The 57,671-nt window shown below is 71.1% G+C and carries 45 protein-coding genes (1 of these 45 only partly in view); 23 read left to right on the forward strand and 22 right to left on the reverse strand.

The genetic code is table 11. The features are described from left to right. Positions 1-589, forward strand: partial view of a zinc transporter ZupT gene (gene zupT / locus Z164_RS0116345; RefSeq protein ID WP_024891754.1) — the 3' portion only. Its footprint begins 221 nt before the window's first position; 589 of the gene's 810 nt are visible here — the last part of the coding sequence; its start codon lies beyond the left edge, outside the window; the stop codon is at positions 587-589. 6 nt (positions 590-595) lie between these two features. Here the strand turns inward: zupT and Z164_RS0116350 are convergent, their stop codons facing one another. The 7 genes from Z164_RS0116350 to rhlB all read right to left on the reverse strand — a co-directional run bounded on the left by Z164_RS0116350 (position 596) and on the right by rhlB (position 7,643). Beyond that, positions 596-1,249 carry a hypothetical protein gene (locus tag Z164_RS0116350; protein ID WP_024891755.1) on the reverse strand — a complete coding sequence of 218 codons (654 nt, stop codon included), beginning with the start codon at positions 1,247-1,249 and terminating at the stop codon, positions 596-598. Positions 1,250-1,347: 98 nt separating this feature from the next. Next, the gene (gene rpoH / locus Z164_RS0116355) at positions 1,348-2,220 is read right to left on the reverse strand and encodes an RNA polymerase sigma factor RpoH (RefSeq protein ID WP_024891756.1); all 873 of its coding nucleotides are present in this window, start codon (positions 2,218-2,220) and stop codon (positions 1,348-1,350) included. A gap of 183 nt (positions 2,221-2,403) precedes the next feature. Then, positions 2,404-3,165, reverse strand: coding sequence for a uracil-DNA glycosylase (ung, locus tag Z164_RS0116360; RefSeq protein WP_024891757.1), 762 nt, complete (start codon positions 3,163-3,165; stop codon positions 2,404-2,406). A 70-nt stretch (positions 3,166-3,235) separates the two neighbouring features. Next, entirely contained in the window at positions 3,236-4,063 is an 828-nt protein-coding gene (locus Z164_RS0116365) for a response regulator (RefSeq protein WP_052338495.1), read from the reverse strand. Between the two features lie 58 nt (positions 4,064-4,121). Then, positions 4,122-5,069 (reverse strand): permease-like cell division protein FtsX, encoded by a 948-nt coding sequence (gene ftsX / locus Z164_RS0116370; protein ID WP_024891759.1) that lies wholly within the window; start codon positions 5,067-5,069, stop codon positions 4,122-4,124. Further along, positions 5,062-5,751 carry a cell division ATP-binding protein FtsE gene (ftsE, locus tag Z164_RS0116375; RefSeq protein WP_024891760.1) on the reverse strand — a complete coding sequence of 230 codons (690 nt, stop codon included), beginning with the start codon at positions 5,749-5,751 and terminating at the stop codon, positions 5,062-5,064. The genes ftsX and ftsE overlap by 8 nt, the downstream gene beginning before the upstream one ends. Positions 5,752-5,852: 101 nt before the next feature. After that, positions 5,853-7,643: an ATP-dependent RNA helicase RhlB gene (gene rhlB, locus Z164_RS0116380; RefSeq protein ID WP_024891761.1), complete on the reverse strand. Its 1,791-nt coding sequence runs from the start codon at positions 7,641-7,643 to the stop codon at positions 5,853-5,855. Between the two features lie 221 nt (positions 7,644-7,864). On the opposite strand from rhlB, the gene trxA reads away from it, so the two are divergent. After that, positions 7,865-8,191 carry a thioredoxin gene (gene trxA, locus Z164_RS0116385; protein WP_024891762.1) on the forward strand — a complete coding sequence of 109 codons (327 nt, stop codon included), beginning with the start codon at positions 7,865-7,867 and terminating at the stop codon, positions 8,189-8,191. Positions 8,192-8,402: 211 nt separating this feature from the next. Then, complete coding sequence (gene rho, locus Z164_RS0116390) at positions 8,403-10,151, forward strand: transcription termination factor Rho (protein WP_024891763.1); 1,749 nt, start codon at positions 8,403-8,405, stop codon at positions 10,149-10,151. Positions 10,152-10,597: 446 nt separating this feature from the next. Here rho and Z164_RS0116395 read toward each other — a convergent pair whose 3' ends face one another. The 6 genes from Z164_RS0116395 to Z164_RS0116420 all read right to left on the reverse strand — a co-directional run bounded on the left by Z164_RS0116395 (position 10,598) and on the right by Z164_RS0116420 (position 18,692). After that, complete coding sequence (locus Z164_RS0116395) at positions 10,598-11,512, reverse strand: energy transducer TonB (RefSeq protein WP_152540980.1); 915 nt, start codon at positions 11,510-11,512, stop codon at positions 10,598-10,600. Between the two features lie 128 nt (positions 11,513-11,640). Continuing rightward, positions 11,641-12,483: an energy transducer TonB gene (locus Z164_RS0116400; RefSeq protein ID WP_024891765.1), complete on the reverse strand. Its 843-nt coding sequence runs from the start codon at positions 12,481-12,483 to the stop codon at positions 11,641-11,643. A gap of 86 nt (positions 12,484-12,569) precedes the next feature. After that, positions 12,570-15,860, reverse strand: a complete 3,291-nt coding sequence (locus Z164_RS0116405; protein ID WP_024891766.1) for an ankyrin repeat domain-containing protein — start codon at positions 15,858-15,860, stop codon at positions 12,570-12,572. Further along, positions 15,853-16,125, reverse strand: coding sequence for a YcgL domain-containing protein (locus tag Z164_RS0116410; protein WP_024891767.1), 273 nt, complete (start codon positions 16,123-16,125; stop codon positions 15,853-15,855). Before Z164_RS0116410 ends, Z164_RS0116405 begins: the two co-directional genes overlap by 8 nt. 123 nt (positions 16,126-16,248) lie before the next feature. Continuing rightward, a complete protein-coding gene (gene cydB / locus Z164_RS0116415) occupies positions 16,249-17,262 on the reverse strand; it encodes a cytochrome d ubiquinol oxidase subunit II (RefSeq protein WP_024891768.1) in 1,014 nt (337 codons plus the stop codon). Next, positions 17,262-18,692 carry a cytochrome ubiquinol oxidase subunit I gene (locus Z164_RS0116420; protein ID WP_024891769.1) on the reverse strand — a complete coding sequence of 477 codons (1,431 nt, stop codon included), beginning with the start codon at positions 18,690-18,692 and terminating at the stop codon, positions 17,262-17,264. The genes cydB and Z164_RS0116420 overlap by 1 nt, the downstream gene beginning before the upstream one ends. 584 nt (positions 18,693-19,276) lie before the next feature. Here Z164_RS0116420 and Z164_RS0116425 point away from each other — a divergent pair. The 4 genes from Z164_RS0116425 to Z164_RS0116435 all read left to right on the forward strand — a co-directional run bounded on the left by Z164_RS0116425 (position 19,277) and on the right by Z164_RS0116435 (position 24,095). After that, positions 19,277-20,191 carry a transglutaminase family protein gene (locus Z164_RS0116425; protein ID WP_052338492.1) on the forward strand — a complete coding sequence of 305 codons (915 nt, stop codon included), beginning with the start codon at positions 19,277-19,279 and terminating at the stop codon, positions 20,189-20,191. Continuing rightward, positions 20,191-20,943, forward strand: a complete 753-nt coding sequence (locus Z164_RS22620; protein WP_152540981.1) for an RHS repeat-associated core domain-containing protein — start codon at positions 20,191-20,193, stop codon at positions 20,941-20,943. The genes Z164_RS0116425 and Z164_RS22620 overlap by 1 nt, the downstream gene beginning before the upstream one ends. After that, positions 20,940-21,377, forward strand: a complete 438-nt coding sequence (locus Z164_RS22625) for a hypothetical protein (RefSeq protein ID WP_152540982.1) — start codon at positions 20,940-20,942, stop codon at positions 21,375-21,377. The genes Z164_RS22620 and Z164_RS22625 overlap by 4 nt, the downstream gene beginning before the upstream one ends. 330 nt (positions 21,378-21,707) lie before the next feature. Next, on the forward strand, positions 21,708-24,095 hold the full coding sequence (locus tag Z164_RS0116435) for a S9 family peptidase (protein WP_024891772.1): 2,388 nt from the start codon (positions 21,708-21,710) through the stop codon (positions 24,093-24,095). Between the two features lie 174 nt (positions 24,096-24,269). Here Z164_RS0116435 and Z164_RS21490 read toward each other — a convergent pair whose 3' ends face one another. Then, positions 24,270-24,875 carry a cysteine dioxygenase family protein gene (locus Z164_RS21490; protein WP_024891773.1) on the reverse strand — a complete coding sequence of 202 codons (606 nt, stop codon included), beginning with the start codon at positions 24,873-24,875 and terminating at the stop codon, positions 24,270-24,272. A 193-nt stretch (positions 24,876-25,068) separates the two neighbouring features. Between Z164_RS21490 and hemF the strand changes: the two genes are divergently transcribed. Then, a complete protein-coding gene (gene hemF, locus Z164_RS0116445) occupies positions 25,069-25,989 on the forward strand; it encodes an oxygen-dependent coproporphyrinogen oxidase (RefSeq protein ID WP_024891774.1) in 921 nt (306 codons plus the stop codon). Between the two features lie 102 nt (positions 25,990-26,091). Here hemF and Z164_RS20845 read toward each other — a convergent pair whose 3' ends face one another. Then, positions 26,092-28,128, reverse strand: coding sequence for a S46 family peptidase (locus Z164_RS20845; RefSeq protein WP_052338493.1), 2,037 nt, complete (start codon positions 28,126-28,128; stop codon positions 26,092-26,094). Positions 28,129-28,286: 158 nt separating this feature from the next. Here Z164_RS20845 and Z164_RS0116455 point away from each other — a divergent pair, with 158 nt between their 5' ends. Next, positions 28,287-28,532: a hypothetical protein gene (locus Z164_RS0116455; protein WP_024891775.1), complete on the forward strand. Its 246-nt coding sequence runs from the start codon at positions 28,287-28,289 to the stop codon at positions 28,530-28,532. A gap of 129 nt (positions 28,533-28,661) precedes the next feature. Here the strand turns inward: Z164_RS0116455 and Z164_RS0116460 are convergent, their stop codons facing one another. Next, complete coding sequence (locus Z164_RS0116460; protein ID WP_024891776.1) at positions 28,662-29,258, reverse strand: hypothetical protein; 597 nt, start codon at positions 29,256-29,258, stop codon at positions 28,662-28,664. 248 nt (positions 29,259-29,506) lie between these two features. On the opposite strand from Z164_RS0116460, the gene Z164_RS0116465 reads away from it, so the two are divergent. Continuing rightward, positions 29,507-29,971 (forward strand): hypothetical protein, encoded by a 465-nt coding sequence (locus Z164_RS0116465; RefSeq protein ID WP_024891777.1) that lies wholly within the window; start codon positions 29,507-29,509, stop codon positions 29,969-29,971. 362 nt (positions 29,972-30,333) lie between these two features. Here the strand turns inward: Z164_RS0116465 and Z164_RS0116470 are convergent, their stop codons facing one another. Next, a complete protein-coding gene (locus Z164_RS0116470) occupies positions 30,334-30,780 on the reverse strand; it encodes a universal stress protein (protein ID WP_024891778.1) in 447 nt (148 codons plus the stop codon). Between the two features lie 314 nt (positions 30,781-31,094). Further along, positions 31,095-33,281: a DNA helicase II gene (gene uvrD, locus Z164_RS0116475; protein WP_024891779.1), complete on the reverse strand. Its 2,187-nt coding sequence runs from the start codon at positions 33,279-33,281 to the stop codon at positions 31,095-31,097. Positions 33,282-33,457: 176 nt separating this feature from the next. Here uvrD and Z164_RS0116480 point away from each other — a divergent pair, with 176 nt between their 5' ends. The 4 genes from Z164_RS0116480 (at position 33,458) to Z164_RS0116495 (ending at position 41,981) form a co-directional block, all read left to right on the forward strand. Then, the gene (locus Z164_RS0116480) at positions 33,458-36,097 is read left to right on the forward strand and encodes a TonB-dependent receptor (RefSeq protein ID WP_024891780.1); all 2,640 of its coding nucleotides are present in this window, start codon (positions 33,458-33,460) and stop codon (positions 36,095-36,097) included. A 273-nt stretch (positions 36,098-36,370) separates the two neighbouring features. Next, a complete protein-coding gene (locus Z164_RS0116485) occupies positions 36,371-39,337 on the forward strand; it encodes a TonB-dependent receptor (protein ID WP_024891781.1) in 2,967 nt (988 codons plus the stop codon). Positions 39,338-39,407: 70 nt separating this feature from the next. Beyond that, positions 39,408-40,451: a cupin-like domain-containing protein gene (locus Z164_RS0116490; protein WP_024891782.1), complete on the forward strand. Its 1,044-nt coding sequence runs from the start codon at positions 39,408-39,410 to the stop codon at positions 40,449-40,451. A 99-nt stretch (positions 40,452-40,550) separates the two neighbouring features. After that, on the forward strand, positions 40,551-41,981 hold the full coding sequence (locus Z164_RS0116495; RefSeq protein ID WP_024891783.1) for a sugar porter family MFS transporter: 1,431 nt from the start codon (positions 40,551-40,553) through the stop codon (positions 41,979-41,981). Between the two features lie 39 nt (positions 41,982-42,020). Here the strand turns inward: Z164_RS0116495 and Z164_RS0116500 are convergent, their stop codons facing one another. Continuing rightward, positions 42,021-43,034 (reverse strand): LacI family DNA-binding transcriptional regulator, encoded by a 1,014-nt coding sequence (locus Z164_RS0116500; RefSeq protein WP_024891784.1) that lies wholly within the window; start codon positions 43,032-43,034, stop codon positions 42,021-42,023. A gap of 200 nt (positions 43,035-43,234) precedes the next feature. Here Z164_RS0116500 and Z164_RS0116505 point away from each other — a divergent pair, with 200 nt between their 5' ends. Next, a complete protein-coding gene (locus Z164_RS0116505) occupies positions 43,235-45,847 on the forward strand; it encodes a glycoside hydrolase family 3 protein (protein WP_024891785.1) in 2,613 nt (870 codons plus the stop codon). Between the two features lie 319 nt (positions 45,848-46,166). Continuing rightward, positions 46,167-46,856: a glutathione binding-like protein gene (locus Z164_RS0116510; RefSeq protein ID WP_024891786.1), complete on the forward strand. Its 690-nt coding sequence runs from the start codon at positions 46,167-46,169 to the stop codon at positions 46,854-46,856. A 57-nt stretch (positions 46,857-46,913) separates the two neighbouring features. On the opposite strand, the gene Z164_RS0116515 is transcribed toward Z164_RS0116510, so the two are convergent. Then, positions 46,914-47,513, reverse strand: a complete 600-nt coding sequence (locus Z164_RS0116515) for a hypothetical protein (protein WP_152540984.1) — start codon at positions 47,511-47,513, stop codon at positions 46,914-46,916. Positions 47,514-47,632: 119 nt separating this feature from the next. Here Z164_RS0116515 and Z164_RS0116520 point away from each other — a divergent pair, with 119 nt between their 5' ends. Beyond that, the gene (locus Z164_RS0116520; protein ID WP_024891788.1) at positions 47,633-49,909 is read left to right on the forward strand and encodes a S9 family peptidase; all 2,277 of its coding nucleotides are present in this window, start codon (positions 47,633-47,635) and stop codon (positions 49,907-49,909) included. 57 nt (positions 49,910-49,966) lie between these two features. On the opposite strand, the gene Z164_RS0116525 is transcribed toward Z164_RS0116520, so the two are convergent. Further along, complete coding sequence (locus tag Z164_RS0116525; RefSeq protein ID WP_024891789.1) at positions 49,967-50,551, reverse strand: hypothetical protein; 585 nt, start codon at positions 50,549-50,551, stop codon at positions 49,967-49,969. Between the two features lie 345 nt (positions 50,552-50,896). On the opposite strand from Z164_RS0116525, the gene Z164_RS0116530 reads away from it, so the two are divergent. The 5 genes from Z164_RS0116530 to Z164_RS0116550 are packed head-to-tail and all read left to right on the forward strand — an operon-like array spanning position 50,897 to position 56,697. Further along, positions 50,897-52,087: a beta-ketoacyl-[acyl-carrier-protein] synthase family protein gene (locus tag Z164_RS0116530; RefSeq protein ID WP_024891790.1), complete on the forward strand. Its 1,191-nt coding sequence runs from the start codon at positions 50,897-50,899 to the stop codon at positions 52,085-52,087. A gap of 55 nt (positions 52,088-52,142) precedes the next feature. Next, positions 52,143-52,931 (forward strand): beta-ketoacyl synthase chain length factor, encoded by a 789-nt coding sequence (locus Z164_RS0116535; RefSeq protein WP_043690523.1) that lies wholly within the window; start codon positions 52,143-52,145, stop codon positions 52,929-52,931. Then, positions 52,924-53,754, forward strand: coding sequence for a glycosyltransferase family 2 protein (locus tag Z164_RS0116540; RefSeq protein WP_024891792.1), 831 nt, complete (start codon positions 52,924-52,926; stop codon positions 53,752-53,754). The genes Z164_RS0116535 and Z164_RS0116540 overlap by 8 nt, the downstream gene beginning before the upstream one ends. Next, positions 53,751-55,403: an NAD(P)/FAD-dependent oxidoreductase gene (locus Z164_RS0116545; RefSeq protein ID WP_024891793.1), complete on the forward strand. Its 1,653-nt coding sequence runs from the start codon at positions 53,751-53,753 to the stop codon at positions 55,401-55,403. The genes Z164_RS0116540 and Z164_RS0116545 overlap by 4 nt, the downstream gene beginning before the upstream one ends. Positions 55,404-55,437: 34 nt before the next feature. Further along, a complete protein-coding gene (locus Z164_RS0116550) occupies positions 55,438-56,697 on the forward strand; it encodes a cation:proton antiporter (RefSeq protein ID WP_024891794.1) in 1,260 nt (419 codons plus the stop codon). Between the two features lie 3 nt (positions 56,698-56,700). Here Z164_RS0116550 and Z164_RS0116555 read toward each other — a convergent pair whose 3' ends face one another. Beyond that, complete coding sequence (locus tag Z164_RS0116555) at positions 56,701-57,174, reverse strand: hypothetical protein (RefSeq protein ID WP_052338494.1); 474 nt, start codon at positions 57,172-57,174, stop codon at positions 56,701-56,703. Between the two features lie 168 nt (positions 57,175-57,342). Between Z164_RS0116555 and Z164_RS0116560 the strand changes: the two genes are divergently transcribed. Beyond that, entirely contained in the window at positions 57,343-57,660 is a 318-nt protein-coding gene (locus Z164_RS0116560) for a hypothetical protein (protein ID WP_024891796.1), read from the forward strand. The last annotated feature ends 11 nt before the right edge of the window (positions 57,661-57,671 follow it).

Raw genomic sequence — 57,671 nt, forward strand, 5'->3', positions numbered from 1 at the left:
TTCGCGCGGCTTCACCTACGCCACCCTCGCCTTCCTCGGCGGCCTGCTGCTGATCGTCGGCATCGACCGGCTGGTCCCCAACCCGCACGAAGGCCTGGAGACCGACGACCCGATGTTCCGCGAACACAACCGCGAGTACATCAAGCGCGTGGGCCTGCTGACCGCGTTCGCCATCACCGCGCACAACTTTCCCGAAGGCCTCGCCACCTTCTTCGCCACCCTGGGCGATCCCGGCGTCGGCCTGCCGCTGGCCTTCGCCATCGCCATCCACAACATCCCCGAGGGCATCGCCATCGCGGTGCCCGTCTACTACGCGACCGGCAACAAGCGCCTGGCCTTCGTCGCCTCGCTGCTGTCGGGCCTGGCCGAACCGGTCGGCGCGATCGTCGGCTACACGGTGCTGCGGCCGGTGATGTCGGAAGCCGTGTTCGGCGGCGTGTTCGGCCTGATCGCCGGCGTCATGGTGTTCCTGGCCCTGGACGAACTGCTGCCCGCCGCCAAGCGCTACGCCAAGGGCCACGAGACCGTCTACGGCCTGGTCGCCGGCATGTCGGTGCTGGCGTTGAGCCTGGTGCTGTTCAAGTGGTGAGGTGACCTATCGAATCGGTGCGACGCTCACGCTCCGCACCCGATCTCGTGGCAGGATCAACACGCCTTCGCGCATGAGGTAAGCGCAGGCCGCCTCATCGCAGACGATCACCGGCCCAGCCCGCACGTTCCTTCCGTTTTCCAGATGGAGCACGGCCCGGGACCTCCCATCGAACCGTTCGACAGCCCTGCGGGCCTGCGATTTTCCAGTCTTCTCGGCGCCGATCAGTGCCAGAAGAAGCGCCGCGAACGCGGCGAGCATGATGGGCGCGATGAAGGCGATCCGCTCGATCGTCCTGAAGGCGGGCATTGCCTCGAGATGGCGCTGCCTCTTTCTGGTTTTGGCGGACATCTTGTTCCGCGAGATTCGCCACGCCCGCCACCGCACTCGGAGCACGTGAACCCTACCCGCGATCATCCAGAGAAACAGCACGACCAGAATCGCGTAGAGAACCGCCACACCCAGGAGGAGGTACTCCACGCCGCCCATCATGCCCGCATGGAATCCGGACAGGACGAGCGCGTCGCCACTCTTCTGGAACTGCTCTGCACTCAGGCCGAATCCAGACAGAAAGCTCTGCCTGTAGTAATGGCCGCATGCGTAAAGCAGGCCGGTCCCGATGGCCAGACCGACAGCCGCATCGAACCATCTCCATTTCATTCGCACCATCCTTGCGAGTGAAGCCTAGTCTTGCATTCAAACAGAAAACGGCCCGCTTGCGCGGGCCGTCCGTATCTCGTCGAAGAAGCGGCTCGCGATCAGGCCGCGAACAGCGCCCGCATCTTCTTCAGCGCGTTGGCCTCGACCTGGCGGATGCGCTCGGCGGACACGCCGTACTCGTCGGCCAGCTCCTGCAGGGTCACCTTGGCGTCGGGGTCCAGCCAGCGGCGCTGGACGATGTCGCGCGAGCGCGGATCCAGCTCGGCCAGGCCCTCGCGCAGCAGCGCGAGCTGGTTGTCCTCGCTGTCGGCGCGCTCGTAGGCCATCGCCGGATCGTCCTCCTGCGCCATCAGGTAGCCGGCCGGCGCGGGCGGCGCGTGGTCGTCGTCCTCGTCGGCCGGCGCATCGAAGCCGATGTCGCGGCCCGACAGCCGGGACTCCATCTCCAGCACCTCGCGCTCGGAGACGTTGAGGTCCTTGGCCACCGCGCTGACCTCGGCGGCGTTGAGCCAGCCCAGGCGGGTCTTGCTCTTGCGCAGGTTGAAGAACAGCTTGCGCTGCGCCTTGGTCGTGGCGACCTTGACGATGCGCCAGTTCTTCAGGATGTACTCGTGCATCTCGGCACGGATCCAGTGCACGGCGAACGACACCAGGCGCACGCCGATCGCGGGATCGAAGCGCTTCACCGCCTTCATCAGGCCGATGTTGCCCTCCTGGATCAGGTCGCCGAGCGGCAGGCCGTAGCCGTTGTAGCCGCGCGCCACGTGGACGACGAAGCGCAGGTGCGAATGCACCAGCTCGCGCGCGGCGTCGAGGTCCTCGTGCTCGCGGTAGCGACGTGCCAGCGCCTGCTCGTCCTCGGCCGACAGCACCGGGATCTGGTGCACGGCGTTGATGTACGCGTCCAGCGAACCGAGCGCGCTCGGGATCGGGAGGTTATGGGACACCAGGGCAGTCGTGGTCTGGTTCATAGGGCCTCATCATAGCAGTCGGACTATTGGACTGCTGAGTACAGTAAAAGTTCCCTGCGTTCTGCCATCGGAACGCCGGGCGGGAAGAACCTGGGACATGACGCACCGGCAACAGCCGTCATTTTCGCGCAGCCGATGCGCACGGGGCGTCGAAACGACCTGAACAGGCAATCGGCCTGCCACTCAGACCTCGACCGGGCCGGGGGGTTCCCCCGGTGCTCGCGTCCGGTCGCTGGCGGCCAGCATCGCCTCGACCTCGGCGCGGGGCGGCAGCGACCAGTCGATCGGCGCCTGGCCGCGACGCTGCAGGAAGTCGTTGGCGGCGGAGAAGTGCCCGCATCCCATGAAACCGCGGTGGGCCGACAGCGGCGAGGGGTGGGTGGTGCGCAGCACCTTGTGCCGGCGCGGGTCGATCACCTTGCCCTTGGCCTGGGCGTAGCTGCCCCACAGCAGGAACACCAGGCCCTCGCGCTCCTCGCCCAGGGTCTGGACCACGTGGTCGGTGAACCCCTCCCAGCCCTTGCCCTGGTGCGAGCCGGCCTGGCCCTGCTCCACGGTCAGCACCGCATTGAGCAGCAGCACGCCACGGCGCGCCCAGGGCAGCAGGCAGCCGTGGTCGGGCCGACTGATACCGAGATCGCGCTGGATCTCCTTGAACATGTTGTCCAGCGAGGGCGGCACCGGCACCCCGGGCAGCACCGAGAAGCACAGCCCGTGGGCCTGGCCCGGACCGTGGTACGGGTCCTGGCCCAGGATCACCACCTTCACCGCGTCGAACGGGGTGGCGTCGAAGGCGGCGAAGATGCGCGCCGCCGGCGGGTAGATCCGCGCCCCGGCGTCGCGCCGCTCGCGCAGGAACGCCGACAGCGCCCGCATCTCGGGCCGCAGCAGATAGTCGCCGACGCGGGCCTTCCAGGAAGGTTCGAGCTTGATGCGGGAGGTCATGGCAGGAGCCGGAAGTCGGGGGACGGGGGCCAGGGGACGGGCAGAAGCAAGGCGCGGCCGATGCGCGGCGTCATGGAGCCACGCTCCCTGGCCTCCGGCCCCCGGCCCCTGGCCCCTGCTGCAGGCCCAGCCGCGCCAACCGCAGCTGGAACAGCGCCTTGGTCACCAGCAAGCGTTCGTCGATCGGCTTGAGCACGAGGTCGTTGGCGCCGTCGCGCAGCAGAGCCATCTGGTTGACGCGGTTGTCGTCGCCGGTCATCACCAGCACCGGCAGCCGGCGCTTGCCGTAGCCCAGCTCGCGCCGCACGGTCTGCAACAGATCGCGGCCGCTGAGCTCACCCTTGAGGTAGACGTCGGTCAAGAGCAGGTCGGCGCCAGGGCCATCCTCGGCTTCGCGGCGCGCGCGCAGCCAGTCGATGGCCTCCTCGGCGCTGGTGGTGTGGGTGACCTCCATGCCGTGCGAGCGCAGCATGCGCTGCGTGGCCAGGGCCACGGTGCGGCTGTCCTCGACGTAGAGCACGTGCGCGCCCGGGATCGGCTGCGGCACCACGTAGCCGCGCACGAACGCGGCGAGCGCGCGGTGGCCCTCGGCCTTGTCGAAGTAATCGGTGACGTCCTCGGTGAAGCGCCGGCTCTCCAGGTGCGCCTGGGCGTCGCCGGAGACCACGATCACCGGCACGTACTGCTGGCCGGCGGACTCGCGCACCGCGCGGGCGAGCTGCTGGCCATCGCCGTCGGGCAGCACCAGCGCGGTCGTCGCCAGGTCCACCGGCGCGGCGTCGAGCGCGGCCCGCGCCTCGGCCAGCCCGCCGCAGGCGACCACCTCGACGCCCGGTACCTCTTCGCGCAGCACGTCCGAGATCAATCGCCTGACCAGGCGGGAGCCGTCCACCACCATCACCCGCGGCGACGCGCTGACGAGGTGCCGCAAGTCCGGCGCGCCGCCCTCGCCCACGTCAGGCCTCGGTGGGTCGGGTCTGCCGCAGGTAATGGCCGGTGACCACGCTGGCCCCCAGCCAGCCGAGCACGCCCGCGCCGGCCAGGATCGCCAGCGCGCGCGGCACGCCGAAGCCCTGCAAGGCGAAGCTGCTGCCGTAGCTGGCGGCGAGTTCGGCCAGCGGCGCGCGCAGCGCCAGTCCGGCCGCGGCCAGCAGCGCCAGCGCCAGCGCGCCGGCCGCCAGCCCGTACCAGGCGCCCAGGTAGAGGAAGGGCCTGCGGATGAAACCGTCGGTCGCGCCCAGCAGTTGCAGGACGCCGATCTCCTCGCGTCGCGACTGGATGTCCAGCCGCACGGTATTGCCGACCACCAGCAGCGCGCCCAGGCCCAGCAGCGCCGCCAGCACCCACGCCAGGCGCGCGGCGAAGCGCAGCCAGTCCTCCAGGCGCTGGCGCCACTCGGCGTCGTCCTGCACCAGGTCGGCCTCCGGCAGCTCGCGCAGCGCCGCGGCCAGCGATGCGCCGTCGCCGGCCGGGATCACCACCAGCAGCCCGGGCAGCGGGTTCTCCTCCAGGCCGTCGATCGCCTCGCCCAGGCCGCCGCGTTCGCGCAGGTCCTGCAGGCCCTGCTCGGGCGTGCGCAGGGTCGCCTCGGCGACGTCCTCGCGCGCGGCGACTTCCGCCGCCAATGCCTGCATGCGCTCGGGCGACGTACCCGGCGCGAGGAACACGCCGATCTCGCGCGACTGCTGCACGTCGCCCGACAGCCGCGAGACGTTGTCCAGCACCAGCCACAGGCCCAGCGGCAGGGCGAGCGCGACGGCCATGACGCCGATGGTGAGCGCGGTCGCCCAGGGCCGCCGGAACACCCGGCCGAGGCTGGAGACGAAGCTGTAGAGATGGTGGTCGAACCAGGTGCCGACGCCGGACTGCGGGCGCGCGGCGGCCGGGGCGGGCGCGTCAGCCATCGGCGAGCTCCTCCGGCGAAATGTCGTCCTCGAGCCGGCCCTGGCCGAGCACCAGCACGCGCTTGCGCATGCGCCGCACCAGGGCCAGGTCGTGGCTGGCGATCATCACGCTGGTGCCGCGCGCGGGCAGGGTTTCGAACAGCGCCATGATCTCCGCCGACAGGGTCGGGTCGAGGTTGCCGGTCGGCTCGTCGGCGACCAGCAGCTTCGGCTCGGCGACGATCGCGCGCGCGATGCCCACGCGCTGCTGCTCGCCGGCCGAGAGCTGGCTGGGCAGGGCGCGCTCGCGCGCGGCGAGCCCGAGCCGCTCCAGCGCCCCGCGCACGCGCTTGGCGATGTCCGCGCGGCGCATGCCGCGCAGGATCAGCGGCAGGGAGACGTTCTCGAACACGCTGCGGTCGGCGAGCAGGCGGTGGTCCTGGAACACCACGCCGACGTCGCGCCGGTGCATCGCCACCCGCCGCCCGCGCACCCGCAGCAGGTTGCGTTCGGCGAACAGCACCGCGCCGCGGCTGGGCCGCTCGGCCAGGTGCACCAGCTTCAGCAGCGTGCTCTTGCCGGCGCCGGAATGGCCGGTGATGAAGAGCATCTCGCCTTCGCCGACCTCGAAGCTGACATCGGCGAGCGCGGTTTGCCCGCCGGGGTACTGCTTGCTGACGTTGTCGAATCGCAGGACGCTCATGGCCGGCGATTATGCCGCATCGCCTGCGTCCCCCCGGCACGCAACGGACGCCGCGCCCGCTGCGGTCGCTTGCGCAGGCGCGGCCCCGGGCGCGAGCGCCGTCAGCGCTGCGAGTCCGGCTGGCGATTCACCAGGCGGCGCAGGCCGCGACCGATGCGGCTGAGCAGGGACGGCGACTTCGGCGCGGATGCGGGAGCGCGCGCAGGCGACGGCGCGGCGGACTCGGCACGCGGCGCATCGGCCGGCGCCTCGCGACGCGGCTTGCGCGGGGCGCGCGCGGCGCCGTTCTCGCCGTTCGCCGGCGCGGAAGCGGCCGGCGCTTGCGCGGCCTGCTCGCCGTCGCCACGGCGGCCGCCGCGACGGCGGCGACGCTTGCGGGCCGGCTTCGGCGCACCGTCGCCGTCGGCATGGGCCGCTACGGGTGCGGGCGCGGGTGCGGGCGTCGGCGCGGCCTCGACGGCCTCGACCGCGGGGGCCCGCTCCGGCACGGTCGCGTCCCCGGCCTGCTCGCTGCGGCGGGGCCGGCGCGACCGGCCACCGGCGCCCTCGCCGGGACCGCCCTCGCGACGCCCGCCGCCGGGGCGTCCGCCCTTGCGCGGACCGCCGCGACGCGCCTCGTCCGCAGCGCGCTGCTCGCGCGCCTCGCGGAAGATCTCGCCGATGCTCTCGCCTTCCTCGGCCTCCAGCTCCACGCCCTCGCGCGGCTTGCGCGGCAGCGCCTGCAGCAGCTCAGGGGTCACCGGCTCGGAGGGGATGCGCTGCTCGATGTAGGCCTCGATGTCGGGCAGCGACATCGCGTAGCGCTCGCAGGCGAAGCTGATCGCGTCGCCCTCGGCGCCCAGGCGCGCGGTGCGGCCGATGCGGTGGACGTAATCCTCGGCATCGAACGGCAGATCGTAGTTGTAGACGTGGCTGACGCCCTCGATGTGCAGGCCGCGGGCGGCGACGTCGGTGGCCACCAGGATTTCGAGCTGCCCGGCCTGGAACTTCTTCAGCAGGCTCTCGCGCTTCTTCTGCGGCACGTCGCCCGACAGCACGCCGACCCGGTAGCCCGCGCGCTCCAGCGCGCGCGCCACCCGCTCGACGAAGGCCTTGGTATTGACGAAGACCATCGTGCGCGCGCCCTCGCTGCGCGACAAGAGGCCCAGCAGCAGCGGCAGCTTCTCCTCGTCGGAGGGGTAGTAGAGCTTCTGGCGCACGCGCGCGGCGGTGATCGACTCGGTCTCGACGACCAGCTTCTCCGGCTCGTTCATGTGCTCGTAGGCCAGCTCCAGCACGCGGTGCGACAGCGTGGCCGAGAACAGCAGGGTCTGGCGCTCGGTGCGGATCGGCATGCGCCGCAGCAGGAAGCGGATGTCCTTGATGAAGCCGAGGTCGAACATGCGGTCGGCCTCGTCCAGCACGCAGATCTCGCAGGCGTGCAGGCTGACCACCTTGTGCTGCTTGACGTAGTCGATCAGCCGCCCGGGGGTGGCGATGATGACGTCGGCGCCGTCCTGCAGCAGCTGGCGCTGCTTGTCGTAGTCCACGCCGCCGTAGACCAGGGCGAACTTGAGCCCCAGGTCGGCGCCGAACTTCACCGCGTCCTTGTGGATCTGGATCGCCAGTTCGCGGGTCGGGGCCAGGATCAGCGCGCGCGGGTCCTCGGGCTTGCGGTCGGCCATGGCCGGGCGGCTGAGCAACCGGTTCATGACCGCGACCAGGAAGGCCAGGGTCTTGCCGGTGCCGGTCTGCGCCTGGCCGGCGACGTCGCGGCCGGACAGGGCCAGCGGCAGGGTGAGGGCCTGAATGGGCGTGCAGCGCAGGAAGCCGGCGGCTTCCAGCCCGGCCAGCAGGCTCGGGTGCAGTTCGTATTCGGAGAAGGGGATGTCGGTAAGTGGCTTGTCGCTCATGCGTAGAAAACTGTGTTCGGCGGCGCGCGCGGCGGGATGCGCTTGCGCGGGAGATGCCCGCATCGCAGACTGCCGGACCGCTGGGAGGGCGCCTCGCGGCGCCGGGACCGCCCCGATCGGGGCTTGACATCCGGCCTTGGTTTCGGCCGGTAAGCGCCCCAGTCTAGCAGTTATGCCGGCTCCGCGGACCGCGCCCCGGCCCCCACCTCCAGGAGAATTCCGTGAGCGACAAGGTCATCCACGCCAGCGACGCCGATTTCGAGACCACCGTGCTGCACTCCGAGACGCCGGTCCTGGTCGACTTCTGGGCCCCCTGGTGCGGGCCCTGCCGGATGATCGCGCCCGCCCTGGACGAACTGGCCGAGGACTACGCCGGCCGCGCCAAGGTGGTGAAGGTCGACGTCGACCAGAACAAGGCCACCGCCCTCAAGTACAACGTCCGCTCGATCCCGATGCTGCTGCTGTTCAAGGGCGGCCAGATCCAGGCCAGCCAGCTCGGCGCGACCGGCAAGGCGCAGCTGTCGCAGATGATCGAAAAGGCGCTCTGACCCGCGCCCGGCGGGCCGGAGCCGGCCCGCCTCGCCCATGCAGGACGCCGCCCGCGGCCGCGTCCTGCATCCCGCCGCTTGCCGCAGGCCCGCGGCGATGCTAGTTTCCTCCCCATCCGGCGTGGACCACTGCGCCGCACCCTTCTGAAGGTTCCCCTTCCCTCCCCGTCCCGCCTCCCGCGGGCGCTCGCAGCAAGCGAGGAATTCGCACTTGTCCGACAACACCCCCGATTCCGGCGAGATCGCCGAGAAGCGCGTTCGCAAGCCGCGCGCGACCAAGACCGCCCGCGCCACCAAGACCGCCACGGCGGAGACCGGCAGCGGTCCCGTGCAGCAATCGCTGCCGGTCGAAGCGCCGCCCGCCCCGCCCGCTCCCGCGGCTCCGCCACGCACCGAAACCGCCCCGCCCGCCCCGGCGGCCGCCCCGCCGCCTACCGGAGACGGCGGCAACGGCAACGGCAACGGCGGCCCCGACGGCGAACCGCGCGAGCAACACCAGGCGCCGCGCGAGCAGGGGGGCCAGCCGCGGCCGCAGCAGGGCCAGGGCCAGCAGGGCCAGGGCAACCGCCGCGACCGCTTCCGCAACCGCCGCGACCGCCAACGCGGCGACCGCTTCCGCGAAGACGGCCTGCCGCAGGACGGCGGCAACGACCACGCGCAGCGCCTGCCGCCGCCCAACATCCCGGAGGGCTTTCCGCAGTACTCGCTGTCCGACCTCAAGCGGATGCCGGCGCAGAAGCTGCTGGACATCGCCGAGCAGCTGAACATCCACGAGGGCGTGGCCCGCGCGCGCAAGCAGGACGTGATCTTCGCCCTGCTGAAGGTGCTGACCCGCCACGGCGAAGGCGTGGCCGCCGACGGCGTGCTGGAGATCCTGCCCGACGGCTTCGGCTTCCTTCGCGGCGCCGAGGCCAGCTACCTCGCCGGGCCGGACGACGTCTACATCTCGCCCAGCCAGATCCGTCGCTTCAACCTGCGTACCGGCGACCACCTGGCCGGGCGCATCCGCTGGCCGAAGGACGGCGAGCGCTACTTCGCGCTCTCGGTGGTGGACACCATCAACGGCGAGCCGCCGGAGGCCAGCAAGGGCAAGGTGCTGTTCGAGAACCTGACCCCGCTGTTCCCGCGCCGGCGCTTCAAGCTGGAACGCGGCGACGGCTCGACCGAGGACATCACCGGCCGCATCCTCGACCTGATGGCCCCCCAGGGCAAGGGCCAGCGCTCGCTGATCGTCTCGCCGCCCAAGGCGGGCAAGACGATGATGATGCAGCAGATCGCCACCGCGATCACCACCAACCACCCGGAAGTCCACCTGATCGTGCTGCTGGTGGACGAGCGCCCGGAGGAAGTGACCGAGATGCAGCGCACCGTGCGCGGCGAAGTGGTCAGCTCCACCTTCGACGAGCCGGCCGCTCGCCACGTGCAGGTCGCCGAGATGGTGATCGAGCGCGCCAAGCGCCTGGTCGAGCACAAGAAGGACGTGGTGATCCTGCTCGACTCGATCACCCGCCTGGCGCGCGCCTACAACAACGTCGTGCCCAGCTCCGGCAAGGTGCTCACCGGCGGCGTCGACGCCAACGCCCTGCACCGTCCGAAGCGCTTCTTCGGCGCCGCGCGCAACGTCGAGGAAGGCGGCTCGCTGACGATCATCGCCACCGCGCTGGTCGATACCGGCAGCGCGATGGACAAGGTGATCTACGAGGAGTTCAAGGGCACCGGCAACTCGGAAGTGCACCTGGACCGCCGCATCACCGAAAAGCGCGTCTACCCCGCGATCAACGTCAACCAGTCCGGCACCCGCCGCGAGGACCTGCTGATCGAGCCGGAGCTGCTGCAGAAGATCTGGATCCTGCGCAAGCTGCTGCACCCGATGGACGAGATCGCCGCGATGGAATTCCTGCTCGACAAGATGAAGACCACCAAGTCGAACGACGAGTTCTTCAGTTCGATGAAGCGCTGAGGCGGCGAAGGCCTGCAAGACGAAAGCCCCGCAATGCGGGGCTTTTCGTTGCCTCGGTTTCCTCGTCGGCAGCGCGCCCAGGCGCCGCTGTCGCGCGCTCCCCGTGGACCTCGCCTCTGCGATCCAGGGTGTATCGACATTCGACCTGCAGCGCCGAAACAGTCCCTTCTCCCGCGAGCGGGCGCATCTCGTCCCTTCTCCCGCAAGCGCCGGATGAGGGCCGCTTTGGACGCCTGCAGCGTGCCCCCATCCGCCTTCGGCACCTTCCCCGCTTGCGGGGGAAGGGAAAGACAGGATGCTCCCCACTTGCGGGGGCAGGCCAAAGATAGCGAGCCTCCAAGAGAGCGCCTTTCGCGCGCTGAGTGTCGATACAGCCTAGGGCCGGCGGCCGATCGCCGGCGCTCCGCGCGAATCGAGGCCTTCTGCGCGATCGGCAGGCAGCCGCCTCACCCCTCCAGCGGCGTCAGCAGCCGGAAGCGCGACCTTTCCGGCGCCACCGCGCCGGCCACGAGCGCATCGGGGCTGAAGCCCTCCGGCGTCGGCTGTGCCCAATCCGGGCGCTGACGCGGGCCGGGATGATAGGCGACCCACTGGCCGTATGCCGGCGCGCGATCATCGCCGAACATGTATTCGACGGGCACGCGGACTACCCAGTGGTCCTTGCGGGCCTCCTCGCCCTCGGTCGGCGGCACGAACGTCCACGCACGGGCAGCTTCGATCGCGCTGCGCGACAGCGTGCTGCGGATCATCTCCATCTGCCGCGCGTTGCCGATCGCGGTCAGGTTGACCTGCTCGGCCATGACCTCGGCCACACGTCCATCGCGGCCGATCTTCAGCAACAGATAGACGGTGCCCTTAGCCCCGATCCGCACCATGCCGGCCGGGTACCGCGGCGGCCGCATGCCCGCCGAGCGGATGCTGCCGGCATCGTCGCTGGCGTACTCATCCCCGAAATGCACGCTGCGGATGCGCAGGTCCATGTTGCCGTCGCCGGTCGGCGTGGCCACCATGCGCAGGCTCATCTTCGCGCGCGCTTCGATCGGCGCGCCATCGCTGACGATCGGCTCGAAACGCATCGCCGGGATGGCGCGATCGATCAGCGCGATCACGTAGCCGGGCAGCTTGTCCTGCTGGTCGAGGGCATGCGCGCTGACCCGCCCTTCGCGATCGATATCGACGTGGCCGGTCACCAGCATGCTGGCCTCGACCTCGCTGCGGGCCTGCCGCGCGTTCTGGGCATGAGCATCGATCGATGCCGCCAGGCCCGACATCGCGAGCAAAATAGAAACAAAGAATCGAGACATGGGTGCGTCCTGCTGGTGTGATTGCTGCTTCGAGGATACGTCACCACGACGCCGCATGCCTCTGACGACGCGATCTCTGCGTGGCGCGCAACACATGGCCAAGGCGTCATGCCGGTCCTCACCTGAGGGCCCGGCAGGACGCGGCGGTTGAATCGCCTATGAGCCGCTCAAACGCCGATCGGCGCTCAGCCTTCGCCGACGGGCGCCATTCGCAGGCGCGGTTCCCGCTCGACCTGATGGATCGCACCTGCGATCAGCGCTTCCGGCGGCGTGGCATCGGGCCGAGCCCAATCGGGCAGCGGGAGCGCTGGACCCGGGACATACGGTCGCCATTGACCGTATACATGCACCGCCGCGCGGGTGCCGGGGATCGAGAACTCGACGGGGATGCGCGCCAGCCAGAAATCCGAATCCGCTTCCGCTCCAGAGGAGAGCGGCGAAAACCGCCAATGCATGGCCGTATCGCGGGCACGGGCCGCGAACCGTTTCCTGTGCCGCGTCATGATCGCTTCACTGCTATCGCCCGTTAACAGATCCACGCGTTCGACAGCGACTTCCTGAGGTATGCCGTCGCGCCCGACCTTCAGCAATAGATAGACCGTCCCTTGGACGTAGTTCCGGAGCAGCTCCTCGGGATAGGGAGGGCTAAGCTTGCGCTCCCAGCCCGGCGTTGCCGGTTCCGGACTGGGAAAGCCGACCCCCTCCAGATGGATGGCCAGCCCCCCATCTTCGTTCCGGGTGGCACGCAGGCCAATGTGCGCCTGCGTGCGGACCGGCACGGGCCGACCGTTCTCGACTACAGGCTCGAAGCGCCAGGACGGAACGATGTCCGCCAGCAGTTCGGCCACGCCCGGCGCCAGCTCGTCTTCCTCTTGGATCGCGTAACCGGAGACGCTTCCGTCCGGTTCGATTTCAAGAGTTCCGCGCACCAGCAGGCTGGCCTCGACCTCCGGCCCCTTCGATGCATTCGCGATCGCACTCACCCAAAGCAGGGCCGTAAACAGGCCCCACCGCATCCATTTCCTCATGCTCCTTCCCCCAGTAACACGCGAAGCGGCATCGTGCCACCTAGCCCCCGAAGCGTCCAGAGGGCGAACGGCTCCGCACTGCGCCCTCACCGCTCGCGCAGGAACCGCGCCATCGAGACGCCGGGCGGGACCCCGGCGGCGGTCGGGGCGAGTTCGGCGGCGACGTCGACGAAGCCGCGCATGATGGCGATGTCGCGGGGCACGCGGTTGAGGGTGTCGCGCAGGTCGGGATCGGCGCCGGCGCGCAGCAGGCGGCGCGCCAGCCGCAACAGGCCGTGCAAGGCGGTCAGGTGCAGCGGGCCGAAGCCGCGCGGGTCCTGCACCTCCAGCGAGGCGCCCTCGTCGAGCAACTGGTCGAGCACGCCGGCCACGACCTCCTCGTCGCAGGCGGTGCCGGGCTCGGCGCGCGCGCCCAGCAGCAGCAGCAGCGGGGTGACGCCGCCGGCGGCCTGCGCGTCGACTTCGGCGCCGGCCAGCAGCAGGGTGTCGAACAGCGCCAGCAATCGCGGGCGGTCGCGCGAGGTGAAGCCGTGCAGCGCCGCGCAGTGCAGCGGGGTGAGGCCCTGCGCGTCGGTGTCGTGCACGTCGGCGCCGGCGGCGAGCAGCCGCGCGCACAGGTCCGGCAGGCCCAGCGCCGCGGCCAGCATCAGCACGGTGACCTCGCCGGGCAGGCGCTGCTCCAGGGTGGCGCCGGCGTCGAGCAGGCGGTCGACGATGTCGCCATGGCGCATGCTGACCGCCGCCGACAGCGGCGTGGCGCCGCTGTGGGCCGCGCGCGCGGGATCGGCGCCGCGGGCGAGCAGCAGATCGACCACCGCCAGGTGGCCGCCGCCGGCCGCGCGCAGCAGTGCGGTGCAGCCCTGGCCATCGACGGTATCCACGGGAAAGCCGAGGTCGAGCAGGCGCCGCACCGCATCCGCATCGCCGGAGACCGCCGCGGCCGGCAGGTCGGCGGGGCGCAGCGGCCGCCGCGGCAGGCGCCAGCCGCGCCAGTCCAGCCATTCGGCGAGGTCGCGGCGGCCGCCGGCCAGGGCCACGCCCAGCGCGGTCTGGCCGTCGGCGGCGCGCAGGTCGGGCGCGGCGCCGGCGCTCACCAGCGCCTTCAGCGCCGCTTCGCGTCCCAGCGCCGCGGCCAGGTGCAGCGCGGTCATGCCGCGCCCGTCGCGGCTGTCGAGATCCACCCCGAGCCCGATCAGGCGTTCCAGCAGTTGCGTCCAGCCCAGCCGCACCGCCAATGCGAGCGGCGGATCGCCCTCGGGCGAGGGCGCGAACGGATCGGCACCGCGCTCCAGCAGTTCCAGCGCGAACAGTTCCAGCCCGCGCGCGGCGTGGTCGGCGCGCGCGCAGGCGCCGAGGAAGCGCGCCAGCCCGCCGGCGCCGGCCGGGGAGACGTTGGCGCGCAGCATGGCCTGCAGCGGCTCCAGCGCGGCCGGGCCGCGGGCCAGCAGGGCGAAGAACGCGTTGTCGCCGTCGCCGTCGCGCACGTCGGGATCGGCGCCGCGGGCCAGCAGCCATTCGATGCGCTCGACACTGACCGGCACCTCGTCGTCGATCAGCAGGCTGCCCAGTTCGCGCGGCTCGAGCAGGCCGGCGAGCGCGTCCAGCTGATCGGTGCGGCCTTCGCGCAGGGCGTCGCGCAGCAGCGCCAGCGGCGCACGGTCGGGCACGTCGACCTGTCCGGGGTCCAGCGAGGCGTTCGCGGGCAGCACGCTGGCCGGCAACGCGTAGTCCGGATCGAGCAGGGTCACCAGCGACCAGCGTCCGGACGCCGCGGCGTGATCCACCGCGGTCCTGCCGGCGGCATCGGCATGCCGCGGGTCGAGGCCGGCCTCGATCAGGCGCCGCACCAGCGCCGGCGACGGCGTCTCGGCGAGCACTGCCAGCAGCAGCGCGCCGCGGCCTTCGGCGTCCACCGCGTGCACGTCGGCGCGCGCGGCGGCCAGCGCCTCGAACGTGGCCAGGCGCCCGCCGCGCGCGGCATCCAGCAGCGGCGTGCGGCCGGCGGCATCGCGCGGATCGACCTGCGCGCCGGCGGCCAGCAAGGCGGCCAGGATCTCGGCATGGCCGGCATGGGCGGCCTCGTGCAGCGCGGTCCGGCCGCGCGCGTCCTGGGCGTCGATCTTCGCCTTGTGCTTGAGCAGCAGCTGTACCCCGGCCGGATCGTCCTCGTCGCCGCCGGCCGCGGCCAGCAGCGCCGGGGTCGCGCCCTCGGCATGCGCGGCGGCGCCGCGTTCCAGCAGGAAGCGCGCCAGGCGCCAGTTGCCGGCGGCGCAGGCCACGCCCAGCGGGGTCAGGCCGTCGTCGTTGCGCGCGTCGAGCTCGGCGGCGGCATCGCGCAGCAGCGCGGCCACGCCCGGGTCGGTGCTGCGCGCGGCGTGGTGCAGCGGGGTATTGCCTTCGTGGTCGCGCGCGCGCGGATCGGCGCCGTTGGCGAGCAGGGTCATGACCGCCTCGGGCCGGCCGTGCCAGCTGTCGCGGGTGGCGGCCAGCAGCGGCGTCATGCCGGCGCGCGCGGCGTTGAGGTCCACGCCGCGCGCGATCAGCGTGCGCAACAGGCGCAGGTCGGGCAGCACCGCGGCCAGCACCGGCAGCGCGCGCTGGTCGCGGTCGCCGGCCGGCGGCGGCGCCTGCGGATCGGCGCCGAGTTCCAGCAGTTCCAGCGCGCGATCCACCCGCCCGGCGCGCGCGGCGGCGTAGAGCGCGGCATCGGGGTCGCCTTCGAACACCGGCTCCGGCGCCGCCTCGGTCCCGATCTCGACCACCGGCAGCGTGGCCCGCGAGGCCGGCGGCATGCGCTGCAGGCCGCGGTGCGCCAGCGCACCGATCGCCGCCGCTGCCGCCGCGAGCGCCCAGCGCAGCGGCCCGCCTTCGATCAGCCCCGGCCACGACAGCAGCAGCGCGAGCGCGACCATCGCGCCCAGGCCCAGCGCCAGCCGCAGGCCGCGAGCCGTGCCGCTGTCCAGTTCGGCCAGCGCCTGCCAGTGCACGGCCGGGCTGCCGCCCTCGCGTTCGATCGCATGCCAGAACGGCCAGGTCCGCCACAGCCCGATCAGCACCATGCCGCCGGCCGCGCTCAGGCCCAGCGCCGCGCCCAGCGAGCCGCTCTGCCGCAGCGCCGACAACGGCCAGGCCACCAGCAGGGCCGCCAGCACGAGCAGCGCCGCCCAGGCACCGGCCAGGACCAGCGCCTCGCGTTGCCAGCCGGCGCGGCCGGACGGCGCGGCCCCGCGCACGGCACGCGCGGCCAGCGCGAACGCGGGCTGCGCCAGCCACAGGCCGAGCGCGGCCGGCACCGCGCCCGCGCCGGCCAGCAGGCTCAGCGCGGTGCCCAGCGCCCACAGTCCGCCCTGCAGGCGGCGCGGCGTCGGCTCAGGCATCGGTACCCCAGTCCTCGCGCAGAGGATCGTCGGCGACGGAAGGCGGCAACTGCAGATGGAACCCGCGCGCGGCGAGGTTCGCGCGCACCTGCGCCGCGTCCTCGCGCGCCAGCCGCCGTTCGGGGGTCAGCGCGATGTCGAGGACGAAGCGCAACGGACCCAGCTGCGCCTGCAGCGGTTCGGGCAACGCGGAGAAATCGTCGCGGGCGGCAAGGTAGACGTAGGTGTCTTCCTTGCGTTGACTCTTGTAGACGTAAGCGTGCATGGCCCGGGGGACGGCTCGATGCGGGCGATTGTGCGGGAAAAGCCCGCGACGGGAAACCGGCGCGCAGCGCGTGCGCCACCGCGCGCGTTCAGGGCGGCCCCGATCGCGTCGCCGGGTGCGGCTTCAGTGGTAGCCGGCGTCGGCCTGGATCTTGCCGCGGAAGACGTAGTACGACCACGCGGTGTAGCCCAGGATCAGCGGCAGCAGCACCGCCAGTCCCGCCAGCACGAAGCCCTGCGAGGACGGCGGCGAGGCGGCCTCCCAGATCGTCAGCGAGGGCGGCACGATATTGGGCCAGATGCCCAGCACCAGCCCGGCGAAGCCCAGGCCGAAGAAGCACAGGGTGAGCAGGAACGGCGCCGCGTCGCGCCCCTCGCGCATGGCCGCGCGCCACAGCCACAGCGCGTTGACCAGCACCAGCAGCGGCACCGGCGACAGCCACAGGAAGTTCGCGCCCTCGAACCAGCGCGCCATGATCCGCGAATCGAGGAACGGCAGCCAGGCGCTGACCAGGCCCATGAAGGCGACCACCACCAGCACCAGCGGCCGGGTCAGCGTGCGCGCGATCGCCTGCAGCCGGCCCTCGGTCTTGAGGATCAGCCAGGTGCTGCCGAGCAGCGCATAGCCGAACACCACCGCGGTGCCGGTGAGCATGGAGAAGGGGCTGAACCAGTCCAGCGCGCCGCCCACGTACTTGCCGCCCTGCAATGGCATGCCCTCCACCAGCGCGCCCAGGATCACCCCTTGCGCGAACGCGGCGAACAGCGAGCCCAGCGCGAAGGCCGCGCCCCAGAAGCGCCGCGCGCGGCGCGCCTTGAAGCGGAACTCGAACGCCACGCCGCGGAACACCAGCGCGATCAGCATCAGCAGCACCGGCAGATACAGCGCCGAGAGCACGATCGAGTACGCGGCCGGGAACGCCGCCAGCAGGCCGGCGCCGCCCAGCACCAGCCAGGTCTCGTTGCCGTCCCAGATCGGCGCGGCGGTGTTCATCATGTGGTCGAGCTGCTCGCCGTCCTCGGCGAACGGCGCCAGGATCCCGAGCCCCAGCACGAAGCCGTCGAGCAGCACGTACATCAGCACGCCGAAGCCGATCACGCCGAACCAGACCACCGGCAGCACGGTCGCCAGGTCCATCACCCGCCCTCCCCGGTCGGCGCCGGCGGCGACACCCCGCCCTCGTCGGCGTCGTCTGCGGCCGAGATCGGCCGCGCCGGCGTCTTGTCGCCCTCGCTCGTGTCGGGCGCCGGCTCGAACGGTTGCGGCCCCTTGCCGATCATCTTGAGGATGTAGCCGCCGCCGGCGCCGAACACCACCGCGTAGGCCAGCACGAACGCCGTCAGCGACACCACCACGCTGCTGGCGTCGATCGCGCTCACCGCGTCCTCGGTGCGCAGCAGGCCGTGGATCACCCAGGGCTGTCGACCGATCTCGGCCACGAACCAGCCCGCCACCACCGCCACGAAGCCGCTGGGGGCCATCAGCCGCCAGGCGTCGAGCAGCCGCGGGCTGGCGTAGAGCCTGCCGCCGCGCAGCGCCCACAGCGACACCGCAGCGAGCGCCAGCATCAGCAGGCCAAGGCCCACCATGACCCGGAACGCCCAGAACACCGGTGCCACCGGCGGCCGGTCCTGGGGCGCCACCGCGGTCAGCGGCTCGATCTCGCCATCCCAGCTGTGGGTCAGGATCAGGCTGCCCAGCCGCGGTACGGCGACCTCGTAACGGTTGCGCTCGCCGGCCTGGTCGGGCAGCGCGAACAGGATCAGCGGCACGCCCGCACCGGGTTCGCCGTGCTCCCAGTGCGCCTCCATCGCCGCGACCTTGATCGGCTGGTGCTCGCGCGCGTTGAGGCCGTGGAAATCGCCCGCCACGATCTGCAGCGGCACCGTGATCGCGGCGAACACCACGGCCAGGCGCAGCATCCGCCGCGCGGCGTCCGCGTGCTCGCCCCGGCGCAGGTACCAAGCCGCGACGCCGCCGACGACGAAGCAGGTGGTGATGAAGGCGGCCAGCACCATGTGCGCCAGCCGGTAGGGGAAGGACGGGTTGAAGATCACCTCGCGCCAGCTGGCGGGGTGGAACAGCTCGCCGACCAGCTCGTAGCCGGCCGGCGTGTGCAGCCAACTGTTGGCCGAGAGGATCCAGAACGTGGAGATCAGCGTGCCCAGCGCGACCATGCAGGTGGACAGGAAATGCAGGCCCTCGGGCACCTTGCGCCAGCCGAACAGCATCACGCCCAGGAACGAGGCCTCCAGGAAGAACGCGGTCAGCACCTCGTAGGACAGCAGCGGCCCCAGGATGTGGCCGGCGCGCTCGGACAGCACCGACCAGTTGGTGCCGAACTGGAAGCTCATCACGATGCCCGACACCACGCCCATGCCGAACGACACCGCGAAGATCTTCATCCAGAAGAAGTAGAGATCGCGCCAGACCGTCTCGCGGGTGCGCAGCCAGCGCCATTCCAGGAACGCCAGCCAGCTCGACAGGCCGATCGTGAACGCCGGGAACAGCACATGGAAGGAGATCACGAATCCGAACTGGATCCGCGACAGCAGCAGCGCGTCCACGCCTTCGCTCCGGGGAATGCCTGGACGCGCAGTGTGCGCGCGCCGGCGTGAAAAGCGCATGTGGCGCGTTGTCACAGGGACCCGTTGTCGCAGGGTACCGGTTGTCGCAGGGGCGCGTTCATGCGCGACGCGGCGGCTCAAGGTCGCCTAAATGGCGCTTTCCGTCCACCGAAGCACGGCTGCACCATTACCGCGCCTCGCGCAGTTCCCTGAATTTCCAACCGCGCTTGCTAATGCGGCGATACGACCGGACCTGGAACGCGAGCGGGCGCGGGCTGTCCGAAGCGATCGCTGTAGCGTCGCCGAAGGACATGATGCTGGAGCCGGCACTATTGCCGCGCTGCTGCGGCGCATCAGCAAAACGATTGGGCTTAGCACTACTCGGTTCGCTGCCCCCCGACCGAGCGGCGACCTAACTGGAAGCTGGACTGGCTCGGTCCCGCGGACGTACCATCGCTACCACACATGACCGCAGGGGGCGGGACGTGGGGACAGGGGGCCATCGCCTATGGTCTGCGGGGCTGCTTGGCGCATGGTTAGCGCTGCTCGCCCCTGTCGCCTGGTCACAATCCAGCCTCCCGCAGTTGCAGCAGTTGCAAGCCCAGTTCGATCTGCCGGAGCAACGCGTCAGCTATCTGGACGCCAAACTGCTCATCGACAGCCTCATCGACCCGTCGACGGACACGCTCGCAATCCGCCATGAAATCGCCGCCTGGGAGCGGGCCGTGCGAGCAGAACTGCCTCCTTCTGCAGATGCCCGCGAAACCCTCGACGCACTACTCAGGACGCTCTATCAACCCGGCCCCTGGAACCAGCACCGGCCGTTCACCTACGATTTTGACGACCTGCTTGGGCGAAACCCTGCATCCAAACGATTGGCCACCTATCTGGCGACCCGCAAGGGTAACTGCGTGTCCATGCCGATCCTGGTCGCCATCTTGGGCCAACGTTTTCAATTGCCCATCGCGCTGGCTACTGCACCCCATCACGTGCTGGTGAAATTCGGCGACGAGGCCCAGCAGGCCTGGCTCAACGTCGAAGCCACGGCAGGTGGCTTCAAGTGGGATGAAAGCTACGAACGTGAAACGGGCATCACCGCCACCGCTATAGAGAACGGCCTCTACCTGCGTCCGCTCACCCCGCGCGAAGGTGTGGGCGTGATCGCGGGCACCCTCATGGAGCACTATGCAACTGCCAAGGATGGAGACGCGCTGATGCAGGTAGCCGATCTCGTTTTGGCCGTCAATCCCGCTGATCCAGTGGCGCTCGTGTGGAAAGCCAACGCCTACTACATCCAACTCCAAACGCGTTTTGTTCAACACTACCCGGACCCGGCGCATATACCACCTGAGCAGGTGGCAGAATTTCATCACCTAAGTCGCCAGAATCTCGCGTGGTTCGCCAAGGCCGAAGCATTGGGTTGGTCGCCGAGGACCGCAGAGCAGGAATCCAGCTATCTTCAATCAATCCAGCGCGAAAAGGCGCAAAGGGGGCAGTGATGCGAAGGACCATTTCGATAGGGATGGCGGTAGTGTTGTGTGCCGTGGCTTTCGACGCGACTGCACGCTTCGTCTCGGCAGACCCCGTGCGACCGCATCCCAATAATGGCACTAATTTCAACCGCTATTGGTACGGGAACAATAGCCCCTATCGATTCACTGACCCGGATGGACGATTGTCTCGCGGCGAAGGCTGGACCGACAGGCAGTGGAAACAGTTCGATAGAGCGCAGCAAAGCGCCGCGGGCAGCCTTGAGCGAGCGGCATCGAGGATCACCGGCGCGATGGAGACGGGCGGTAGACAACTTCAGCGAGCAGAGAAGGCGTTCGAACGCAGCTTCGGTCCCGGCTCAGCGACACCAGAGAACATGAGTAAAATGGCAGCCGATATGGCCTCAATGGCCAGCGCGCTGCGCGACACCGGTCCAGGCGCTATTCCGGCCCAGGGCATGACAGGGGCGCAGATCAACTCCACGTATGGTGCAGGCGGTGATACGTTGGCCGGCGTGCCGACCACCGGCCCAGTCATGGTGATCGTTAACACGACGCATGCGAGCTTCAACGACCCCTCTAGACTGGCGTGGGGCGCAGGCCACGAGACCGGTCATGCCGTACTCGGTTATAAAGATCAGCTGTTTAACGGCGATACGGCCTACAAGTTCGGCAGCCCGCAGCAGCAGGAAATCTTTAGAACGTTACCGGGGGCTCAGCGCCTGATCAATCCGGATCACATCATGGATCACGCGCGATGAGCAGGCTGTGGGCTCTGGCTTTGTCATGCGCGGCCATTTCCGCTTGCGCGACGCCCTTTCAACGGGCCGAACCTGGAGATTTCTCCGTTTCAGTGACTGATAATGTCGAGGAGCGGCGGTTTGAAGTCGTGCTCGTCTCAACGGCCACAAAGCCCCTTTGCCTATCAGGTGAAAGCTGGCCCGACGAATCTGGAAAGTTCCCGCTGGGCTACGAGGCTGTCGTGCTTACGACCACGAACGGCTTGCTGCATCCCCGAGCCAGCATAACAGCATACTGTCCTGGTGGATGTGGCGAGGTAGAGATCGAAGCCGGGCAACGGCTAGAGGCGATTGTGGCCTACGCGGCATTCGGCGACGCGGAAGTGATCGCGGAGGATGCGCAGCGATCGCTGGAGTTCCCAGTCTACCCATACTACTGCAGCAGACGACGATAGAGGGATTCCCTTACAGGTGATCAAGCTAGATGGGGAAACGCACCGAAAGCTTTCGTATCGCCGGCGTGAGAAACGCATAATTTTATTGACCTAAACCCGGTGATCCGCGACAGCGCGTCGACCGCTGCAAGCCGCACGCTTGCTGATCCAGAGCTCCTTTCAGCCACCAAGAAGATCTTCGATACGGTCCGGGCCGCGCCCGGGCCTGCGCCTGCGCGACGCGGCAGGCTGGGAGGCGGTGACCGTCGGCCGCGGCCATGACCTGTGGCCCAGCCGGGAACCGCCCCGCGGCTGCTAATCTGCGGCGGTTTGCCCGTGACCAGGACCGCCATGATCCGCCAGCTCGTGTTCTCCCTGCTGCTCGGCGCGGCCGCCGTGCCGCTCCACGTCTCCGCCCAGCCCGCGCAGGCGCTCACCCTCGACCGGATCATGGCCGACCCGGACTGGATCGGGCCGCCGGTCGAACAGGCCTGGTGGTCCTGGGACGGCCAGCGCGCCTTCTACACCGTCAAGCGCGCCGACAGCGCGGTCCGCGACACCTGGGTGCAGCCGCTGGCCGGCGGCGCGGCGACGCGGCTGGACGGCCCGGAGCGCGCCGGCATCGACGGCCTGCAGGCGGTCTACGACCGCAGCGGCACGCGCATGGCCTTTGTGCGCAACGGCGACGTCTTCGTGCGCGACCTGCGCAACGGCGCGCTGACCCAGCTCGGTCGCGGCGACGAGCGCGCCGCCTCGCCGCTGTGGGGCGACGACGGCGCCTTGGTGTGGCGCGTCGGCAACGAACGCTGGTTCCGCTGGGACCCGCGCGAGGACGTGACCACCGCGATCGTGCTGCGCGCCGAGGACGATCCGGCCCAGGCGCCGAAGCCGGACGCGCTGCGCGAGCGGCAGTTGCGCCTGATCGAGACCCTGCGGGTGGAGCGCGAGCGCCGTGAGGCCCAGCGCCGCCAGGACGACGATTGGCGGCGCGCCGATCCGACCCGCGCGCCGGCGCCGGTGTACCTGGGCAAGGACGTCGTCATCGCCGCCAGCGCGCTGTCGCCCGACGGCCGCTGGCTCGTGGTCGCCACCGAGGCCAGGAACGCCGACAAGGGCCAGGCCGGGCGCATGCCGATGTACGTGACCGAGTCGGGCTACGAGGAGTTCGAGGACGTGCGCACCCGCGTGGGCCGCAACGACCCGGTGCCGCAAACGTTCTGGATGGTCGAGGTGGCCAGCGGCCAGTCGCGCCGGATCGCGCTCGACGCGCTGCCCGGCATCGACCGCGATCCGCTGGCGGAACTGCGCCGCGCCGCCGGCCAGGAGCCGCTGAAGGGCCCGCGCCCGGTGCGCATCGAGGGCCAGGGCCCCGACGCGTTGCGCTGGTCCGGCGACAGCCGCCAGGCGGCGCTGATGCTGCACGCGGTCGACAACAAGGACCGCTGGCTGGTCTCGCTGGAAGCGGGCGCCGACACCCCGCGCCTGCGCCATCGCCTCACCGACGCGGCGTGGATCAACTGGGACTTCAACGAATTCGGCTGGCTGCCCGACAACCGCACCTTGTGGTTCCTGTCCGAGGAGACCGGCTACGCGCACCTGTACCTCAACGACGGCACCCGCAGCCGCGCGCTGACCTCCGGACGCTGGGAGGTCTCGGAGCCGGCGATGACGCGCGACGGTTCGCGTTTCTTCTTCCTGTGCAACCGCGAATGGCCGGGCAAGTACGACGTCTGCACCGCCGGCGACGGCGGCGTCGCCGAGGTGACGCGCAGCGGCGGCGTCGAGAGCTTCGCGCTGTCGCCGGACGAGCGCCGCCTGCTGCTGCGCCAGTCGCAAAGCTACGTGCCCCCGCAACTGGCGATCGCCGACGCCGACGGCCGCGGCGACGTGCGCGTGCTCACCGACACCCGCACCCCGGAATACCGGCAGTACGCCTGGCTGATGCCGGAGTACGTGCAGGTCCCGTCGCGCCACGGCGCCGGCACCGTGTGGGGCAAGTTCTACGGCCCGCGGACCTACGAACCCGGCCGCAAGTACCCGATCGTGCTGTTCGTGCACGGCGCCGGCTACCTGCAGAACGTCAGCGACCGCTATCCCAACTACTTCCGCGAGCAGATGTTCCACAACCTGCTGGTGCAGCAGGGCTACCTCGTGCTCGACCTGGATTTCCGCGCCTCCGCCGGCTACGGCCGCGACTGGCGCACCGCGATCTACCGCCGCATGGGCCACCCGGAGCTGGAGGACTATCTGGACGGCATCGACTGGCTGGTCGAACAGCGCCAGGGCGACCGCGACCGCGTCGGCATCTACGGCGGCAGCTACGGCGGCTTCATGACCTTCATGGCGCTGTTCCGCCAGCCGGGCGTGTTCAAGGCCGGCGCCGCGCTGCGCCCGGTCGCCGACTGGAGCCAGTACAACCACACCTACACCGCCAACATCCTCAACACGCCCGAGCTGGACCCAGAAGCCTATCGCGTGTCCTCGCCGATCGAATACGCCGACGGCCTGCAGGACCACCTGCTGATCTCCCACGGGATGATCGACGACAACGTGTTCTACCGCGACTCGGTGGTGCTCGCACAGCGGCTGATCGAGCTGCGCAAGGACAAGTGGGAACTGGCGAGCTACCCGCTGGAGCGCCACGCCTACCAGCACGCGGACTCCTGGTACGACCAGTACCGCCGCATCTACGAGCTGTTCGAGCGCGCGCTGCGGCCGGCGCCGGCGGCCGTGGAATAGAGGCGGTTCCGTTCCGCCTGTTTTCCCTTCCCCCGCAAAGCGGGGAGCACTCTGTTTTTTTCCTTCCCCCGCAAGCGGGGGAAGGTGCCGAAGGCGGATGGGGGCACGCCGCACATGCGCCCGCTTGCGGGAGCAGGAGCAGCTTCGGCGCTGCGGGTCTAACGCCGATACACCCTAGTCGACCACCGCCAGGCGGATGCGCTGCGGCCGGTAGAGCGCGTCGCCGACCTGCGCGTAGCGCTTGACTGCGTCCAGCGCGCGGCCGTACACGTGCAGGCTCACGGCGGTCTCGCGGGCGCTGGCGTTGCGGCAGGCATGCAGGTCGTGCGGCGGCAGCAGCCCGATCACCGTGCCCGGTTCCAGTGTGTGGCTGGTGGCCGGGCGCAGTTCCGCCAGCGCGCGGTGACGGGCGACCACGCGGTAATCCACCACTTCCAGGCGGCCGCGCAGCAACGCCTCGATGCCCCAGGTGTCGCCGTGGTCGTGCACCGGGCTGCCCTGCCCCGGTGCCCACGTGATCGCGACGATCTGGTAGCCGTGGCTGCGCGAACGGTACAGCTCGCGACGCACGTAGCCTTCCGGCGCGCCGTCGAGCAGCCAGGCCGGCAGCGGCGCCTCGTCGTGCCCGGCCAGCAGGTCGCGCAGGCCCGCCGCGAGGCGCTCGACGATGCGCGCCGGCGCTTCGGCGCGCATGGCGGCATCGGCGAGGACGACGATGTCGTCGAGCAGCGGAAACGGATCCGCGTGCTGCCGTGCGAGCGTGGTGTTCTGCATGGGCATCCCCCCTTTCGTTGGCGCATACGATGCCGCCGCGAACGTTGAGATTGCGCTAACGCCGCGTTACCGGTGCGTCACACGGGCGGCATGCTGCATGCGATGCGCGAGCCGCCGGTTACGGACGCGTGACTCCCGCGCGCGCACTGCAACGATCGCCGCCCGCGCCCGGGATTGGCGCCCGCCTTACAATGCGCGCATGAACGATCTCGCCGCCGTCCGCGACTACCTCACCGGCCTTCAGGACCGCATCTGCGCCGCCATCGAGGCGGCCGACGGCGGGGCGCGCTTCCACGAGGACCTCTGGACCCGCGAGGAGGGCGGCGGCGGCCGCACCCGCGTGCTGCGCGAGGGCGCCGTGTTCGAGCAGGCAGGCATCGGCTTTTCCGACGTGTCCGGCACCCGCCTGCCGCCCTCGGCCACCGCCTCGCGGCCGGAACTGGCCGGCGCGTCATGGCGCGCGGTCGGCGTGTCGCTGGTGTTCCACCCGCGCAATCCGTACCTGCCGACCACGCACGCGAACGTGCGCCACTTCCGCGCCAGCCGGGACGGCCAGACGGTGGCCTGGTGGTTCGGCGGCGGCTTCGACCTGACCCCGGTCTACCCGGTGGACGAGGACATCGCGCACTGGCACCGCACCGCGCGCGCGCTGTGCGAGCCCTTCGGCGGGCAGGCGCGCTACGAGGCGCACAAGCGCTGGTGCGACGATTACTTCTTCCTCCGCCACCGCGGCGAGACGCGCGGCGTGGGCGGGCTGTTCTTCGACGATCTGTCCGAGGACTTCGCGCGCGACTTCGGTTATCTGCGCGCGGTCGGCGACGGTTTCCTCGACGCCTACCTGCCGATCGTCGCCCGGCGCAAGCACACGCCGTTCGGCGAGCGCGAACGCGCCTTCCAGCTCTACCGGCGCGGGCGCTACGTCGAGTTCAACCTGGTCTGGGACCGCGGGACCCTGTTCGGCCTGCAGTCCGGCGGGCGGACCGAATCGATCCTGATGAGCCTGCCGCCGCTGGCGCGCTGGGAGTACGGCTACGCCGCCGAGGCCGGCAGCCCCGAGGCGCGGCTGGCCGACTACCTGCGCCCGCGCGACTGGCTGGCGGAACTGGCCAGCGCCCGCTGACGCGAGCGCAGCCGGGGGTCAGAGGCCAGGGACCAGAGGCCAGGGAGGAGCAAGAGCGCCTGCGCTTCGCTTTTCCCTGGCCCCTGGCCTCCGGCCCCTGCTTCACTGCCCCAGTTCCTCGACCAGGTGCCCCGCGTCGTAGACCTTGTCCAGCGCCTCCAGCATCGCGGCGCTGTGCACGGAGACGGTGCGGTTGAGCGTCTCGTCATACCAGAAGTTGCCGCCCAGCGAGTGGATGTTGCCGTCGAAGGCCAGGCCCACCACCCGCGCGTCGCGGTCGATCACCGGGCTGCCGGAATTGCCGCCGATGATGTCGTTGGTGCTGACGAAGTTGAAGCGGGTGCCGGCATCCAGCCGGTCCCGGGCGTCCAGCCAGCGCGGCGGCAGCGCGTAGGGCGCGAAGCCGGTGTTGCGGGCGAACGCGCCGCCGATCTCGGTGTACGGCGCGATCTCGCCCACGCCCGGCTCGTTCCAGCCGCGCACCTCGCCGTAGGACAGGCGCAGGGTGAAGGTGGCGTCCGGGTACACGCGGGTGCCGTACTTGTCGAAGCGCGCCCTGGCGATCCGCTCGGCGTTGCGCGATTCGACCGACTCCACCTCCGACTCGAAGCGACCGCGCAACTCGCGCGAGCCGGCGTCGATCGCACGGGCCAGGCGGATGAAGGGGTCCTGCGAGGCATCCACCGCGGCCTTGCCGCCGCGCCACAGCCGCTCGCGCTCGGCGGGATCGCCCAGCGTGGTCCCCGCGACCAGCTCGGCCGCGACCGCCTCGGGCGACTTGCCGCCCAGCACCTGCTTCACCGTCGGGTGGTCGGTGCCCAGCAGCTCGCGGAACTTCGACAACGAATGGGTCAGCTTGGCGGTCTCGAACTCCGGGTACAGCGGCGCCTGCGAGAACAGCGTCTGCTCCAGCCGCGGCAACCCGGCGTCCTGGAACTCCGGCAGCCGCTCCGCGTTGGGCTTGGGCCGTTCGTCGCCGCCGCGCAGCAGGATCGAGGCGAACTGGAAGTAACGGCTGTCGAAGGCGCGCTGCTGGCCGATCAGCAGATGCGGAAAGTACAGCTCGCGACGCACCCGTTGCGCCTGCGCGATCTCGTCCCAGGGCTGCGACGAGGCGACCGACGCGCGCAGTTCGGCCTCCTGCTCGCGCTTGGCCGCGAACACCTGCGGGTCCAGCAGCGCCTGCAACTGGCCGCGCAAGACCTTGTAGCTGTTCTCGGTGAAGGTGAGGTCGGACTGCGCCTGGCGCGCGGCTTCTTCCGACGCGCGCGCGTACTGCGCCAGCATCGCGCGGCGTTCGGCCAGCTGCAGCAGCGTGTTGATCAGATCCACGTCGCGCACGCGCTCCAGCTGGGCCACGGTGAGCTGGCGCTGGGTGCGGCCCGGGTGGCCGGTGACCATCGTCAGCTCCCCCGGCTGCGCGCCGTCGGGATCGAGGGTGAAGTGATCGGCGACCTGCGCCGGGCGGCCGTCGCGATAGGCGCGCAGCAAGCCCATGTCCAGGTTGTAGCGCGGGAAGTTGAAATTGTCCGGATCGCCGCCGAAGAACGCCGTGGCGTACTCGGGCGAGAACACCAGCCGCACGTCCTGGTAGCGCTCGTAGCGGTAAAGGTGGTGCCGGCCGCCGGCGTACAGCGCCACCACGTCGCAGCGGCGCGTCTGCGCGGCGTCGCCCACGCATTCGTCCTCGATCCGCGAGACCTCGGCGTTGCGCGCATCGATGTAGGCGCGCCCGCTCTTGCCGGCAGTGGCCTGGGCGATGCGCGGGGTCACGTCCTCGATCTCCTGCAGCACGTTCAGTTCCTCGGCCGGGCACTGCAGTTCCTCGCCGCGCGAGCGGGCCACGAAGCCGTCGTTGAGGCGGTCGTTCTCCGGCGAGGACAGCCCCTGCACACAGCCGACGATGCAGTGCGCGTTGGTCAGCACCAGGCCGTCGGCGGAAACGAACGAGCCCGAACAACCGCCCGCCAGCCGCACCGAGGACCGCATCGCATGGCGCACCCAGTCGGCATCGGGCGCGAAGCCGTAGGCCGAGCGCATCGCCTCCACCGGCAGGTTGTCGAGCGTCCACATGCCTTCGGCGGCAAGGACGGGCGTGGCGGCGAAGCCGGCGATGGCCAGGACGAGCGCGCGTTTCATCGGGATTCCCTTCTGGCCCGGATCGGGCGGACCGGCGCATCGTAGCCGAAGCCACGGACCGCGTGCCCCCGGGCGGGGCGGATCGCGCACTGCGTCAAGGCGCCATCGCACGCGAGCGGCCACAATGCGCGACCGAACCGCCGCCGGAGTCCCCCGTTGTGCAAGGCCGCGAACGCCGCAAGGGCGCCCGCCCCGACCCAGAACAGCTGCGCAGCCTGTTGACCCCCGAACAGCAGGCCGCGTTGCCGCTTCTGGAGCAGTTCGGCTGGCAGCTGCGCTTCGTGCGCCGGCCCCTGTTCCAGGACCCGGTGCCGATCCTGTTCAGCCGCGACGGCAGCCGCTGGGTCTCGCTGGAGCCCGACGGCAGCGTCAACGAATCGCCGAGCTTCCGGTTGAGGGATTGAGGCGCGACGGGCCGTCCGGCGGCATCGGCGCGCGGCGTCCCGGCCTATCGAAACGGCCGGGGCGGCGATCGCGACACCAAAGGATTCAGGCGCGCAACGCCATCGTCGCCACGAGCGCGCATCCGGTCGCTATCGCTCTGCCTCTCGCGCCGCTGGGGGCATCGCGTCGGGATCTTCCGAAACCGAAATGGTCCGCTGCTCGAGACCTTCTCCGTTCTCTGCGGGCCGATAGAGTTCCAAGCGGCCGGAGTCGCCATCCGAGTGCAGGACGGCCGCGAACTGGCCACGGTTGGAGATCAGGCCCATGAGCGCCGAGCCATCGGCATTCACCTTCATCCCTGCCCGGTCGCGCATCGGACTGCCCACGCCCCAGGGCGCATCCAGCGCGATCACGGCGCTCCCATCGTCGGCCGTCGCGATTCCACCGCGTTCCCGGCCTTGATCGTCGAAGATCGTCAATCCGGCGCTGCGGGACTGCCGCTCGATCTCCGGCCCGTCCTGTTCGATGACGACCCGCTCCCTGCCTTGGTCGTCCACCACGACCAGCTTGCGCGTGCGTACTTCCTCGACGACCTCCTGGGCGGGGCCGCCTCCCCTCGTCGCGCAAGTCGTCGCCGCGATGGATGCCGCCATCACCAGGACCGCCAGCGACCACCAGCCCTGCCGCCGCAACCGGCGCTCCAGAAGATCGACGCGGTTCTGCAGGGCGTCCATTTCCATGCTCATGGCCTCCTCGACACGCCACCGGCGCCAGCGCCGCGCTGCGGATGGCCGCCGCCATGTTGCCACGGGGCCGGCGCGGCTTGCGAGCCGCAGCGCCGCGGCTCGACGCCGGGCGCGCGCGTTGCACTTCGCGGCAAATCCGGGTAAACGAATTCGCGTCCCGCCAAGGAATGCGATCCCATGAACGAGAAGCGGCCGCTCTCTCCGGCTCCGCCGTTTTCGACCCTCCAGCGCGATCCGGGATCCTCTGCATGAAGGCAGCCGGATATCTTCTGTGCATCCTGGCGGGCATGGCCGCCGGCAGCGCCGCCACCTTCCTCGCCAGCCGGCCCACCCTCACTTATCTCGCCCAGACGAACTACGGGCATCTGGCGCTCGACTACGCCTCGATTCTCTCGGCGGATGGCGAGTACTTCGGTCCCGGCGATATCGACAGGAATTTCCGGAAATCCCTGGCCACGCAGTTCATCCACTTCGCCCCGCTGTATCGGTACCTGCAAGACGACAATGCGCGCGCAGCAAGCATCCGGATTTCCAGAGGCGTGATCGAGCACAGGCCCTTCGACGTCATCGGGGAAGTCGATTTGCGCCAATACGCATACGAGGCCGCCGGCTGCATCGCGTCGCTGCAGAACGAGAACGACGACCCCATGCCCTGCCTCGAATCGCATGCCCGGACCCGCATGCAGGCAGGCGGGATTCCGGCACCCGATTAATACGATCTTCCAGCTTCCCTTCTCCCGCGTGCGGGAGAAGGGGCCCGGAGGGCGGATGCGGGCTGCTTTACCCTCACCCCAACCCTCTCCCGCATGCGGGAGAGGGAGGCGAAATCGAGTTGCTGAAGGTTCGTGCCAATCAGGTTCCGGCACCGGCCCGCGACAGCGATTGATTCTTCCGCGAGCCCGGCCGGGAAGGGCCCGCGAAATCAAACGGATCGTGCTTATCGCGCGCACCGGCCTCGTCGGGGCGGGAGGCCTGCCGCAAGCCCAGGTCGAAGCCGTCCCGGCGGCGTCGAGCTTCTTCCGCCCCAAGGGCGCCCGACGCAGGGAGCGGCGGTCAGGCAGGTGCGCTTGGCCCCCTACCGCACCACCAGCACCGGCACCTGGCTGCGGGTGATCACCGCCTGGGTCTGGCTGCCAAGCAGCAGCCGGCCGAGGCCGCGGCGGCCGTGGGAGGCCATGACCAGCAGGTCGCAGCCGTGGGCGGCGGCGGTCTCCAGGATGGCATCGGCGGGCTCGCGCTCGGGGACGTAGACCACGCTGGCGGAGACGTCGCGGGCGGCGGCGGCCGCTTGGGCGGCGGCCAGGATGCGCTCGGCCTGGGCCTGGGCGCCGGCGCGGTAGTCTTCGAGCAGTTCGCTGCTGGTGGTCAGGCCGGTCGGGTCGGCGAGCGCGGCGCTCCAGGGCTCGGAGACGGTGACCACGACCAGTGCGGCGCGCAGCGCCGCGGCGAGGGCGACGGCCTGTTCGACGCCGCGGCCGGCGAGTTCCGAGCCATCGGTGGCGACGAGGATGTTCCGGTACATGAGGCGACTCCAGTGCGGCCTGCCGCCATGCTGCCACGAACCCGGCGCGGGTGGCGCGTCGGCGGCACTGCGGCCTCGGCGCCCGTCGCGCGGAAGTGTGCTCAGGCACACCTCGTGGCTCTTGGCTGCATCGGCATTCGAGGCGTCCCTTCTCCCTGCGAATGGGCGCGCACCGCGGGCGCCCGGAACACCCTCATCCGGCGCTGCGCGCGGGAGAAGGAACAACATGCGCCCGCTTATGGGACAAGGAACGACATGGCCCTGCGCGCCGGAGAGGGATTGTGTCGGCGTTGCAGGTCGAATGCCGCGTCGGCTCAGGCCGGCTGCAGGTTGGCGTAGGCCAGCACCAGCCACTTGCTGCCGGCCTCGTCGAAGTTCACCTGCACCCGCGCGTGCGCGCCGCTGCCTTCGATGTCGGTGACCACGCCGCTGCCGAACTTGGCGTGGGAGACGTTCTGGCCGAGCCGGAAGCCGGGCGCGCCGTCGTCGATGACCGCGTGGCCGGCGCGGCGCGGGGCGGCGAAGGCGGGGCGGGCGACCTGCACGCGCGGGCGCACTTCGTTGAGCAGCGGCGCGGGGATCTCGCGCAGGAAGCGCGAGGGCAGGCCGAGCATGTCCTGGCCGTGGAGCCGGCGCGATTCGGCGTAGCTCAGGACCAGCTTCTGGCGGGCGCGGGTGATGCCGACGTAGGCCAGCCGCCGCTCCTCTTCCAGCCGCCCGCTTTCCTCGAGCGAACGCTGGTTGGGGAACAGCCCTTCCTCCACGCCGGCCAGGAACACCAGCGGGAACTCCAGGCCCTTGGCGCTGTGCAGGGTCATCAGCTGCACGCCGTCCTCGCCGGCCTGGGCCTGGCCCTCGCCGGCCTCCAGCGCGGCGTAGGCGAGGAAGGCGACCAGCTCGCTCAGCGCGGCCGATTCCTCGTCGTCGCCGTGCACGAAACGCGAGGCCACCGAGACCAGTTCGTCGAGGTTGTCGGTGCGCGATTCCGAATCCAGGCCGCCGCGGCTCTCCTTGGCCCAGTGTTCGCGCAGGCCGGAACGGGCCAGCACGTGGTCGATCTTCTCCGGCAGCGGCAGCCCGCCGACCTCGCCGGCCAGCGCCTGGATCAGCGCGTGGAAACCGGCCAGGGCATTGCGGGCGCGGGCGGCCAGCGCGCTCTCCTGCTGGGTGCGCAGCGAAGCCTCCCACAGCGACACGCCGTCGGCGCGGGCGCGCAGCCGCACTTCGTCGAGGGTGCGCCCGCCGATGCCGCGCGCGGGCGTGTTGACCGCGCGCTCGAAGGCGGCGTCGTCGGCCGGGTTGGCGATCAGGCGCAGATAGGCCAGGGTGTCCTTGATCTCGGCGCGCTCGAAGAAGCGCACGCCGCCGTAGACCCGGTACGGGATCTGCTCGGAGACCAGTTGCTCCTCGATCGCGCGCGACTGCGCGTTGCTGCGGTAGAGCACGGCGCAATCGCCGTAGCTGCCGCCGTCGCGCACCCACTGCTTGGCGCGCTCGACGATGAAGCGCGCCTCGTCGACCTCGTTGTAGGCGGCGTACAGGTCGATCGCATCGCCCTGCCCGGCATCGGTCCACAGCTGCTTGCCGAGGCGGTCTGGGTTGTGCGCGATCACCGCGTTGGCGGCGTCGAGGATGTTGGCGGTGGAGCGGTAGTTCTGCTCCAGGCGGATCGTCTGCGCGCCGGGGAAATCGGCCAGGAAGCGCTGCACGTTCTCGACCTTCGCGCCGCGCCAGCCGTAGATGGCCTGGTCGTCGTCGCCGACCACGAAGACCTGGCCGGTGTCGCCGGCCAGCACGCGCACGAAGGCGTACTGGATCGCGTTGGTGTCCTGGAACTCGTCCACCAGCAGGTGGGTGAAGCGGCGCCGGTAGTGGGCGAGCACGGCGGGATTGTCGCGCAGCAGCTCGTGCGCGCGCAGCAGCAGCTCGGCGAAGTCCACCAGGCCGGCGCGGTCGCAGCGCTCCTGGTAGAGCGCATAGCTGCGCAGCATCGCCTGCATCCACTCGTCGCCGCGATCGGCCTGGATGTGTTGCGGGCGCCGGCCCTCGTCCTTCTGCGCGTTGATCCACCACACGATCTGCCGCGGCGGGAAGCGCGCCTCGTCCAGCTCCAGCTGCTGCACGACGCGCTTGACCAGCCGCAACTGGTCGTCGGAATCCAGGATCTGGAAGCCCTCCGGCAGCTTGGCGTCCTGCCAGTGCAGGCGCAGCAGCCGGTGCGCGAGGCCGTGGAAGGTGCCGATCCACAGCCTGCGGCTGCCGTTGGGCAGCAGCGGATCGGCGCGGTGGCGCATCTCCCCGGCGGCCTTGTTGGTGAAGGTGACCGCGAAGATGCCGTGCGCCGGCACGCCGTGCACGGCGTTGAGCCAGGCGATGCGATGGGTGAGCACGCGGGTCTTGCCGGAGCCGGCGCCGGCGAGCACCAGGTAATGCCCCGGCGGCGCCGACACGGCCTCGCGCTGGGCCGCGTTGAGGCCGTCGAGCAGGTAGGAAACATCCATCGGGCGCATTTTACCCGCGCCAGCCGCTGCTGCGCCGCAGCAGCCCGCATCCCGCGCTCCTTGGCCGCTCAATGGCTTAGACATCGCGCTTCGCAGGCCGGGCGGCCGGGTTTGACAGCGCTGTCAGCCGCCGTTACCCAGGCGGTCCCGCACGCCCCCGGGGAGGGGACCCGACGATGACGCCGATCCACCGCCGCGCGCTCGCCCGCGCGATCGCCACCGCACTCGCCGCCGCCTGCCTGCCGGCGGCGGTCTACGCCCAGGACCGCGACGACGACAGCGCCCCGCCCGAGCGGGATGCCGCCACCCTCGATGCGGTCATCGTGACCGTCGAGCGGCGCGAGCAGGACCTGCAGAAGTACGCGGGCACCGCGCAGTCGATCGGCCAGGACGAGATCCGCCAGCTGGGCATCAACAACGAGCTGCGCAACCTGCAGACGCTGGTGCCGGGCATGAGCATGTCCAACCAGGAAGGCAACCTGGAGGTCTTCATCCGCGGCGTCGGCTCGGCGAACAACACCGAGCTGGGCGATCCGGGCGCCGCGCCGCACATCAACGGCGCCTACATCCCGCGCCCGCGCGGGCTGGGCGGCATGTTCTACGACCTCGAACGCGTGGAGATCAACAAGGGGCCGCAGGGCACCCTGCGCGGCCGCAACGCGCTGGCCGGCACGCTCAACATCGTCACCAAGCGACCGGACCTGGACGCCTTCGGCGGCTACGCGCAGATCGAGGCCGGCAACCGCGACCACCGCGCCGGCGAGTTCGCGCTGAACCTGCCGCTCGGCGGCTGGGCGGCGCTGCGCGTGGCGAGCTACCGGGTGGAGAAGGCGTCCTCGTTCGAGAACGCCGGCGCCGCGCGGCACCTGGACCCGGCGGGGATCCAGGACGAGCACGGCGGCCGCCTTTCGTTCCTGTACGAGCCGGACGACAAGCTCTCGGTGTTCCTGATGGCCGACATGGGCAAGGAGCGCGGCACCGGCTACCCGGGCGCCAACGTCTACACCGCCGCGCGCGCCGGCTACATGCCCGACGACATCGACCTGCGCAAGGTGGTCTATCGCGGCGCGCAGGGCACGCTCGACAGCACCAACTGGGGCGCGATGGCCAACATCGGCTACGACTTCGGCCCGGTGGCGCTGGAGTACAACGCCAGCTACCGCGACGTGGACTACCAGCAGACCAACGCCGCGAGCGAGGGCATCCTGTGGCCCGGCCGCAACGTGGACCCGGTCTCCGCGGACAACCCCGGCGGCGTCGACTACGACAACTACTCCACCCAGTACTGGCTGACCCGGTCGCAGTCGCAGGTGCACGAGGTGCGGCTGTCGTCCGCCGACGACGCCCGCCTGCGCTGGACCACCGGCCTGTTCCACTTCAACGAACACCAGCAGGTCGGTTACCTCTCGCTGGTCGACAAGGGGCGCTGGTACTCCGGCACCGAGTTCACGATGCCCGACGTCAAGGGGCGTTCGAGCGCGGCCTTCGCCGACGGCACCTTCGACCTCACCGACCGCACCCGGCTGAAGGCCGGCCTGCGCTACACCCGCGAGTTCAAGTCGCGCTACGGCGTCGGCGGCAACTGGGCGCTGGGCCTGCCGGGCCAGGGCGGCGACTTCGCCACCCGCCTGGGCACGCCCGGCTTCGCGCCGGCCTTCCTGTACCGCCCCAATTTCGACGTCACCGGGCTCAGCTCGCAGGCGGACATGGCGCGCTTCCTGCTGCAGGGCATCCTGTCGCACGGGCGCGACGACACCCTCGCCCAGCAGATCGGCCAGGTACCGGACGGCGGCCCGTTCGGCTGCGTGGACCGGCCCGACATCGGCGGCGATACGATCGACTGCCCCTACCAATCGTGGGTGCAGGTCAGCGGCATCCCGGCGCAGCAGTACGGCGAGAGCGAGTTCAGCTTCACCGACTGGCGCGCCGGCATCGAGCACGACCTCTCGCCGGGGCACATGGTCTACGCCACCGTGTCCAGCGGCCACAAGGCCGGCGGCTTCAACGACACCTTCGACATCAACGAGATCCCGGAGACCTACAGCCCCGAGTCCATCGTGGCCTGGGAGATCGGCAGCAAGGCCAGCCACCGCTGGTTCGGCCGCCCGGGCACGTTCAACGTGAGCGCGTTCTACTACGACTACACCGACCAGGTGTTCCAGGATCTGGCGGTGATCGCGGTCAACCCCGACGGCGAGGCGTCCGGCTTCTCGCTGGTCAACCGCAACGTCGGCCGCTCGGCGATCTGGGGCGTGGAGGCCGAGAGCGTGCTGCGCTTCGGCGGCGGCTTCATGCTCAACCTCAACGCGCTGTATCTCGACAGCGAGATCAAGGAAGGCACGGTGGCCGACGTGCGCAGCCAGAACCACGACATCGGCGGCATCACCTCGATGATCGACCTGTCGGGCAACGAACTGCCGCTGGCCTCCCGCCTCACCTTCAACGCGCGCCTGCAGCACACCACCGAGCTGGCGCGCGGCACGCTGGACTGGCAGCTGCTGGCCGCCTACCGCTCGGCCTACTACCTGACCCAGTACAACAACCGCGACGTGGTGTACCTGGCCGACGCCGCGGGCACGGTGGACCGGATCGAGGATGCCGCCACCGCCGGCTTCCCGGATCGCCAGGGCGCGGAAACCACGCTCAACGCGGGCATCGGCTTCACCTCGCTCGACGGGGCGTGGCGCTTCGAGCTGTGGGGCAGCAACCTGCTGGACAACGACACCTCGCAGAAGGCGCTGGTCGGCTCCGGCATCAACGTGCGCTTCCTCAACGACGCCCGCAGCTACGGCGCTCGCCTGCGCTACCAGTTCTGAGCGCTGCGACGGGGTGCCGGCGCGCCGCCGGCGCTCCTCGCGAAGGGCGGCGGCGAACATGCCCGACGGGCCGAAGACCACGCCTGCCGGCCGCGCAGAGTTCGCCGCAGCGCAGCATAAATCCGGCCATCAAATCCAATCGAAACAATCGCTTGCACCCGGCGACCGGGCTGATTTGACAACGCTGTCATTTCATTCTGCAATCGCCACCCATTGCGTTCCACCAAGCCACGTCCAGACCGGACCCCGCGACACCCTGGGGAGGGAAAACTCATGAAGCATCACGTTCCGCAGCGGCGGCTGCTGGCCTCCGCCCTGCTCCTGGCGCTCGCCCAGCCCGCTTTCGCGCAGGCCGTCGCCGAGGCCGACGACACCGACGCCGATACCCTCGACACGGTGGTCGTGACCGGCATCCGCGGCAGCCTGACCTCGTCGATGAACCTCAAGCGCGACGCGCAGGGCATCGTCGACGGCATCGTGGCCGAGGACATCGGCAAGTTCCCGGACACCAACCTCGCCGAATCCCTGCAACGCATCAGCGGCGTGTCGATCGACCGCTCGATGGGCGAAGGCGCGCGGGTGACGGTGCGCGGCGTCGGGCCGGACTTCAACCTGGTGCTGCTCAACGGGCGGCAGATGCCGGCCTCCAGCATCGAGGCCACCAACGCCTCGAACTCGCGCGCGTTCGACTTCGCCAACCTGGCCTCGGAATCGGTCTCGGCCGTCGACGTCTACAAGACCAGCCGCGCCGCCACCCCGACCGGCGGCATCGGCGCGACCATCAACATCAAGACCGGGCGCCCGCTCGACATGGGCGAGCTGGCCAACGTCGGCGTGAAGGCCGTACACGACACCAGCAACGACAACCTGCCCGGCAAGATGCAGGGCAGCTCGGTCACCGGCGAGATGTCGGGCATCTTCAGCACGGTGTTCGCCGATGGCCGCTTCGGCGCCTCGCTCAGCGCCAGCTACCAGGAGCGCGACCTGGGCTACAACGAGGCCGCGGTGGGCGGCGGCTGGTACGCGTTCCATGGCGGCGAAGGCCCGCTGGCGCTGCCGGACCAGGCCGCCAATGCCACCAACCCGCCGCAGCCCGGCGACGTCTACTCCATCCCGCAGAACCTCATCTACGCGCTCAACGGCGTGCAGCGCCAGCGCACCAACGCGCAGGGCACCCTGCAGTTCGCGCCGAGCGACCGCCTGACCGCGACCCTGGACTACACCTACTCCGAGAACCGCGTCCAGACCCGCCGCCACGAGCTGTCGACCTGGTTCAACCAGGCCGCCTCGCGGACCGCCTGGACCGACGGCCCGATCCGGGCGCCGCTCTCCTACACCGAGTTCGTCGATTTCGCGCTGCACGAACCCAGCGGCGAGATCCGCGGCTCCGACCTGGCGATGGCCGGCGCCCACTTCGCCACCAGGAACGAGAACAAGTCGCTGGGCTTCAACGTGGAGTGGGAGGTCAACGACGCGCTCGACCTGGTGTTCGACTACCACACTTCCAGCGCCGAATCCGGCGCCGACAGCCCGTGGGGCTCCAACAACACGATCGGCACCGCCGCGTTCGTGCGCGGCGACACCACCGTGGACTTCAGCCGCGACTTCCCCGTGCTCGGCGTGCAGTTGCCCGACGGCATGACCCGGATCGGCGCCGACCGGATGATGGTCACCGGCTCCTCGTTCCGAAACAGCTACATGCGTTCCGAGATCGACCAGGGCCAGGTGAGCGGCACCTTCCGCTTCGCCAACTATTCCAGCCTGAACTTCGGCGCCTCCTACACCGACGTCAACAACCGCAGCGCCTACGGCTTCAGCCAGCGCGACGACTGGGGCGGCTTCGGCGGCTTCGGCGCCGACTACGCCGACGACCTGTGGCAGGCCGACGACATGGGCCGCTACTTCGGCGAGTTCGACGGCGCCGGCGACATGTTCGGCCAGTTCTTCATGTTCGATTTCGCCAAGGTGCGCGACGCGGCCATCGCCGCGCGCGGCGGCGACGCCTCCGCCTACCTGCCGCCGCCGGACTTCACCACCGACCGCCGCGCGCAGGAGAAGTCCAAGAGCGCCTACGTGCAGTGGAACAACACCTGGGACTTCGAGATGCCCCTGCACGCCTCGATCGGCGTGCGCTACGAGGAAACCGACGTCACCTCGCGGGCGCTGGTGCCGATCGCCACCGGCCTGACCTGGACCGGCGAGAACGAGTTCGCGGTGCAGTTCGGCGATCCGGACTTCACCGAGTTGCGCGGCAGCTACGACTACTGGCTGCCCAGCGTGGACCTCAGCCTTGAGCTGACCGACAGCATCGTGCTGCGCGGCAGCTACGGCCACAGCATCGGCCGCCCGCAGTGGAACCACATCCAGGGCGGGCAGACGCTGGATTCGTTCGCCGCCTTCGAGGGCGGCACCGGCTCGCAGGGTGATCCGGGGCTGAAGCCGCTGGAATCGAAGAACTTCGACCTGTCGTTCGAGTGGTACTACGGCGAGTCGAGCTACCTGTCGGTCGGCTGGTTCCGCAAGGACATCGAGAACTACATCGGCACCTCGGTGGTGGAGATCTCGCCGTTCGACCTGCGCACGCCGGTGGGCGGCGCGTACTACAACGAGGCGGTCGCCAACGGCTGCACGCCGGGCAGCACCGGCTTCCGCGGCTGCGTGCGCGACTACATCTTCGACAACTTCGCCGGCGCGCCCGGCGTGGACGTGGCCAACGGCACGATCGCCGGCCAGCCGGGCGATCCGCTGGCGGTGTTCCGGATCACGGTGCCGGTCAACAAGGACTCGTCCTCGCTCGACGGCTGGGAGCTCAACGCCCAGCACGTCTTCGGCGAGAGCGGCTTCGGCATCGCGGCCAACTACACCATCGTCGATTCCGACCTGACCTACGACGACTACAACCTGGGCGACCAGTTCGCGCTGGTGGGCCTGAGCGATTCGGCCAACCTGGTGGCGTTCTACGACAAGGGTCCCTGGCAGATCCGCGCGGCCTACAACTGGCGCGATAAGTTCCTGTCCAGCACCTACGACAGCTGGCGCCCCAACCCGGTCTACGTCGAGGACTACGGCCAGCTCGACGTCAACGTCAGCTACCAGGTCAACGACCAGTTCTCGATCCACGCCGAGGCGATCAACCTGACCGACGAGACCATGCGCTCGCACGGCCGGCACGAGCGGCAGGTGTTCTACGCCACGCAGACCGGCCCGCGCTACATGTTCGGCTTCCGTTACCGGTTCTGAGCACCGGCACGCCGCCCCGTCGCCGCTCGCGGCGACGGGGCGCGCGGCGCGCCCACCAGGATCCATGCCCATGCCGCAGCTCCCCGAGGCGCCCGCAGGCATCCCCGAGGCCCCGCGCGACGCGCCGCTGGAGGAGATCCTGCGCGCGCAGACGCCGTTGGTCGTGCGCGAACTGGTGGCGCACTGGCCCGCGGTGCGCGCGGCGACGCGCTCGCCGGTCGCGGCCGCAGCCTACCTGCGCCGGTTCGCCCACGATGCACTGCCCGCGATCGCGACCATCGCCCCGCCGGAGGCGCGCGGGCGGGTCTTCTACGACGACGCCATGCGCGGCTTCAACTTCCGCCACGAGCGGGTGCCGATGTCGGTGGCGCTGAACACCCTGGTCAAGTATCTCGACCACGCGGACCCGCCCACGATCTACCTGGCCGCGACCACGCTCGACACCTTCCTGCCCGGCCTGCGCGCGGACAATCCGCTCGACCTGGGCGAGCGCGATCCGCTGGCCAGCATCTGGATCGGCAACCGCACCCGCGTGCCCACGCACCAGGACCTGCCGGACAACCTCGCCTGCGTGGTCGCGGGGCGCCGCCGCTTCACGCTGTTCCCGCCCGAGCAGTTGCGCAACCTCTACGTCGGCCCGCTCGACTTCACCCCGGCCGGGCAGCCGGTCAGCCTGGTCGATCCGCTCGCCCCGGACCTGGCGCGATTCCCGCGCTTCGCCGAGGCGCAGCGGCATGCGCTGGCCGCCGAGCTGGCGCCCGGCGACGCGATCCTGATCCCCAGCATGTGGTGGCACCACATCGAAGGGCTGGAACCTTTCAACGCGCTGGTCAACTACTGGTGGCGACGCAGCCCGGAATGGATGGACAGCCCCGTCAACGCCCTGCTGCACGCGCTGCTGGCGATCCGCGACCTGCCGCCGGCCGAGCGCGCGATCTGGCAGGACGCCTTCGGCCACTACGTGTTCGAGCCGGAAGCCGACCCGGCCGCGCACATCCCGCCGCATGCGCGCGGCGTGCTGGGACCGCCCGGCCCGGAACGCGCGGCGGCGCTGCGCGCGCGCCTGGCGCGGGCGCTGAGCCGGGCCGCGTCCGACGACGAGCCGCCGGCGTGAGATCCACCGCGTACCGCACCACCCGCGACGCCAGCCCGTCGCGCCACCGCCCGCTTCGCCCCGCCGCGCCCGCGGCGCGCCCTGCCCCGAGGTGACCCGATGCCCCACCCGCACCCGCCCGCCCACGACGCCGCCCACGGCGAGAACACCCGGCTCATCGTCCTGATCAGCCTCGTCGCCACCATCGGCGGCTTCCTGTTCGGTTTCGACTCCGGCGTCATCAACGGCACCGTCGACGGGCTGCAGCGCGCGTTCGATTCCGACTCGGTCGGTACCGGCTTCAACGTCGCCTCGATGCTGCTGGGGTGCGCGGTCGGCGCGTTCTTCGCCGGGCGCCTGGCCGACCTGATGGGCCGCCGCAACGTGCTGATGATCGCCGCGGTGCTGTTCCTGGTCTCGTCCTGGGGCTCGGGCGTGGCCGGAAGCTCGCTGGAGTTCGTGCTCTACCGGGTGCTGGGCGGACTGGCGGTGGGCGCGGCGAGCGTGATGTCGCCGGCCTACATCAGCGAGGTCGCCTCGGCGCGCTACCGCGGGCGCCTGTCCACGCTGCAGCAGATCGCGATCATCTGCGGCCTGTTCGCGGCCTTCCTCAGCAACTATCTGCTGGCGCGCTTCGCGGGGTCTTCCGTCGATCCCCACTGGCTGGGCTTCGAGGCCTGGCGCTGGATGTTCTGGGTCGAGATCCTGCCCTCGGCGGTGTTCCTCGCGGCGCTGGTCTTCATTCCCGAGAGCCCGCGCTACCTGGTGGCCAAGGGCCGCATGGAGCAGGCGCTGGCGGTGCTGACGCGCCTGTACGGCGGCGGCCAGGCGCAGCGCAAGCTGCACGAGATCCGCGACAGCCTCGCCGGCGAACACCACCGGCCCCGGCTCTCGGACCTGATCGACAAGGCCACGCGCAAGGTGCGGCCGATCGTGTGGGTCGGCATCGGGCTGGCCACGCTGCAGCAGCTGGTGGGCATCAACGTGGTGTTCTACTACGGCGCGGTGCTGTGGCAGGCGGTGGGCTTCTCCGAGGGCGACGCGCTGCTGATCAACGTGCTCTCGGGCGGGCTCAGCATCGGCGCCTGCCTGGTCACCATCGCGCTGATCGACCGCATCGGGCGCAAGCCGCTGCTGTGGGCCGGCTCGGTCGGCATGGCGCTGTCGCTCGCCGTGGTCACCGCCGCCTTCGCCACCGGCTCGCTGGATGCCGACGGCCGCCTGCTGTTGCCCGGCCGGATGGGCCTGCTGGCGCTGGTGGCCGCGAACGCCTACGTGGTGTTCTTCAACATGTCGTGGGGGCCGGTGATGTGGGTGATGCTGGGCGAGATGTTCCCCAACCGGATCCGCGGCTCCGGGCTGGCCGTGGCCGGGCTGTTCCAGTGGAGCGCCAACTTCCTCGTCACCATGACCTTCCCAATGCTGCTGGCCGGCATCGGCCTGGCCGCCACCTACGGCATTTATGCCGCGTTCGCGGTGGCCTCGGTGTTCTTCGTGCTGAAGTTCGTGCACGAGACCCGCGGCCGCGAGCTGGAGCAGATGGAAGGCTAGGCGCGTCGGCGGCCGAAACGCGCCGGGCCCGCGGGCGGCTCAGGCGCCGCCGGGCGCCGGGCCGGTGGAACGCCGCAGCTGCAGCGTGTACGGCACCTCGACCATGCCGCCGGCGCCGCGGTCGCGGATGGCCTTGAGCAGTTCCTCTCCGGCCAGCCGGCCCATCTCGCGGGTCGGCTGGCGCACGGTGGTCAGCGCCGGATAGATGTGGCGCGAGATCGGGGTGTCGTCGAAGCCGCACACCGAGACGTCGCGCGGCACCTGCAGGCCGCGTTCGCACACCGCGCAGATCGCGCCGGCGGCCATGTCGTCGTTGGCGGCGAAGATCGCGGTGGGCGGGCGCTTCAGCGCCAGCAGCCGGCCGGCGGCCTCGAAGCCGGAGTCGTAGGAGAACTCGCCATCGACGACCAGCGCCGGGTCGTAGCGCAGGCCGGCCTCGCGCAGCCCGTCTCGGTAGCCGGCCAGCCGCCAGCCGGCGGCGCCGTGCGCGGCGTGGCCCTTGATGTGGGCGATGCGCCGGTGGCCGAGGGCGACCAGGTGGCCGATCATCTCGCGCACCGCGCTGCGCTCGTCCACGGTCACGCCGACGCGGCGGTGCGCCTCCATCGGCGAGATGCTGGCGTAGGGCACGTCGAGCGCGTCCAGGCGCGCCAGCAGGGCGGCATCGTCGGTGATCGGCGGGGTCAGCACCACGCCGTCGAGCCGGGACTGCTCCACCAGCGCCTCCACCTTGCCGACGATGTCGCGCGCGTCGTAGACCAGCGGCGCCAGCATCAGGTGGTAGCGGTGCGCCTGGCAGGCGTCGAGCAGGCCCAGCTCGACTTCCATCAGGTAGTTGCTCGACGGGTTGTCGTAGAGCATCGCCACCAGGTAGGAACGACGCCCGGCCAGCGTGCGCGCGGACGGGTGCGGGGAATAGCGCAGCTTCTGCACCGCCGCCTCCACCCGCTCGCGGGTCGCATCGGCGACGTTCGGCTCGCGGTTGAGCACGCGCGAGACCGTCTTGATCGACACGCCGGCTTCGGCGGCGACGTCCTCGATGCGTACGCGCATGATGCGGGGGTTCTCTCCTTGCGGCCGTGGCGGATTCTGCCAGACCTCGACGACCCGCCGCAGGCGGCGGCGCGATCGCCTGCGCGCTTTGCCGTGCTGCAGCGAGCGCGGGCGACCGCTTGCGTTTATTCTGCGCCGTGATGACAACGCTGTCACCCGACATCGAACCGATGTCCGCACCTGGAGGGGAACCGTACACGATGGCCAAGCACGCGACCCGGCGCCGCCGGCATGCCACACGACTCCGCGCTTCGTCCGCCCTGGCCCTGGCCTGCGCCATCGGCCTGGCCGCCTGCGGACGCGCGCCCGAACCCGCGGCCACCGCGCAGGAGGCTGCCCCCGATGCCGGCGCCGCGCCGGCGGCGCTGTCGCCGGAGGTCGATCCCGCGCAGTGGCCGGCGGTCGAATGGCCGTTCGACGACGCCGAGCTCGACCGCAAGGTCGATGCGCTGCTGGCGACGCTGACCGTCGAGGAGAAGGTCGGCCAGATCATCCAGGGCGACATCGCCTTCATGACGCCCGACGACGTGCGCAAGTACCGGCTCGGCTCGATCCTGGCCGGCGGCAATTCCGATCCCGGCGGCCGCTACGATGCGCCGCCCGCCGACTGGCTGGCGCTGGCCGACGCGTACTGGGAAGCCTCGATGGACACCCGCGGCGGCGGCAAGGCGATCCCGGTGATCTGGGGCATCGACGCCATGCACGGCCAGAGCAACGTGGTCGGCGCGACGCTGTTCCCGCACAACGTGGGCCTGGGCGCGACCCGCAACGTGGAACTGATCCGCGAGATCGCGCGCATCACCGCGATCGAGACCCGGGTGACCGGCATGGAGTGGACCTTCGCGCCGACCGTCGCGGTGCCGCAGGACGACCGCTGGGGCCGCGGCTACGAGGGCTATTCCGAGGACCCGAAGCTGGTCGCCGAGTTCGCCGGCGCCTTCGTCGAAGGGCTGCAGGGCAAGCCGGGCGATCCCGATTTCCTGGGCGAGACCCGGGTGATGAGCTCGGTCAAGCACTTCCTCGGCGACGGCGGCACCACCGGCGGCAAGGACCAGGGCGATACCCGGGTGAGCGAGGCGCAGCTGCGCGACATCCACGGCGCCGGCTACCCGCCGGCGATCGCCGCCGGCGCGCAGGGCGTCATGGCCTCGTTCAACAGCTTCAACGGCCGCAAGCTGCACGGCCACAAGGGCCTGCTGACCGACGTGCTGAAGGAGCGGATGAACTTCCGCGGCCTGATCGTCGGCGACTGGAACGGCCACGGCCAGATCCCGGGCTGCACCAGTACCGACTGCGCGGCGACCTTCAACGCCGGCCTCGACCTGGCGATGGCGCCCGACAGCTGGCGCGGCCTGTACGAAAGCACCCTGGCGCACGTGAAGTCCGGCGAGATCCCGATGGCGCGGCTGGACGACGCGGTACGCCGCGTGCTGCGGGTGAAGTTCCGCATGGGCCTGTTCGACGCGCCCAAGCCGTCCGAGCGCGCGCTCGGCGGCCGCTTCGAGCTGCTGGGCGCGCCCGAGCACCGCGCGGTCGCCCGCCAGGCGGTGCGCGAATCGCTGGTGCTGCTGAAGAACCAGGACGGCCTGCTGCCGCTGGCCGCGAACCAGCGCGTGCTCGTCGCCGGCGACGGCGCCAACGACATGGGCAAGCAATCGGGCGGCTGGACGCTCAACTGGCAGGGCACCGGCACCAAGCGCGCCGACTACCCCAACGCCGACACCATCTGGGAAGGCCTGCAGGCGCAGGTGCAGGCGGCCGGCGGCAGCGCCGAACTCGCCATCGACGGCGCCTACGCGCAGAAGCCCGACGTGGCCATCGTCGTGTTCGGCGAGGACCCCTACGCCGAGTTCCTGGGCGACCGCCCGAACCTGCTCTACAAGCCCGGCGACGACCGCGACCTGGAACTGATCCGCAAGCTCAAGGCCGACGGCATCCCGGTGGTCGCGGTGTTCCTCAGCGGCCGCCCGCTGTGGATGAACCGCGAGATCAACGCCGCCGATGCCTTCGTCGCCGCATGGCTGCCGGGCGGCGAAGGCGCCGGCATCGCCGACGTGCTGCTGCGCGGGCCCGACGGCCGGCCGCAGCACGACTTCAAGGGCAAGCTCGCGTTCTCCTGGCCGCGCCGCGCCGACCAGTACGCCAACAACGTCGGCCAGCCCGGCTACGACCCGCTGTTCGCGTTCGGCCACGGCCTGACCTACGGCGACGACGGCAACCTGGAGGCGCTGCCCGAGGACCCGGGCATCAGCGCCGACGACGGCCAGACCGGCGTGTTCTTCGCCCAGGGGGTGCCCGGCCCCGGCCTGCGCCTGGTGCTGACCGGCGCCGACGGCCAGGGCGCGGATGCGCTGCACGCGCGCGTCGCCACCCCGGACGGCACCCTGGCGCTGGCCGGCATCGACTACCAGACCCAGGAGGGCGCGCGCCTGCTGACCTGGACCGGCGACGCCCGCGCCGAGCTGCTGTCGCCCTCGCCGATCGACCTGCGCCGCGAGGCCAACGGCGACGCGCTGCTGATCGCCACGCTGCGCGTGGACGCGCTGCCCGAGGCCGGCGAGGTGACGCTGTACGCCGGTTGCGGCGAGGGCTGCACGGGCGAACTGCCGGTGCGCGACCGGCTCGCCTCGCTGCCGCGCGGCGCATGGACCACCGTCGGCGTGCCGCTGAAGTGCCTGGCCGCCGCGGGCCTCGACCCCGCGCGCGTCGAGACGCCGTTCGGCCTGCGCGCGCCGGCCGGGCTGACGCTCGGCCTGGCCGAGGTCCGCGTGGGCACCGACGCCGCGCAGCGGTTCGACTGCCCGGCGCCGTAGGCGGCATCGGCATTCGGCGTACGAGCGGCCCCTCTTCGGGGCGCGCGGTCTCTGCCTTCCCCCGCAAGCGGGGAAGGTGCTTGCGGGAGAAGGGACGACAAGCTCCCGCGTGCGCAGGCGGGGACCGCTTTGGCGCTGCAGGTCGAATGTCGATATACCCGAGAAGCCCGCAGTGCCCGCACGACGCCGCCCCCTGGGGCGGCGGCGTCGTTTCCGCCGCCGTGCCGCCGCACCGCAACGCTGCGGTCCATGCCCGCCTCGCACGCGGAACGCCCCCGCGCCTAGACTGGCCGCCATCGTTTTCGACGGAGGCCCCGCCATGATCGACCTGTACTACTGGCCCACCCCCAACGGCCACAAGATCACCCTGTTCCTCGAGGAAGCCGGCCTCGACTACGCGATCCGGCCGGTCAACATCGGCAAGGGCGAGCAGTTCGCGCCGGAGTTCCTCGCCATCTCGCCCAACAACAAGATGCCGGCCATCGTCGACCATGCCCCGGCCGACGGCGGCGCCCCGCAGAGCGTGTTCGAGTCCGGCGCGATCCTGCTGTATCTGGCCGAGAAGACCGGCCGCTTCCTCCCCATCGAGCCGCGCAAGCGCATCGAGACCCTGGAATGGCTGTTCTGGCAGATGGCCGGGCTGGGCCCGATGACCGGGCAGTACGGCCACTTCAACGTCTACGCGCCGGAAAAGATCCCCTACGCCATCGAACGCTACACCCAGGAGGCCAACCGCCTGCTGCGCGTGCTCGACACCCGCCTGCAGGGCCGCGACTTCATCGCCGGCAGCGACTACTCGATCGCCGACATGGCCGCCTATCCGTGGATCGGCGTCTACGACAAGGCCCCGATCGAACTGGCGCCCTATCCCGAGGTGCGCCGCTGGCACGCAACGATCGCCGCCCGCCCCGCGACCCAGCGCGCCTACGCCAAGGCCAAGGAGGTCGGTCCCGACGCCGGCAAGCCGCTGAGCGAGGAGGAAAAGAAGGTCCTGTTCGGGCGGAAGTGAACCGCGCCCGCTCGACGGGATGCCGGCCGCCGCCGGCATCCCCACCGGACAGCCGTCTCAGCGTGGGATGGACGGCTGGATAAGCGCGCCGGCGATCTGCGAGTGCAGGATGTAGTCCCAAGACAGATAGATGAAGCAGGTGCCGTCGGCGCCGGTTCTTAGCCCGAAGCGCGAATCGCCATGCTCCCGCATCGCGCCCCAGTCGAACAACCGCTTCGCGTGCAGGATCAGCTCCCGGGTCGGGATCGCGGCGGCCGAGAGCAGCGCCCCACCGCGGCCGGACAGGAACGCCTGGATGGTCAGGTGCGGATAGAGAATCCCCTCTCCGGCGTTCTCGATCGCATAGAGACGTTTGAAATACTCCGATTCCTGGCCGCTCGAATACTTGTAGCGGATCGTGAAGCTGCGGTAATCGCCCGACCACTGGACGCGGCTGGCGATCCCGCGCATCCCCTGCGCGTTGCCAAACAGTTGCCAGGCATCGATACCCGAACGCATGTCCAGCTCTCTGGCGAAGCCGGTTTCGGTATCGCTCTCGACCGGGCGGATCTCGCCGCCGCCGATTTCCGGCACCGTGGCGAACGCCGGCCACACGATAGTCGCGAAGTCGGCCGCGCTATCGGACAGGTTCCTGTTCAATTCCACCATACGATTCATCCAGACCTCCTATCCCCGCAGCATCCGTGCGCCTGTTGTACACCACTTGGCGCCGCACGCGCAGCTCCCGCGCGCGCCACGGCCCGATACACTGGCGCCCCCGCGCCATCGGACCCGCCATGCGCTCCCTGCTCGCCGCCGCCACCCTGATGCTCGCCGCCACCGCCGCGCCCGCCGCCGAACGCACGCTCACCCTGGAGGCCATCACCGGCGACGCGCCGCTGTCGGGGCCGACGCTGACCCGGCCGCAGGTGGCGCCGGACGGCTCGCGGGTGACCTTCCTGCGCGGCAAGGACGACGACCGCAACCGCCTGGACCTGTGGGAGTACCACATCGCCAGCGGGCAGACCCGCCTGCTGGTGGATTCGTCGGTGGTGCTGCCGGGCGAGGAGACGCTCAGCGACGAGGAAAAAGCGCGCCGCGAGCGGCAGCGCATCGCCGGGCTCACCGGCATCGTCGATTACCAGTGGGCGCCCGACGCGCGCACCCTGCTGTTCCCGCTGGGCGGCGAGCTGTACCTGTACGACCTGTCGAAGTCCGGCGCCGGGGCGGTGCGCAAGCTCACCGACGTCGCCCACGGCTTCGCCACCGACCCCAAGCTTTCGCCGCGCGGCGGCTACGTGAGCTTCGTGCGCGGGCGCGACCTGTGGGCGGTGGACCTGCGCAGCGGCCGCGAGCTGCGGCTGACCGACGACGGCAGCGACACCATCGGCAACGGCGTGGCCGAGTTCGTCGCCGACGAGGAGATGGGCCGCCACACCGGCTACTGGTGGGCGCCCGACGATTCCGCGATCGCCTACGCGCGCATCGACGAGTCCCCGGTGCCGCTGCAGAAGCGCTACGAGGTCTACGCCGACCGCACCGAGATCGTCGAGCAGCGCTACCCGGCGGCGGGCGACCCCAACGCGAGGGTCTCGCTGCACGTGGTGCGCATCGCGCCGCAGGCCGCCGACGGCGCCACGCAACCGGGCGACCGGCGCCAGGACATCGACCTCGGCCCGGAACCGGACATCTACCTCGCCCGCGTGCAGTGGCGCGATGCGCGGCGCCTGACCTTCCAGCGCCAGTCGCGCGACCAGCAGACCCTGGCGCTGATCGAGGCCGAGCTGGACACCGGCCGCCAGCGCGTGCTGCTGACCGAGACCTCCGACACCTGGGTCCCGCTGCACGACAACCTGCATTTCCTCGCCGACGGCCGCTTCGTCTGGGGCTCGGAGCGCAGCGGCTACGAGCACCTGTACCTGGTGTCGGAGGACGGCGCGCACGTCCGGCCGCTGACCTCGGGCGAATGGGTGGTGGACGGCCTGCTCGCCGTGGACGAGGCCAAGGGCCTGGCCTACTTCGCAGGCGCACGCGAGCGCCCCACCGAGCGCCACGTCTACGCGGTGCCGCTGGACGGCGGCGAGATCGTCCGCCTCAGCCGCGAGCCCGGCGTGCACAACGCCAGCTTCGCCCGCAACGCCAGCGTCTTCGTCGACAGCTGGTCGAACACCGCCACGCCGCCGCAGATCGAGCTGTTCCACGCCGACGGCCGGCGCATCGCCGCGCTGGTCGACAACGACCTCGACGATCCGCAGCACCCCTACGCGCCGTTCCGCGCCGCGCACCTGCCGACCGAGTTCGGCACCCTGACCGCCGCCGACGGCCGCACCGAGCTGCACTACAGCCTGATCCGCCCCGCCGGCTTCGATCCCGCGCGGCGCTACCCGGTCGTGGTGTTCGTCTACGGCGGCCCGGCCGCGCAGACCGTGCTCGACAGCTGGCCGGGCCGCGCCGACGCCTTCTTCAACCAGTACCTCGCCCAGCATGGCTACGCGGTGTTCTCGCTGGACAACCGCGGCACCCCCCGCCGCGGCCGCGAGTTCGGCGGCGCGCTGTACCGGCGCCAGGGCACGGTGGAAGTGGAGGACCAGGTGCGCGGCGTGGAATGGCTGCGCGCGCAGCCCTGGGTGGATCCGGCGCGCATCGGCGTGCACGGCTGGTCCAACGGCGGCTACATGACGCTGATGCTGCTGGGCAAGGCGCCGGACGCCTACGCCTGCGGCATCGCCGGCGCACCGGTGACCGACTGGGCGCTCTACGACACCCACTACACCGAGCGCTACATGCACCTGCCCGCGGACAACCCCGAAGGCTACCGCGAGGCCAGCGTGTTCACCCACGCCGCCGGCATCCGCCCCGGCGCGCTGCTGCTGATCCACGGCATGGCCGACGACAACGTGCTGTTCTCCAACGCCACCCACCTCATGAGCGCGCTGCAGCGCGAGGGCATCGCGTTCGACCTGATGACCTACCCCGGCGCCAAGCACGGCCTGCGCGGCCGCGACGCGCTGCACCGCTACCGGATGAGCGAAGCGTTCTTCGGGCGTTGCCTGGGGCCTGCCCGCGCGCGATGACCCGCCCGCGCGGCTCGCGACGCATCGCCCGGCGGCGGCCGAGCGGGCGCCTCCAGCCTAGCCGGCGTGCGGATCGATCACGATGTTGGAGACGCAATCGGGGCGAGGTTCGGCGAAGCCGAACGAGATCGATCCCTTGTCACTGGACACCGACCAGTACCGCTTGCGATGCGGGTCGTCGGGCGCGGCGAAGCCGGTGATCCTCAGCTCGGGATAGCGCGCCTGCACGTCGGCGCGCGCGATGCAGCTCGAAGGCGCCATGTCGAGGCCGACGAGGACGACTTCGTTCGCGCGCCCGAGGCGGATTTCGGAACGGGCGACGATCGTCCCGCGCCCGATGGTGAAGCGGCCGCCCTCGATCGAGCGCAGCCGCGATGAAGCCGCTGCCGGGACCTGGATGTGTCCGGCCGGCCACCGCCTCAGCAACGCCGTCGCCCCGGCATCGGCGGCGACGGCGAGTTCCTCGATCAGGCCCCAGAGACGGTCGGTGTCGTAGGTCCCGGGCCGAGGGGACGGCGCCTCCATGGCGGCCTCGCCCTTCCCTGCCGACCGGACCGGGCCCGATCCGCGATCGCCCTGCTGCGCCGACGCATGCGGGCCGAACAGCGACGCGGCGATCGCCGCAGCGAACGTAGCGGCCAAGGTCGTTTTCCTTTGCACTTCCCCTCCCTGTCGCTTGCACATCGTGCTTTGCCGGCGGCCTCGCGCCGCCCTTCCGGGCGACGCGACACTAGCATGAGCATGGCCGGGCCCCATCGGCCATACCGGGAGCCCGGCGCGCCCCCCTGTGCGGGCGCGCCACCGACCTCGCCGGCCGGTTTCCGCCAGAACGCGGCCCCTGCGTCGGCGGCGCCACCGCGCGCAACGCCGCGGCGTTGGCACCGGGCCGCGCCGATGCGACCTGAACGCGACCGCGCCTTGACGGCACCGCCCATGCTCCCCCGTATACTCGCCGCGAACCCAAGCGACCCTTCCCGATCCGCGCCGATGCCGTTGCCCAAGATCCCGGCGCTCGCCGTGCGCGCCTACACCGCCACCACCGCGCTGGGCGGCGGCCTCGACGCGCAACGCGAGGCGCTGGAAGCCCGCCGCAGCGGTCTGCGCCGCAACGATTTCGGGCACGACCCGCTCGACACCTGGATCGGCCGCGTCGCCGGCATCGAGGATGCGCCGCTGCCGCCCGCGCTGGCCGACTGGGATTGCCGCAACAACCGCCTGGCGTGGATGGCGCTGCAGCACGATGGCCTGCCCGATGCGATCGAAGCGGCCCGCGCGCGCTACGGCGCGCAACGGGTCGCGGTGATCGTGGGCACTTCGACTTCCAGCATCGGCGCGACCGAGGAAGCCTATGCGCGGCTGGAGAACGGCCGCGTCCCCGCCGATCTGAGACGTCCGCAGATCCATCAGCCACATTCGCTGGGCGCGTTCGTGCGCACCGCGACCGGTCTGGCCGGGCCCTGCGTCACCGTGGCCACCGCCTGCTCGTCGAGCGCCAAGGTGTTCGCCCAGGCCGCGCGGCTGATCGAGGCCGGCGTCGTCGACGCCGCGCTGGTCGGCGGCGTGGACACCCTGTGCGGCAGCGTGCTGTTCGGCTTCAACTCGCTGGGGCTGGTGTCCTCGCAACCGGCGCGGCCGTTCGACGCCGCGCGCGACGGCCTCTCGCTCGGCGAAGCCGGCGGCTACGCGCTGCTGGAACGCGACGACGGCAGCGCCGCGCTGCGCCTGCTGGGCTACGGCGAGTCCAGCGACGCCCACCACATGTCCGCACCGCACCCGAAGGGCCTGGGCGCGCGGCTGGCGATGTCCGACGCGCTCCAGCGCGCGGGCCTGGACGCGGCCGATATCGGCTATCTGAACCTGCACGGCACCGCCACCCCCTCCAACGACGGCGTGGAGGCGCGAGCGGTGGCGGCTCTGTTCGGACCGGGGCTGCACGCTAGCTCGACCAAGGGCTGGACCGGGCATACGCTGGGCGCGGCCGGCATCGTGGAATCGGTGTTCGCGATGATCGCGCTGGAACACGGCCTGCTGCCGGGCACCCTCAACAGCCGCGCGCCCGATCCCGCCTGCGGCCCGCAGATCCGCTTCGACAACGCGCACCGTCGCATCGACCACGCGATGAACAACTCGTTCGGCTTCGGCGGCAACAACTGCTCGCTGGTCTTCGGCCGCGCATGAAGGACCCACACGATTTGACCGCATTCGCCCGTTTCCCCCGCACGAGGCGCCGCCGATGAACGCCCTGCACGCCCGCATCGAGGGCATCGGTTTCTGGACCGGCGGCCTGCCCTCCTGGGCGCAGGCGCGCGCCTACGCCCGCGACGGCGCGCCCGCCTCCGAAGACGCCCCTCGCCGGCCGGCGCCCGACCTGCTGGCGCCCAACGAACGCCGGCGCGCGCCGGAGACCGTCGCCGTCGCGCTCGAGGTCGCGCTGGCCGCCTGCCGCGAGGCCGGCCGCGAGCCGGCCGCGCTGCCCTCGATCTTCGCCTCCGGCCACGGCGACTTCGCCATCACCGACTACATGAGCGCGACGCTGGCCGACGACCCGCGCGCGCTCTCGCCCACTCGCTTCCACAACTCCGTGCACAACGCCGCCGCCGGCTACTGGACCATCGGCAGCGGCTGCACGCGCGCCGCCACCGCGATCAGCGCCGGCCCGGCGAGCTTCGCCGAAGGGCTGCTGGAGGCGCTGGCGCAGCTGGCCACCGGCAGCGAGGCGGTGCTGCTGGTCGGCTACGACGCCGCCGCCGTCGGCGCGATGGCGGAGCTCACGCCCAGCCGCGGCCTGCTCGGCGGCGCGCTGGTGCTGTCGCGCGCGGAAGGTCGCGGGACCGCCCTGCGCGCGCGCCTGGACGACGGCGAGGCCGCGCCGGCCGACGGCCCACTGGCGCGCCGGCTGCCCGACAACGCGATGTCGCCGATGCTGCCGCTGTTCGACGCGCTGGCGATCGGAGGGGCTCGCGAGGTGGCGCTGCCCACCGCGCCCGGCCGCGTGCTGCGCGTGGAGGTCGGCCATGGGTGAGCGGCTGCACCGCGGCAACGTGGCGGTGGTGATCCCCGCGCTCAACGAGGCCCTGCGCATCCGCGAGGTGGTCGAAGGCGCGCTCGCGCAGTGCGACCGGGTGATCGTGGTCGACGACGGCTCCGACGACGGCACCGCCGGGCTGCTCGCCGACCTGCCGGTCACCGTATTGCGTCATGCCCACCGCATGGGCAAGGGCGCCAGCCTGCGCGACGGATTCGCCGAGGCCCTGCGCCAGGGCGCGCGCGCGGTGGTGACCATGGACGGCGACGGCCAGCATCGCGCCGAGGACATCCCGCGGCTGATCGCCGCCGCCAACCGCCACCCCAACTGCATCGTCAACGGTGCGCGCCTGCGCAAGCGCGACGCCCAGCCCTGGTACCGGCGGCTCGGCAACGACTTCGGCGACTGGGGCATTGCCTGGGGCTGCGGCTACCGGCTGATCGACAGCCAGAGCGGGCAACGCCTGTATCCGGCCAGCGTCGCCGCGCTGCAGGACGTGCCCGGCGAGGGCTTCGTGTTCGAGGCGCAGATCCTGATCTCGGCCGCGCGCCGGCTCGGCTGCGGGCTGGTCTCGGTGCCGGTGGAGACGCGCTACCGCCAGGCCGATTCGGACGAGCAGTTCCGCAAGAGCCATTTCCGGCTCTTCCGCGACCTGTACAGCATCACCTCGCACGTGGTCGGGCAGGTGCTCTCGCACGGCGACATGCTCCGGGTCTACCGCCGGGTGCGCGCGAGCGCCCCGGTGATCTACGATCCGGGTGCAGCGGCCGAAGCCGAGGCCGCGCCCCCCACCTTGCCCACCCAGGGAGCCGGGCGATGAACCAGCGCGATCGCGATCCATCGCCGGCGGCCGCCGCGACGCGGACCGACGTCCTCGTCCTCGGCGGCGGCCTCGCCGGCCTGACCCTGGCGTTGCAGCTGCGCGGGCAGGACCCCGCGCTGTCGATCGCAGTCGTCGAGCGCAAGCCGCACCCGCTGCGCGAGGCCGCGCACAAGGTGGGCGAGTCCACGGTCGAGATCGGCGCCCACTACTTCGCCGAGGTGCTCGGCCTGCGCGAGCACCTGGAGACCGAGCAGATCCGCAAGTTCGGCTTCCGCTTCTTCTTCTCCGACGGCCGCGAGGACGTCGACCGCTGCACCGAGCTGGGCGTGAGCCGGCTGCTGCCCACGCCCTCGTGGCAGATCGACCGCGGCCGCTTCGAGAACCACCTGGGCGTGCGCGCCCGCGAGGCCGGCATCGACTTCCGCGACGGCGCGACGGTGCGCGCCATCGCACTGGGCCGCGATGGCGCGCGCCACGTCGTGGAGGTGGAGCGCGCGGGCGAAACCGGCCGCATCGAAGCGGACTGGGTGGTGGACGCCAGCGGCCGCGCCGGCCTGCTGAAGCGACGCCTCGGCCTGGCCGAGGGCAACGACCACGACGTCAACGCGGTCTGGTGGCGGGTCGACGGCATCGTCGATCCCAACGACTGGTCCGGCGACGCCGGCTGGCGGTCGCGCTGCACCCCGCCCGACCGCTGGCGCTCGACCAACCACATGTGCGGGCCCGGCTACTGGTTCTGGCTGATCCCGCTCGCCTCGGGCGCGCACTCGCTGGGCATCGTCTGCGACGCGAAGATGCACCCGCTGGAGACCATGAACACCCACGCCAAGGCGATGGACTGGCTGCGCCGGCACCAGCCCCGCGTGGCCGCCTCGCTCGACGCAGCCGGGCACCGCCTGCTGGACTTCCTGTTCCTGCGCCACTTCTCCTACGGCTGCCGGCAGGTCTTCTCCGCCGACCGCTGGGCGCTGACCGGCGAGGCCGGGCTGTTCCTGGACCCGTTCTATTCCCCCGGCAGCGACTTCATCGCCATCGCCAACACCTTCGTCTGCGACCTGATCGCGAAGGACCGCGCCGGCTCCCCCGTCGCGCCCTACGCCGACATCTACGAGAAGATGTACTTCTCGTTCTACGAGAACACCCTGACCCTCTACCAGGACCAGTACCCGTTGTTCGGCGACGCGCAGGTCATGCCGGTGAAGGTGATCTGGGACTACACCTACTACTGGTCGCTGCTGGCGCCGCTGTACTTCTCCGGCCGCCTCACCGACATCCCCACGCTCGGCCGGCTGCGCGGCGCCTTCGCCGAGGCGCGCGCGCTGAACCTGGCGATGCAGCCGCTGCTGCGCGCCTGGGGCGAGCGCAACCTCGGCGCGCCGCCGCCGCAGGCGCGCCTGCTCGACCAGTTCGGCATCGAGTGGTTCCGCGAGCTCAACCGCGCGCTGGGCGACCGCGACGGCGACGACGCCTTCGTCGCCCGCCTGGCCGCCAACGTCGAGCGCATGCGCTGGCTGGCCGGCGAGATCCTGTCGCGTGCGCGCGCCGCGCACCCGGACATCGACGGCGCGGCGCTCGACGCGCTGCTGGCCGGGCACGCGCCGCCGCCGGCCTCGCTGGCGGCGCCGTGGTACGCCGACGCCGCCTGACGCGGCCCCGCCCCACCCGCCGACGCAGGCCGCCATGACCGGATCGCCCCTGCTGCTGCAGCTCGTCGTCATCATCGCCACCGCGCGCGCCTGCGGGCTGCTGCTGCGCTACCTGGGCCAGCCGCCGGTCATCGGCGAGATGGCCGCGGGCCTGGTGCTGGGCCCGATCGTGTTCGGCGCGCTGTGGCCGGAGGCGCACGCGGCGCTGTTCGCGCCGGACTCGCTGTCGGCGCTGTCGGCCCTGTCCACGCTCGGGCTGGTGCTCTTCATGTTCATCGTCGGCGTCGAGCTGCGCGCGCCCGACGGCGTCGGCGCGCAGGCGCGCGCGGCCGGCTGGATCGGCGTGCTGAGCGTGCTGCTGCCGATCGGCCTCGGCGTGGCGATCTCGCCCGTGCTGCATCCGGTGCTGGCGCCTGCGGGGATCGGTTTCTGGCCGTTCGCGCTGTTCATGGCCGCGGCGATGTCGATTACCGCCTTCCCGATCATGGCCCGCATCCTCAAGGAGCGCGGCATGACCCATACCCGGCTGGGCCGGCTGTCGCTGAGCGCGGCGGCGGTCGCCGACGCGCTGGCCTGGGTGCTGCTGGCGCTGGTGGTGGCGCTGATCGGCTCCGGCGACGGCATGGCCGGCTTCCTGCGCACCGCCGCCGGCCTGCTGGCGATCTGCGCCGTGGTCTTCGGCCTGCTGCGCCCGGCCTGCGCCTGGTTGCTGCGGCGCCATGCCGAGGACGGCCGCCCGGCCGGCGCGGTGCTCGCGACGCTGATGATCGGGCTGTTCGCCTGTGCCTACGCCACCCAGTGGCTGCACCTGCACCCGGTCTTCGGCGCGTTCCTGTTCGGCGCCTGCCTGCCACGCGACGACCGCCTGCTGCGCGCGCTGGTCGAGCGCCTGGAACACGTGGCCGTGGTGGTGCTGATGCCGATCTTCTTCGCGCTGGCCGGCCTGAGCACCACCGGCGATGCCTTCGTCGGCGCCGGGCTGGGCGCGCTCGGGCTGATCCTGGCCGCGGCGGTGATCGGCAAGGTCGCCGGCGGCGCCGCCGGCGCGCGCCTGGCCGGGCTCGGCTGGCGCGACAGCGGCGCGGTCGGCGCGCTGATGAACGCGCGCGGCCTGATGGAGCTGATCGTCATCAAGGTCGGCCTGGACGCCGGCGTCATCAACGCCCAGGCCTTCACCATGCTGCTGGCGATGGCGCTGCTGACCACGGTGATGACCGGCCCGCTGCTGACCCTGTTCGCGGGCCAGGGCACGGCCCAGGCCCATCCAGGAGCCGGGCCGGCCACGCCGGGCTGACGCTCAGTCGCCGGACGGCACCGGCGCCTCAGGGGGCGCCGGCGGCGGCGGATTGGCCACCCAGATCGCGATACCGCTGCCGTACTGCTGGCTCGGGCTGACGTTCACCCCGACGCCCGCGCTGCCGAAGCCGCGCCCGCCGAAGCGCCCGCCGCCCGCGCCCACGCTGACGCCCCCGCCGCCGCCGTCCTCGGCGATGCCCTGCAGCAGCACGCCGTTGGCGCCCAGGCTGGCGGCCTCGTTGCGCAGCTTGCGCAGCACCGCGTCGGTCTTGTTCTGCGCGCCGTAGGTGAACGCGCCGGAGGCGGTGCGCAGCACGGCGATCTCCTCGTAGCCGCCCGGCGGCGGGCCGTGGTAGATGCGCACCTGCGCCGGATCGATCGGCGCGCGCGGGGTGCCGGTGAGGATGTGGGAGGTGGCGCAGGCCGACAGCAGCAGGGCGGTCGACAGCAGGCAGGCGGAACGCATCGCACGCATGGCGGCAATCCTCGGTTGGACCGCGGGATCATGCGCCGCGGCGGCTGAATTATGCGTGCAGGAGGCGACCGCGGACACACCGGCGCGCAGGCTTGCATCTCCGCCGGCGATCGGGGAAGTTGACCGCCGGCCCGCACGGGCCGTTCGGGGGAGTCAAGGAGAGATCGCATGCGCGATGCGCGCGGCCCCATCGCCCTGCTGCCGACCGCGCTCGCTCTGCTGGGCGGGCTGTACCTGTCGAGCTATCCGGCCTTGATGTTCCTCAGCCGATCGCGAAAGCGTGGCCTGGACTTTCGACGGCCGGCGGTCGAACCCGGCATCGCGAGCCCGCAATGCGCGGCCAGGTTCGAACGACCATCGGTGCAGGCGGCGGCCAACATCGCCAACGGTCCCGCGACACTGGCGGCACAATCCGAACCGCCCCGACACGGCGGCGCCCGGGCGATGCCGGAGCAACGGCCGATGTCGCGCAGTCCGTGCGAATGACCGCCCCTGTG

The sequence above is a fragment of the Luteimonas huabeiensis HB2 genome (assembly GCF_000559025.1).
Lineage (GTDB): Bacteria > Pseudomonadota > Gammaproteobacteria > Xanthomonadales > Xanthomonadaceae > Luteimonas > Luteimonas huabeiensis.

Bases quoted from the DNA above. Each gene is read 5' to 3' on its own strand.
- Z164_RS0116550 (WP_024891794.1), top strand. From the start codon at position 55,438: ATGACCGGATCGCCCCTGCTGCTGCAGCTCGTCGTCATCATCGCCACC.
- Z164_RS0116410 (WP_024891767.1), bottom strand. From the start codon at position 16,125: ATGCACGCTTACGTCTACAAGAGTCAACGCAAGGAAGACACCTACGTC.
- Z164_RS20845 (WP_052338493.1), bottom strand. From the start codon at position 28,128: ATGAAACGCGCGCTCGTCCTGGCCATCGCCGGCTTCGCCGCCACGCCC.
- Z164_RS0116490 (WP_024891782.1), top strand. From the start codon at position 39,408: ATGCCGCAGCTCCCCGAGGCGCCCGCAGGCATCCCCGAGGCCCCGCGC.
- cydB (WP_024891768.1), bottom strand. From the start codon at position 17,262: ATGGACCTGGCGACCGTGCTGCCGGTGGTCTGGTTCGGCGTGATCGGC.
- Z164_RS0116500 (WP_024891784.1), bottom strand. From the start codon at position 43,034: ATGCGCGTACGCATCGAGGACGTCGCCGCCGAAGCCGGCGTGTCGATC.
- Z164_RS0116460 (WP_024891776.1), bottom strand. From the start codon at position 29,258: ATGAGCATGGAAATGGACGCCCTGCAGAACCGCGTCGATCTTCTGGAG.
- Z164_RS0116365 (WP_052338495.1), bottom strand. From the start codon at position 4,063: ATGGTGGTGGACGGCTCCCGCCTGGTCAGGCGATTGATCTCGGACGTG.
- Z164_RS0116520 (WP_024891788.1), top strand. From the start codon at position 47,633: ATGCGCTCCCTGCTCGCCGCCGCCACCCTGATGCTCGCCGCCACCGCC.
- ung (WP_024891757.1), bottom strand. From the start codon at position 3,165: ATGACCTCCCGCATCAAGCTCGAACCTTCCTGGAAGGCCCGCGTCGGC.
- Z164_RS0116535 (WP_043690523.1), top strand. From the start codon at position 52,143: ATGAACGCCCTGCACGCCCGCATCGAGGGCATCGGTTTCTGGACCGGC.
- Z164_RS0116480 (WP_024891780.1), top strand. From the start codon at position 33,458: ATGACGCCGATCCACCGCCGCGCGCTCGCCCGCGCGATCGCCACCGCA.
- Z164_RS0116560 (WP_024891796.1), top strand. From the start codon at position 57,343: ATGCGCGATGCGCGCGGCCCCATCGCCCTGCTGCCGACCGCGCTCGCT.
- Z164_RS0116530 (WP_024891790.1), top strand. From the start codon at position 50,897: ATGCCGTTGCCCAAGATCCCGGCGCTCGCCGTGCGCGCCTACACCGCC.
- Z164_RS0116485 (WP_024891781.1), top strand. From the start codon at position 36,371: ATGAAGCATCACGTTCCGCAGCGGCGGCTGCTGGCCTCCGCCCTGCTC.
- hemF (WP_024891774.1), top strand. From the start codon at position 25,069: ATGAACGATCTCGCCGCCGTCCGCGACTACCTCACCGGCCTTCAGGAC.
- Z164_RS0116555 (WP_052338494.1), bottom strand. From the start codon at position 57,174: ATGCGTGCGATGCGTTCCGCCTGCCTGCTGTCGACCGCCCTGCTGCTG.
- Z164_RS22625 (WP_152540982.1), top strand. From the start codon at position 20,940: ATGAGCAGGCTGTGGGCTCTGGCTTTGTCATGCGCGGCCATTTCCGCT.
- Z164_RS0116545 (WP_024891793.1), top strand. From the start codon at position 53,751: ATGAACCAGCGCGATCGCGATCCATCGCCGGCGGCCGCCGCGACGCGG.
- Z164_RS0116435 (WP_024891772.1), top strand. From the start codon at position 21,708: ATGATCCGCCAGCTCGTGTTCTCCCTGCTGCTCGGCGCGGCCGCCGTG.
- Z164_RS0116405 (WP_024891766.1), bottom strand. From the start codon at position 15,860: ATGCCTGAGCCGACGCCGCGCCGCCTGCAGGGCGGACTGTGGGCGCTG.
- Z164_RS0116510 (WP_024891786.1), top strand. From the start codon at position 46,167: ATGATCGACCTGTACTACTGGCCCACCCCCAACGGCCACAAGATCACC.
- Z164_RS0116400 (WP_024891765.1), bottom strand. From the start codon at position 12,483: ATGAGGAAATGGATGCGGTGGGGCCTGTTTACGGCCCTGCTTTGGGTG.
- Z164_RS22620 (WP_152540981.1), top strand. From the start codon at position 20,191: ATGCGAAGGACCATTTCGATAGGGATGGCGGTAGTGTTGTGTGCCGTG.
- Z164_RS0116540 (WP_024891792.1), top strand. From the start codon at position 52,924: ATGGGTGAGCGGCTGCACCGCGGCAACGTGGCGGTGGTGATCCCCGCG.
- Z164_RS0116495 (WP_024891783.1), top strand. From the start codon at position 40,551: ATGCCCCACCCGCACCCGCCCGCCCACGACGCCGCCCACGGCGAGAAC.
- ftsE (WP_024891760.1), bottom strand. From the start codon at position 5,751: ATGAGCGTCCTGCGATTCGACAACGTCAGCAAGCAGTACCCCGGCGGG.
- Z164_RS0116395 (WP_152540980.1), bottom strand. From the start codon at position 11,512: ATGCGGCGTCGTGGTGACGTATCCTCGAAGCAGCAATCACACCAGCAG.
- rhlB (WP_024891761.1), bottom strand. From the start codon at position 7,643: ATGAGCGACAAGCCACTTACCGACATCCCCTTCTCCGAATACGAACTG.
- uvrD (WP_024891779.1), bottom strand. From the start codon at position 33,281: ATGGATGTTTCCTACCTGCTCGACGGCCTCAACGCGGCCCAGCGCGAG.
- ftsX (WP_024891759.1), bottom strand. From the start codon at position 5,069: ATGGCTGACGCGCCCGCCCCGGCCGCCGCGCGCCCGCAGTCCGGCGTC.
- rpoH (WP_024891756.1), bottom strand. From the start codon at position 2,220: ATGAACCAGACCACGACTGCCCTGGTGTCCCATAACCTCCCGATCCCG.
- Z164_RS0116350 (WP_024891755.1), bottom strand. From the start codon at position 1,249: ATGAAATGGAGATGGTTCGATGCGGCTGTCGGTCTGGCCATCGGGACC.
- Z164_RS0116515 (WP_152540984.1), bottom strand. From the start codon at position 47,513: ATGAATCGTATGGTGGAATTGAACAGGAACCTGTCCGATAGCGCGGCC.
- Z164_RS21490 (WP_024891773.1), bottom strand. From the start codon at position 24,875: ATGCCCATGCAGAACACCACGCTCGCACGGCAGCACGCGGATCCGTTT.
- Z164_RS0116470 (WP_024891778.1), bottom strand. From the start codon at position 30,780: ATGTACCGGAACATCCTCGTCGCCACCGATGGCTCGGAACTCGCCGGC.
- Z164_RS0116465 (WP_024891777.1), top strand. From the start codon at position 29,507: ATGAAGGCAGCCGGATATCTTCTGTGCATCCTGGCGGGCATGGCCGCC.
- Z164_RS0116505 (WP_024891785.1), top strand. From the start codon at position 43,235: ATGGCCAAGCACGCGACCCGGCGCCGCCGGCATGCCACACGACTCCGC.